This is a genomic window from Azospirillum tabaci (assembly GCF_014596085.1).
GTDB lineage: Bacteria > Pseudomonadota > Alphaproteobacteria > Azospirillales > Azospirillaceae > Azospirillum > Azospirillum tabaci.
Window position 1 is genome coordinate 334,149 of the sequence record NZ_JACCJY010000002.1, and the last position, 55,289, is coordinate 389,437.

At 69.1% G+C, this 55,289-nt stretch carries 55 protein-coding genes (2 of these 55 cut by a window edge); 28 read left to right on the top strand and 27 right to left on the bottom strand.

Translation table 11 applies throughout. From position 1 onward, the window contains the following. The 3 genes in view from H0B54_RS04725 to H0B54_RS04735 are tightly spaced (at most 32 nt apart) and all read right to left on the bottom strand, a layout consistent with a single transcriptional unit that may run on beyond the window. Window positions 1–133: the beginning of a DUF4384 domain-containing protein gene (locus H0B54_RS04725; protein ID WP_246472321.1), read on the bottom strand. 1,463 nt of this gene lie to the left of the window's left edge; only the first 133 of its 1,596 coding nucleotides appear in the window; its start codon is at window positions 131–133; its stop codon lies beyond the left edge, outside the window. 32 nt (window positions 134–165) lie between these two features. Continuing rightward, window positions 166–744 carry a DUF4399 domain-containing protein gene (locus H0B54_RS04730; RefSeq protein ID WP_246472322.1) on the bottom strand — a complete coding sequence of 193 codons (579 nt, stop codon included), beginning with the start codon at window positions 742–744 and terminating at the stop codon, window positions 166–168. Window positions 745–768: 24 nt separating this feature from the next. Further along, entirely contained in the window at window positions 769–1,218 is a 450-nt protein-coding gene (locus H0B54_RS04735) for a DUF4399 domain-containing protein (RefSeq protein ID WP_188259484.1), read from the bottom strand. A 245-nt stretch (window positions 1,219–1,463) separates the two neighbouring features. Between H0B54_RS04735 and H0B54_RS04740 the strand changes: the two genes are divergently transcribed. Next, window positions 1,464–2,930 (top strand): mechanosensitive ion channel family protein, encoded by a 1,467-nt coding sequence (locus H0B54_RS04740; protein WP_246472323.1) that lies wholly within the window; start codon window positions 1,464–1,466, stop codon window positions 2,928–2,930. A 1-nt stretch (window position 2,931) separates the two neighbouring features. On the opposite strand, the gene H0B54_RS04745 is transcribed toward H0B54_RS04740, so the two are convergent. Both H0B54_RS04745 and H0B54_RS04750 read right to left on the bottom strand, forming a co-directional pair. Continuing rightward, complete coding sequence (locus H0B54_RS04745) at window positions 2,932–4,101, bottom strand: DUF2336 domain-containing protein (protein ID WP_188259421.1); 1,170 nt, start codon at window positions 4,099–4,101, stop codon at window positions 2,932–2,934. A 31-nt stretch (window positions 4,102–4,132) separates the two neighbouring features. Then, on the bottom strand, window positions 4,133–4,663 hold the full coding sequence (locus H0B54_RS04750) for a MarR family winged helix-turn-helix transcriptional regulator (RefSeq protein ID WP_188259422.1): 531 nt from the start codon (window positions 4,661–4,663) through the stop codon (window positions 4,133–4,135). Window positions 4,664–4,943: 280 nt separating this feature from the next. Here H0B54_RS04750 and H0B54_RS04755 point away from each other — a divergent pair, with 280 nt between their 5' ends. The 6 genes from H0B54_RS04755 to pdeM all read left to right on the top strand — a co-directional run bounded on the left by H0B54_RS04755 (window position 4,944) and on the right by pdeM (window position 11,363). Beyond that, a complete protein-coding gene (locus H0B54_RS04755; RefSeq protein WP_188259423.1) occupies window positions 4,944–5,909 on the top strand; it encodes an alpha/beta fold hydrolase in 966 nt (321 codons plus the stop codon). A 156-nt stretch (window positions 5,910–6,065) separates the two neighbouring features. Beyond that, window positions 6,066–6,395 (top strand): hypothetical protein, encoded by a 330-nt coding sequence (locus H0B54_RS04760; RefSeq protein ID WP_236778094.1) that lies wholly within the window; start codon window positions 6,066–6,068, stop codon window positions 6,393–6,395. 170 nt (window positions 6,396–6,565) lie between these two features. Then, window positions 6,566–6,892, top strand: coding sequence for a hypothetical protein (locus H0B54_RS04765; RefSeq protein ID WP_188259424.1), 327 nt, complete (start codon window positions 6,566–6,568; stop codon window positions 6,890–6,892). Between the two features lie 2 nt (window positions 6,893–6,894). Then, window positions 6,895–7,734, top strand: coding sequence for a class I SAM-dependent methyltransferase (locus tag H0B54_RS04770; protein WP_188259425.1), 840 nt, complete (start codon window positions 6,895–6,897; stop codon window positions 7,732–7,734). Between the two features lie 459 nt (window positions 7,735–8,193). Beyond that, on the top strand, window positions 8,194–10,674 hold the full coding sequence (locus H0B54_RS04775) for a ligase-associated DNA damage response DEXH box helicase (protein ID WP_188259426.1): 2,481 nt from the start codon (window positions 8,194–8,196) through the stop codon (window positions 10,672–10,674). 5 nt (window positions 10,675–10,679) lie between these two features. Beyond that, window positions 10,680–11,363, top strand: a complete 684-nt coding sequence (gene pdeM / locus H0B54_RS04780; protein WP_188259427.1) for a ligase-associated DNA damage response endonuclease PdeM — start codon at window positions 10,680–10,682, stop codon at window positions 11,361–11,363. A gap of 101 nt (window positions 11,364–11,464) precedes the next feature. Here pdeM and H0B54_RS04785 read toward each other — a convergent pair whose 3' ends face one another. Next, complete coding sequence (locus H0B54_RS04785) at window positions 11,465–11,953, bottom strand: fasciclin domain-containing protein (RefSeq protein ID WP_188259428.1); 489 nt, start codon at window positions 11,951–11,953, stop codon at window positions 11,465–11,467. Window positions 11,954–12,222: 269 nt separating this feature from the next. On the opposite strand from H0B54_RS04785, the gene H0B54_RS04790 reads away from it, so the two are divergent. From H0B54_RS04790 to H0B54_RS04805, 4 genes are all read left to right on the top strand, one after another. Further along, on the top strand, window positions 12,223–13,680 hold the full coding sequence (locus H0B54_RS04790) for a cryptochrome/photolyase family protein (protein ID WP_188259429.1): 1,458 nt from the start codon (window positions 12,223–12,225) through the stop codon (window positions 13,678–13,680). Window positions 13,681–13,817: 137 nt separating this feature from the next. Then, a complete protein-coding gene (locus tag H0B54_RS04795) occupies window positions 13,818–15,851 on the top strand; it encodes a PhoX family protein (RefSeq protein ID WP_188259430.1) in 2,034 nt (677 codons plus the stop codon). A gap of 117 nt (window positions 15,852–15,968) precedes the next feature. After that, the gene (locus H0B54_RS04800; protein ID WP_188259431.1) at window positions 15,969–16,475 is read left to right on the top strand and encodes a Fur family transcriptional regulator; all 507 of its coding nucleotides are present in this window, start codon (window positions 15,969–15,971) and stop codon (window positions 16,473–16,475) included. Beyond that, entirely contained in the window at window positions 16,445–17,626 is a 1,182-nt protein-coding gene (locus tag H0B54_RS04805; protein WP_188259432.1) for a CobW family GTP-binding protein, read from the top strand. Before H0B54_RS04800 ends, H0B54_RS04805 begins: the two co-directional genes overlap by 31 nt. Before the next feature lie 109 nt (window positions 17,627–17,735). On the opposite strand, the gene H0B54_RS04810 is transcribed toward H0B54_RS04805, so the two are convergent. From H0B54_RS04810 to pdxH, 9 genes are all read right to left on the bottom strand, one after another. Further along, window positions 17,736–19,319: a hypothetical protein gene (locus tag H0B54_RS04810; protein WP_188259433.1), complete on the bottom strand. Its 1,584-nt coding sequence runs from the start codon at window positions 19,317–19,319 to the stop codon at window positions 17,736–17,738. 9 nt (window positions 19,320–19,328) lie between these two features. Continuing rightward, window positions 19,329–20,369 (bottom strand): glycosyltransferase, encoded by a 1,041-nt coding sequence (locus tag H0B54_RS04815; RefSeq protein WP_188259434.1) that lies wholly within the window; start codon window positions 20,367–20,369, stop codon window positions 19,329–19,331. Window positions 20,370–20,536: 167 nt separating this feature from the next. Continuing rightward, complete coding sequence (locus H0B54_RS04820; RefSeq protein ID WP_246472324.1) at window positions 20,537–21,808, bottom strand: SLC13 family permease; 1,272 nt, start codon at window positions 21,806–21,808, stop codon at window positions 20,537–20,539. Window positions 21,809–21,889: 81 nt separating this feature from the next. Then, complete coding sequence (locus tag H0B54_RS04825) at window positions 21,890–22,714, bottom strand: MBL fold metallo-hydrolase (protein WP_188259435.1); 825 nt, start codon at window positions 22,712–22,714, stop codon at window positions 21,890–21,892. A 193-nt stretch (window positions 22,715–22,907) separates the two neighbouring features. Then, window positions 22,908–23,141, bottom strand: coding sequence for a hypothetical protein (locus H0B54_RS04830; protein WP_094302337.1), 234 nt, complete (start codon window positions 23,139–23,141; stop codon window positions 22,908–22,910). Between the two features lie 99 nt (window positions 23,142–23,240). Further along, window positions 23,241–24,275, bottom strand: a complete 1,035-nt coding sequence (locus H0B54_RS30160) for a methyl-accepting chemotaxis protein (RefSeq protein ID WP_188259436.1) — start codon at window positions 24,273–24,275, stop codon at window positions 23,241–23,243. Window positions 24,276–24,475: 200 nt separating this feature from the next. Beyond that, window positions 24,476–25,867, bottom strand: coding sequence for a methyl-accepting chemotaxis protein (locus tag H0B54_RS04840; RefSeq protein ID WP_188259437.1), 1,392 nt, complete (start codon window positions 25,865–25,867; stop codon window positions 24,476–24,478). 162 nt (window positions 25,868–26,029) lie between these two features. Beyond that, window positions 26,030–26,980 carry a cation diffusion facilitator family transporter gene (locus H0B54_RS04845; RefSeq protein ID WP_188259438.1) on the bottom strand — a complete coding sequence of 317 codons (951 nt, stop codon included), beginning with the start codon at window positions 26,978–26,980 and terminating at the stop codon, window positions 26,030–26,032. A gap of 34 nt (window positions 26,981–27,014) precedes the next feature. Next, entirely contained in the window at window positions 27,015–27,626 is a 612-nt protein-coding gene (gene pdxH, locus H0B54_RS04850; RefSeq protein WP_188259439.1) for a pyridoxamine 5'-phosphate oxidase, read from the bottom strand. 179 nt (window positions 27,627–27,805) lie between these two features. On the opposite strand from pdxH, the gene H0B54_RS04855 reads away from it, so the two are divergent. The 6 genes from H0B54_RS04855 (at window position 27,806) to H0B54_RS04880 (ending at window position 34,519) form a co-directional block, all read left to right on the top strand. Beyond that, entirely contained in the window at window positions 27,806–28,261 is a 456-nt protein-coding gene (locus tag H0B54_RS04855) for an RT0821/Lpp0805 family surface protein (RefSeq protein WP_188259440.1), read from the top strand. A gap of 48 nt (window positions 28,262–28,309) precedes the next feature. Further along, a complete protein-coding gene (locus H0B54_RS04860) occupies window positions 28,310–29,254 on the top strand; it encodes a DnaJ C-terminal domain-containing protein (protein WP_188259441.1) in 945 nt (314 codons plus the stop codon). A 137-nt stretch (window positions 29,255–29,391) separates the two neighbouring features. Continuing rightward, window positions 29,392–31,170, top strand: coding sequence for an ATP-dependent zinc metalloprotease FtsH (gene ftsH, locus H0B54_RS04865; RefSeq protein WP_188259442.1), 1,779 nt, complete (start codon window positions 29,392–29,394; stop codon window positions 31,168–31,170). 111 nt (window positions 31,171–31,281) lie between these two features. Next, window positions 31,282–32,079, top strand: a complete 798-nt coding sequence (locus H0B54_RS04870; protein WP_188259443.1) for a substrate-binding periplasmic protein — start codon at window positions 31,282–31,284, stop codon at window positions 32,077–32,079. Then, window positions 32,076–33,650: a SpoIIE family protein phosphatase gene (locus H0B54_RS04875; RefSeq protein WP_188259444.1), complete on the top strand. Its 1,575-nt coding sequence runs from the start codon at window positions 32,076–32,078 to the stop codon at window positions 33,648–33,650. Before H0B54_RS04870 ends, H0B54_RS04875 begins: the two co-directional genes overlap by 4 nt. 137 nt (window positions 33,651–33,787) lie before the next feature. Then, window positions 33,788–34,519, top strand: a complete 732-nt coding sequence (locus tag H0B54_RS04880) for a response regulator transcription factor (RefSeq protein ID WP_188259445.1) — start codon at window positions 33,788–33,790, stop codon at window positions 34,517–34,519. Between the two features lie 6 nt (window positions 34,520–34,525). Here H0B54_RS04880 and H0B54_RS04885 read toward each other — a convergent pair whose 3' ends face one another. The 4 genes from H0B54_RS04885 to H0B54_RS04900 all read right to left on the bottom strand — a co-directional run bounded on the left by H0B54_RS04885 (window position 34,526) and on the right by H0B54_RS04900 (window position 38,495). Beyond that, on the bottom strand, window positions 34,526–35,575 hold the full coding sequence (locus H0B54_RS04885) for a sensor histidine kinase (protein ID WP_188259446.1): 1,050 nt from the start codon (window positions 35,573–35,575) through the stop codon (window positions 34,526–34,528). Continuing rightward, window positions 35,572–35,970 carry a DUF1987 domain-containing protein gene (locus H0B54_RS04890; protein WP_188259447.1) on the bottom strand — a complete coding sequence of 133 codons (399 nt, stop codon included), beginning with the start codon at window positions 35,968–35,970 and terminating at the stop codon, window positions 35,572–35,574. Before H0B54_RS04890 ends, H0B54_RS04885 begins: the two co-directional genes overlap by 4 nt. A 26-nt stretch (window positions 35,971–35,996) precedes the next feature. Beyond that, the gene (locus H0B54_RS04895; RefSeq protein WP_343068895.1) at window positions 35,997–36,560 is read right to left on the bottom strand and encodes a SiaB family protein kinase; all 564 of its coding nucleotides are present in this window, start codon (window positions 36,558–36,560) and stop codon (window positions 35,997–35,999) included. A 159-nt stretch (window positions 36,561–36,719) separates the two neighbouring features. Next, window positions 36,720–38,495, bottom strand: coding sequence for an ATP-binding response regulator (locus H0B54_RS04900; protein WP_188259448.1), 1,776 nt, complete (start codon window positions 38,493–38,495; stop codon window positions 36,720–36,722). A gap of 229 nt (window positions 38,496–38,724) precedes the next feature. On the opposite strand from H0B54_RS04900, the gene H0B54_RS04905 reads away from it, so the two are divergent. The 5 genes from H0B54_RS04905 (at window position 38,725) to sugE (ending at window position 41,661) form a co-directional block, all read left to right on the top strand. Beyond that, window positions 38,725–39,795, top strand: a complete 1,071-nt coding sequence (locus tag H0B54_RS04905; RefSeq protein WP_188259449.1) for a hypothetical protein — start codon at window positions 38,725–38,727, stop codon at window positions 39,793–39,795. A 19-nt stretch (window positions 39,796–39,814) separates the two neighbouring features. Next, entirely contained in the window at window positions 39,815–40,387 is a 573-nt protein-coding gene (locus H0B54_RS04910; protein WP_188259450.1) for a hypothetical protein, read from the top strand. Then, the gene (locus H0B54_RS04915; protein ID WP_188259451.1) at window positions 40,384–40,941 is read left to right on the top strand and encodes a hypothetical protein; all 558 of its coding nucleotides are present in this window, start codon (window positions 40,384–40,386) and stop codon (window positions 40,939–40,941) included. The genes H0B54_RS04910 and H0B54_RS04915 overlap by 4 nt, the downstream gene beginning before the upstream one ends. Before the next feature lie 71 nt (window positions 40,942–41,012). After that, window positions 41,013–41,186 carry a hypothetical protein gene (locus tag H0B54_RS04920; RefSeq protein WP_188259452.1) on the top strand — a complete coding sequence of 58 codons (174 nt, stop codon included), beginning with the start codon at window positions 41,013–41,015 and terminating at the stop codon, window positions 41,184–41,186. Between the two features lie 157 nt (window positions 41,187–41,343). Further along, entirely contained in the window at window positions 41,344–41,661 is a 318-nt protein-coding gene (gene sugE / locus H0B54_RS04925) for a quaternary ammonium compound efflux SMR transporter SugE (RefSeq protein WP_094307331.1), read from the top strand. A gap of 21 nt (window positions 41,662–41,682) precedes the next feature. Here sugE and H0B54_RS04930 read toward each other — a convergent pair whose 3' ends face one another. The 4 genes from H0B54_RS04930 to murA all read right to left on the bottom strand — a co-directional run bounded on the left by H0B54_RS04930 (window position 41,683) and on the right by murA (window position 45,043). Further along, window positions 41,683–42,714, bottom strand: coding sequence for an SDR family oxidoreductase (locus tag H0B54_RS04930; RefSeq protein ID WP_188259453.1), 1,032 nt, complete (start codon window positions 42,712–42,714; stop codon window positions 41,683–41,685). Window positions 42,715–42,796: 82 nt separating this feature from the next. Continuing rightward, window positions 42,797–43,216, bottom strand: coding sequence for an OsmC family protein (locus H0B54_RS04935; protein WP_094307333.1), 420 nt, complete (start codon window positions 43,214–43,216; stop codon window positions 42,797–42,799). Between the two features lie 13 nt (window positions 43,217–43,229). Then, entirely contained in the window at window positions 43,230–43,694 is a 465-nt protein-coding gene (locus tag H0B54_RS04940) for a DUF2948 family protein (RefSeq protein ID WP_188259454.1), read from the bottom strand. Window positions 43,695–43,738: 44 nt separating this feature from the next. Continuing rightward, on the bottom strand, window positions 43,739–45,043 hold the full coding sequence (gene murA, locus H0B54_RS04945; RefSeq protein ID WP_014240528.1) for a UDP-N-acetylglucosamine 1-carboxyvinyltransferase: 1,305 nt from the start codon (window positions 45,041–45,043) through the stop codon (window positions 43,739–43,741). A 231-nt stretch (window positions 45,044–45,274) separates the two neighbouring features. On the opposite strand from murA, the gene H0B54_RS04950 reads away from it, so the two are divergent. Beyond that, the gene (locus H0B54_RS04950) at window positions 45,275–45,754 is read left to right on the top strand and encodes a GNAT family N-acetyltransferase (protein WP_343068896.1); all 480 of its coding nucleotides are present in this window, start codon (window positions 45,275–45,277) and stop codon (window positions 45,752–45,754) included. On the opposite strand, the gene H0B54_RS04955 is transcribed toward H0B54_RS04950, so the two are convergent. The 4 genes from H0B54_RS04955 to H0B54_RS04970 all read right to left on the bottom strand — a co-directional run bounded on the left by H0B54_RS04955 (window position 45,723) and on the right by H0B54_RS04970 (window position 49,215). Further along, complete coding sequence (locus tag H0B54_RS04955; protein WP_188259455.1) at window positions 45,723–46,652, bottom strand: EamA family transporter; 930 nt, start codon at window positions 46,650–46,652, stop codon at window positions 45,723–45,725. The two genes, H0B54_RS04950 and H0B54_RS04955, sit on opposite strands and share 32 nt — an antisense overlap. A 93-nt stretch (window positions 46,653–46,745) precedes the next feature. Then, window positions 46,746–46,895, bottom strand: coding sequence for a hypothetical protein (locus H0B54_RS04960; RefSeq protein ID WP_188259456.1), 150 nt, complete (start codon window positions 46,893–46,895; stop codon window positions 46,746–46,748). After that, window positions 46,892–48,859, bottom strand: coding sequence for an asparagine synthase (glutamine-hydrolyzing) (asnB, locus tag H0B54_RS04965; RefSeq protein ID WP_188259457.1), 1,968 nt, complete (start codon window positions 48,857–48,859; stop codon window positions 46,892–46,894). Before asnB ends, H0B54_RS04960 begins: the two co-directional genes overlap by 4 nt. 17 nt (window positions 48,860–48,876) lie before the next feature. After that, window positions 48,877–49,215 carry a hypothetical protein gene (locus H0B54_RS04970; protein ID WP_014240524.1) on the bottom strand — a complete coding sequence of 113 codons (339 nt, stop codon included), beginning with the start codon at window positions 49,213–49,215 and terminating at the stop codon, window positions 48,877–48,879. 189 nt (window positions 49,216–49,404) lie between these two features. On the opposite strand from H0B54_RS04970, the gene H0B54_RS04975 reads away from it, so the two are divergent. From H0B54_RS04975 to H0B54_RS04995, 5 genes are all read left to right on the top strand, one after another. Next, window positions 49,405–50,388 (top strand): SDR family NAD(P)-dependent oxidoreductase, encoded by a 984-nt coding sequence (locus H0B54_RS04975; RefSeq protein WP_188259458.1) that lies wholly within the window; start codon window positions 49,405–49,407, stop codon window positions 50,386–50,388. Between the two features lie 38 nt (window positions 50,389–50,426). Next, the gene (locus tag H0B54_RS04980; RefSeq protein ID WP_343068897.1) at window positions 50,427–51,605 is read left to right on the top strand and encodes a glycosyltransferase family 4 protein; all 1,179 of its coding nucleotides are present in this window, start codon (window positions 50,427–50,429) and stop codon (window positions 51,603–51,605) included. Beyond that, entirely contained in the window at window positions 51,602–52,618 is a 1,017-nt protein-coding gene (locus H0B54_RS04985) for an MraY family glycosyltransferase (RefSeq protein ID WP_188259459.1), read from the top strand. The genes H0B54_RS04980 and H0B54_RS04985 overlap by 4 nt, the downstream gene beginning before the upstream one ends. Then, complete coding sequence (locus H0B54_RS04990) at window positions 52,618–53,586, top strand: NAD-dependent epimerase/dehydratase family protein (RefSeq protein WP_188259460.1); 969 nt, start codon at window positions 52,618–52,620, stop codon at window positions 53,584–53,586. The genes H0B54_RS04985 and H0B54_RS04990 overlap by 1 nt, the downstream gene beginning before the upstream one ends. 72 nt (window positions 53,587–53,658) lie before the next feature. Beyond that, window positions 53,659–55,289 carry the 5' portion of a polysaccharide biosynthesis protein gene (locus H0B54_RS04995; RefSeq protein ID WP_188259461.1) on the top strand. 352 nt of this gene lie beyond the right edge of the window, so 1,631 of the gene's 1,983 nt are visible here — the first part of the coding sequence; it begins with the start codon at window positions 53,659–53,661; its stop codon lies off the right edge, out of view.

Sequence of the window (55,289 nt, forward strand, 5' to 3'; positions counted from 1 at the left end):
GGACCAGGGTCGCCTGTTCGCCCGAAGTGACGCAGGCCCCCAGGAACAGGAGCGATGCGGCGACCGCCACTCGCGCGACACCGGTGCGCCGGAGACATCCCATGGTGTCGAATCCCATGGCCTGAAATCCCATGGCCTCACTCCCTGAACGTTCAGCGGACTGGTTCAGCGGGCCGACACGCGCGTGCTGTCGCCGCCGGGACGCACGGTGATGGTGATCTTCTTGGACAGGATCGGCGGCTCGTGCGGGATGTGCTCCGCATCGCCCATCAGAAGCTGCAGCGTGTGCCGGCCCGGCGGCAGCTCCAGATAGGTTTCCGTCTGGCCCTTGCCGAAATGGATGTAGTTGCGGTTGTTGGGGAGCGGCTCGTCCATCGGCGGCAGGTCGGTGTCCACCAGCAGGTGATGGTGGCCGGTGTTGTCCCGGCGCACGCCCGCCGGGGCGACGCCGAAGTTCCGCAGCCCGAACCACACCTTGAAGCGGCCCCTCACCACTTCGCCGTCGTTGGGCCAACCGATGTAGAGATAGGCGTCCTTCGGCGCCGCCGTCCGTCCGGACTTCGCCGCGTCCGGGGTGGAGGGCGTGCTTTCATGCTCGTGCCCGGGGCTGGCGGGCTGAGGCGTGTTGGTGGTGTCGGACAGCGGCTTGTCCAACGCGTCGGCTTCCGGCGACGACTGCGCGGCCACCGGCCCGGCGGCGAGCAGGACGGCCAGAAGGACCGGGACGGCGGCGGTGCGCATCATGACTTCCTCCCTGTCACGCTCTCGTTAAGGGACGATGATGGTGATCTTCTGCGACATGATCGGCGGGTCGTGCGGCACATGGTCCGCGTCGCCCAGGACCATCTGGAGCGTGTGCCGGCCCGGCGGCAGTTCCAACCGCACCTCCGTCTGACCGCCGCCGAAATGCAGCGACTGCTTGGTGTTCGGGATGGGTTCGTCGTAGGTGGCGAGGTCGGTGTCCACAAGCAGGTGATGGTGGCCGGTGTTCTCCTTGCGGATGCCCGCGGGAGCGATGCCCATGTTCTGCAAGCCCATGCGGACCCACAGCTTTCCGCCGGAAATGGTGGTGCCGTTCGACGGCCACATGATGTAGGCACGCGCCCCTTCCGGCGCCTTCTCCCGCCCGTTTGAACTTTGAGCGTTTGCACTTTGGGCCGACGCCGCGCCCGGCAACAGGAGCAGCGCGGCCGCCACGATCATGGCGGCATGAGGCATGGACACCTCGCTCTTCTGGCTCTTCTCTTTGGGAATTTCAATCTTATGCTTGGTGGACGAGCAATGTTCGCGGTTTTTCGGACCTCATCCTTTCTCTCCCCACCCTCCGAATATTAAGGGGCGAAGGCGATCCCCGACCACCCCACTTTGCGCGAAGAGCGCGGCCTCGCCGCCTATTCCTATTTTGGGCTTGACGGTTGCGCTCCCGGTGCGAAGGTCACGGGGCAGGAGGTTGCCGGTCCCGCATGCCCGATTCATCCCGCCTCGCCCCGCTTCCCGTCGGCCCCACCGGCGCGCCGCCGCGCCTCGGCTTCCGCCACCTGCTGGCCCCGGCTCTGCTGACTCTCGCAGCCGCCGGAGCGGCGGGGCACCGGCCATGGCTGTCCGGCCACATCACCCCTATCGCGGGCGCCATGGTGGCGGACGCGCTGGCCTCGCTGCTCGCCGCGGTGGCGTGGCTGGGGGCAGCGTGGCTGGGGTCGCGGGTCATTGACCTCGTGGTGGCGCGCAATGCCCGCGCCACGCCGATGCCGCGCCTGCTGACCGACCTGCTGCGCGCGCTGCTCTACGGGCTGGCGGTGCTGGGCATCCTGGCCTTCGTGCTGGGGCAGCCGGTGACCGGGCTGGTCGCCACCTCCGGCGTGGTGATCGCGGTTCTGGGCTTCGCGCTGCGCAACATGATCGCCGACATCTTTTCCGGCATCGCGCTGAACGTCGAGCATCCCTACCGCATCGGCGACTGGGTCGAGCTGACCCCCGGCGTGACCGGGCGGGTGGACGAGATCAACTGGCGGGCCACCCGGCTGATCACGTTGGACGGCACGGCGCTGGTGGTGCCAAACGGGCTGGCCGCGGGCAACCGCATCACCAACTACAGCCAGCCCGGCAGCGGCTTTCGCGCCGGCGTGCCGGTGACTCTCGACGCTGAGGTGCCGGTGGCCCGCGCCAAGCGGATCATCCTGTCGGCCATCGTCTGCTGCGACGCCGTTCCCACCGAGCCGCGGCCCGACGTGGTGGTGGAATCGATCACGCTGAACGGCGTCACCTATCAGGCGCGATTCTGGGTGGCGGATTATTCCCGGCTGGCCGCGACCCGCGACGCCGTGGCGACCACCATCCTGGAGCATCTGGCCCGCGCCGGGCTGGAGCCGGCCAGCCCCAAGCAGGAGATGCGCCGCCGCAGCAACCGCCCGCCGCCCTGTTCGGCGCTGGGGCTGGGGCGGGACCTGCTGTCCCATGTGGACCTGTTCGCCGCCTTCCACCCTGAGGAGATCGACGAACTGGCCTCCGGCATGCACCTGCGCCATGTCGCCGCCGGGGAGGCCGTGGTCCGCCAGGACGAAACCGGGACCTCCCTCTTCCTGGTGGCCGAGGGCGCGCTGGACGTGCGCGGGGCCTTCGGGGGGCGGACGCTTCTGCTCGACCACATGGGGCCGGGCGACGTGTTCGGGGAGATGTCGCTGCTGACCGGCCAGCCGCGCAGCGCGTCGGTGATCGCCAACACCGACGCCGTGGTCTACGAGTTGGACAAGGAGGCGCTCGACCCCGTTCTGCGCCGCCGTCCGGAACTGGCCGCCCGGCTGGCCGACCTGATGGGCCTGCGCCAGCGCCGCAACGACGCCCACCGCCGCGCCAGCGCCCCCGCCGCCGTGATCCAGACGACGACCGAGCATGACCTGCTGGCCCGGCTGAAGACGTTCTTCAGTTTGTGACTCAGTTGCTCAGTGGAGAGAAGGGCATCCCCGCCTGCTCCAGCGCCTTTTCGATCACCTCCGCCGAGGTCTGGTCGAATAGTTGCAGCAGCAGGTCGTCGATCTCCCGGTCCTGGCTGTTGCCGCAGGCGTCGAACAGGGTGGCGATGGCCTCCGTCTGGAAGCGCTCGCGGCCCTCGTCGCCGCCACGGTAGTCCAGCGCCTTCGCCACCGCGATGGCGACGCGGAAGGGCTTCAGCAGGGTGAAGGACAAACCCGCCTTGGCGAACAGCCCCTTCAGCGCGTGCGGCCCGCCGTCCCAGGCGAGTTGACGGGCGTTCTCCGGCGGCAGGTTTGCGCGCACCGCCATGCCGGCGTCGAACAGCGCGATCTCCCCGGCGCACAGCGCGCGGAAGAGCAGCGGCGCCGACAGCCTCCCGCGGATCAGCAGATGCCGGGCAAGAAGCTCCACGTCCGCCTCCCGCGGGGTCAGCGGCTTGAGCAGGAGCAGGGTCACCGCCTCCCGCGCCCGCTCCACCAGGATGCCGATCAGGCGGGGGTTGAGGCGGTGGGTGCGGATCAGCCGGTTGCGGATTTCCTCCGACACGAAGAGGATCAGCTTCTCCACCACCGCCGCCGACAGGTCGGGCCGCGCCGCCATCGCCTCGTTCACCGTGGCGACGCCACCCCAGCGGTCCAGCACGCTGTGCAGGGACGGCTCCGGGATGACGGCGCCCCGGTTGCGCAGAAGCTCGGTGATGACGATGACGTTGCCGTTGCGCACCAGCGCGTCGGACACCGCGGGCGAAACGGAGCGGCGCCCGGCGATGGCAAGCTCCTTCGCCGGGCGCCGTTCGCGCAGGATGTCCAGGAGCAACCCTTCGCTCAGCTTCTCCGCGTGGCGCAGGATGGGAAAGGCCACCCGGTCGACGTCGCGGGCCAGCTTCTCCGCGAGCCCCTCCGTCAGCAGGGTGGAGTTGTGGATCTGCCACGCCACCGCCTCGCGCACGGCGGTCACCGCGTCGGCGGCGAAGCGTTGCAGGATGTCCATGGCCAGCGCCCGCTCCGCCTCGGCGAGGTCCCCCGCTTCCAGGTCGCGCACCAGATGGGTCATGGTGTCGATGCGCGCCTGGGCGTCGGGCGCCGCCAGCAGGCGTTCGACATCCTTCTGGCTGAGGGACCGCTTTGACATGCGCTGGGTCTTCCGGAACGGACGCTCGGGATCAATACTCCGGCGTATCGTAGCGGATCAGATCGCTCCACGCCCGCTCCAAACGGCGCAACGTGCGGTACGTCGTCTCCAGATCGGCGGCTTCCTCGTCGCTGCGGATCAGCGCCTCGCCCCGCACCGCCTCCAGCCCGCGCAGCGCCTCGCACAGCTTCAGGCCGCGCTCCGACAGGCGAAGCCGCGCCGTGCGCCGGTCGCGCTGCGAGGCGGAGCGGTCGACATAGCCCGCTTCCACCAGATGCTTCAGGTTGTAGGAGGCGTTGGAGCCGAGATAGTAGCCGCGCTCCAGCAGGTCGCGCACCGACAGTTCCTCGCCGCCGATGTTGATCAGCATCAGGGCCTGGCCGGGGCTGAGGTCGTCGATCCCGATGCGCGCAAGCTCCATCCGCAGCACGTCCAGGAAGCGCCGGGTCATGCTCTCGATGATTCGGCCAAGATCGGTGTAGACGGCGGGCAGGGACGCACTCGCCGGAGCGGCGCTGTCCGGCACGGCTGGGGTCGGCTGCTGCTTGGCGGTGGCGCTCATCGCGATACTCCCGCTTTGAAAAGAACCTTCATGGTATGGCGTCAATCCAATTCCGAACGGTGGACGGTTCACCCGTCCTTCTGCCCCAAGAATGATAAGATTTTAGTTTAATTTGTGGAAACAATGTTGAGACATGGCGGCCCTGCGCGGCCCCGCGTGCCGGAACCGCCCCATCCGCCTTCTGTTGCACCCCAGTCGCTGCAACCCGGAGGAGCCCGATCATGCGCCATTCCACACGCTGTCCCGACACGCCGCGAGCGCGCCGCCGGAGGGTCCGCTGATGCGCAGTGGTTTGGCGCTCGCGGCCGGTCTGCTGGCCGGCCTGTGGCTGGACACCCGCCGCCGCACCAACCGGGCGGAGCAGCAGCACCCGCCGACCGGGCATTTCATGAGCGTCGGCGGCACCCGCCTGCATTATCTCGACCATGGGCCGAAGGACGGCACGGCGCCCCCCGTGGTGTTCCTGCACGGCAACGGCACCACCGCCGACGACTGGGCGCTGAGCCTTCTGGACGAGGCGGCCCGACACCGGCGCTGCGTCTGCTTCGACCGGCCCGGCCATGGCTACAGCGAGGCGACGCCGCGACGCGACGCCGGTCCCGCCGCCCAAGCCGCGCTGCTGCGCGCCGCCACCCGTAAGCTGGGATTGGAGCGTCCCATCGTCGTCGGCCATTCGCTGGCCGGGGCGGTGGCGCTCGCCTGGGCGCTGGATTTCCCGGAGGAGATCGGCGGTCTGGTCATCCTGTCGGCCTTCACCCACCCGACCCCGCGGCTCGATTTCCTCCCCATGATGGGACCGGCCATTCCGGCGGCCGGGCCGCTGCTCAGCCACACCGTCCTGCCGCCGCTGGACCGGTTGATCCTGCCGGCGCTGATGCGCCGCATCTTCGAGCCGAACCCGGTGCCGCCCAGCTATGACGAGTTGCCTCCCGACCTTCTGCTGCGCCCGACGCAGTTGGAGGCCGCCGCCGCCCAACTCGCCGCGCTGATCCCAGGCGTGGCGGCGATGGCCCCCCGCTATTCCGAGATCCGCTGCCCGACATCCGTCGTGGCGGGGCGGGAGGACCGCATCGTCGACCCCCACGCCCACGCCGTGCGCCTGCACAACGCGGTGGCCGGATCGACGCTGCATCTGCTGGCGGAAACCGGGCACATGCCGCAGCACGCCCGTCCGGACGCGGTGATGGCCGCCATCGAGCGGGTGGAGCGGGCCATAACCACCGAGTCGATTCACGCGGAGGCATGAGTCGACTCTTCTGATTCGGCGACCGGGGATTGCGACTCGAAAAAAGCGACTCGTGGCGACTCGGGTGAGGGATGGTTAACAGTTTGGTTACGATCCAAGCGCTAACCTTCGGCCATATCGCACACTTTCAGCGCCTCAAGGATTACGCCGATGTCCATGGCCGCCGACGTTGACACCATCGAACGCACGTCCATCGTCGCCTACACCCTCCTCAACGAGCTGCACGACGTGCTGGCTCTGCCCAAGGCGCCCGATGACGTGACGCTCGGCATTCTGATGGGGCTGTCCATGTTCATGGACGACAAGGTGGGCCCGATGCGCTCCAAGCGCCTGATGTCGGAGGCGCCGACCATCGTCCTGAAGACCGACGCCCACGTCACGTCGGACCAGATGCAGCGGATCATGCCGGTCCTGCGGGCCTTCGGCGATCACCTGAAGGACATGCGCGCCAAGGCCACCCGCCCGGTCGACGACACCGTCGCCTGACCGCGGAGCGCAACCCCGGTTTCACGAAAGGCCCGGCCGGCAACGGCTGGGCCTTTTGCCGTTCCGGTGCCCGGCTTGACCCGCCCGGCAATTCGTCGGATGCTGAAACCATTGGTTCGCCGGAGGGTCGCTGCCGGTGGTCCGGACGCAACGCAGGGGCGGCTTCGGCCATGGAACTGCCAACGGGGGATTGGATCTGGGCTCTGGCCATCGCCGCCCTTCTGACGGGTGCGACGGTCAGCGTCATCGTCCTGGCCGCCGTCGGCTCGATCCGCCGCAGCGTCAACGAGGGCGGCACCCGCCAGTCCCAGCAGATCCGCAAGCTGGCGGAAAACGTCGCAGCCCTGAACACCCAGCAGCAGGACGCCGAGGGGCGCATCCAAGTCTTGACCGAGGCGAACCGCAAGCTGGCGGAGGAGGTCGCGGCGCTGAACGAGCGGCTGCGCGACGCGGACTCCGCCCCCCGCATCACCGGCATTGCAAGGCTCCTTCACTGACCATGCCCGACTTGTCCACCTGCCCCATCGACGGCGACGCCGAGCGCGCTCGCTGGACCGCCAGCGCCGACGCCTGGGATCGCTGGGCCGACCCGATGGCCGATCTGGCCGACAAGCTGAACCAGCCCCTGCTCGACGCCGCCGGGGTGACGGCGGGCGACCGGGTGCTGGACCTCGCCTCCGGCGCCGGCGAACCGGCGCTGAGCGCCGCGTTGCGCGCTGGGGCGGACGGGCTGGTGGTGGGCAGCGACCTCGTGCCCGGCATGATGGCCGGCGCCCGGCGCCGCGCCGCGGGGATCGCCGACGAACTGCGCCCGGCCTTCACCGCCGCCGACATGACCGCCCTGCCCTTCGTCGCGGGAAGCTTCGACCGGGTGACCTGCCGCTTCGGCATCATGTTCGTCCCCGACGTGGCGGCGGCCCTGGCGGAGTTGCGGCGCGTGCTGCGCCCCGGCGGGCGGGCGGCCTTCATGGTCTGGGGGCCGCGCGCCGGCAACGCCCTGTTCGACACGGTGGGCGAGGCCGTCGCCGCCCGGATGGGCGAGGACCGCAGCCTGGACCCGCTGTTCCGCTTCGCCGCCCCCGGCCTTCTGGCGGAGGCCATGCGCGCCGCCGGATTCGCCACGGTGAGCGAGACCGACATCACCCCGGTCCGCAAGGCCCCCCAGGGCCAGCCCTTCTGGCGCGCCACGTTGGAGATGAGCTTCGGCCACCGCCTGCACGACCTCACCGCCGGGCAGCGCGCCGACCTGGATGCCGAGGTGACCCGCCGCTTCGACGCGCAGGCGCAAGGCAGCACGATTCCCCTTCCCATCCACGTCCGCATCGTGACCGGCGCTTAATTCCCTCCCCTGCGTTAGCGGGGGAGGGTCAGGGAGGGGGCAAGGCCTCCCCACCCCAGCAACGCGCCCAAGTGCCGCAGCCATCCCACCGAGCCACATCCCCGGTTGACCGCGCCCACGCATTCCTTTGGATGTTGCGTGCCGACGGGCCCTACCCGTCCGGCATCCGAGAGGAGGTGATGCGCTTGAAAAGGTACCTGAAGTGGTTCCAACGCTTCTGGTTCCGGATGAAGTTCGAGTTCGAAGCCGGCTTCAACCAGGACCACGATACCTAAGAAGCCACGGGGCGGGGCCGGGTAACCGGTCTCGCCTCCAGGGCACCGAAGGCGCATCACCTCCTTGCCTCACAAAATACCACAGCCCCGAAAGCCGTCAACGGGACGCAAAAGCACTGCCGTTCTTGCTCCGTTCGATTCACAACACTATTCTTTCCGGTCTCAGCGAATCACCCGGTCCTTCATGCCCGACCTCTCCTTCCCCCTTCTCCCCGCCAACGTCCAGGGCTGGTTCCGGTCGCGGGGCTGGGCGCCGCATCCGCACCAGCTCGCCATGGTCGAGGCGGCGGTCACCGGGGGTAGCGCCCTGCTGATCGCGCCGACCGGCGGCGGCAAGACGCTGGCCGGCTTCCTGCCCTCGCTGATCGATCTGGCGGAACGCCCGCGGGAGGGGCTGCACACGCTCTACATCTCGCCGCTGAAGGCGCTCGCGGTGGACATCCAGCGCAATCTGGAAGAGCCCGTCGCCGAGATGCGGCTGCCCATCCGCACCGAGACCCGCACCGGCGACACGCCCGAATCCAAGCGGCGGCGGCAGCGGGCCAACCCGCCGCAGATCCTGATGACGACGCCGGAAAGTCTGGCGCTGATGATCGCCTACGCCGACGCGGCGACGATCTTCCGGCACCTGCGCTGCGTCATCGTGGATGAGTTGCACGCGCTCGCTGGAACCAAGCGCGGCGATCTGCTGGCCTTGGGGCTGGCGCGGCTCGCCCGGCTGGCGCCGCTGGCCCGGCGGGTCGGGCTGTCGGCCACGGTGGCGGAGCCGGCGCGACTGCTCGCCTGGCTGTCCAAAACCGGGCACGCGGATGGCGGCGACGTGCGGCTGGTCACCGGCCGGGCCGGCGCCTCCGCCGAGGTGGAGATCCTGACGACGCGCGAGCGGCTGCCCTGGTCCGGCCGCATGGCCATGCACGCGCTGAAGGAGGTGTACCAGCGCATCCGCGCCCACCGCACCACGCTGGTCTTCGTCAACACCCGCGCCCAGGCGGAGCTGGTCTTCCAGGAACTCTGGCGCCTCAACGACGACACCCTGCCCATCGCGCTCCATCACGGCTCGCTGGCGGCGGAGCAGCGGCGCAAGGTCGAGGCCGCCATGGCGGCGGGCAAGCTGCGGGCGGTGGTGGCGACCTCCTCGCTCGACCTCGGCATCGACTGGGCGGCGGTCGATCTGGTGGTGCAGATCGGCGCGCCGAAGGGGGCGAGCCGGCTGGTCCAGCGCATCGGCCGCGCCAACCACCGGCTGGACGAGCCGAGCCGCGCCCTGCTCGTCCCCGCCAACCGGTTCGAGGTGCTGGAATGCCGCGCCGCGCTCGACGCCGTGGCGGCCATGAGCCTGGACGGCGAGCGGCCCCGCCCCGGCGGGCTGGACGTGCTGGCCCAGCACATGCTTGGCATGGCCTGCGCGGAGCCGTTCCGGCCCGACGACCTGTACGACGAGGTGGTCTGCGCCGCCCCCTACGCCGGGCTGGCGCGGGACGAGTTCGACGATGTGCTGGACTTCGTGGCGACCGGCGGCTACGCGCTCGGCAATTACGAGCGCTTCCACCGGCTGACGCTGCGCGAAGACGGGCGCATGGCGGTGGCCGGGCCGGCGGTGGCGCGGCAGTACCGCATGAACGTCGGCACCATCACGCAGGAGGCCATGCTGCGCGTGCGCCTGAGCCGCGGCCCGGTGCTGGGCGAGGTGGAGGAGCATTTCATCCAGGGCCTCACCCCCGGCGACACCTTCGTCTTCGCCGGGCAGCTTCTGAAGTTCCTCGGCATCCGCGAGATGGAGGCGCAGGTCGCCAAGGGCGGCACCGGGGAGCCGAAGGTCCCGGCCTACGCCGGCGGGCGGTTGCCGCTGACCACCGCCCTGGCCGACCGGGTGCGCGCCATGCTGGCCGATCCGGTGCAGTGGCCCGGCCTGCCGGAGGACGTGCAGGAATGGCTGCGGCTGCAGCGCTGGCGCTCCGTCCTGCCGGCGCGCGACGGGCTGTTGGTGGAGAGCTTCCCCAAGGCGGGCAAGCGTTTCCTCGTCGTCTACGCCTTCGAGGGGCGGAACGCGCACCAGACCCTGGGGATGCTGCTGACCCGGCGGATGGAGCGGATGGGCTGCGGCCCGCTCGGCTTCGTCGCCACCGACTATGTGCTGGCCGTCTGGTCGCTGCGAACGCCCAAGGATATGGACGGGCTGTTCGACCAGGACATGCTGGGCGACGATCTGGAAGCCTGGATGGACGAGTCCTCGATGCTGCGGCGGACCTTCCGCAACGTCGCGCTGATCACCGGGGTCATCGACCGCCGCCACCCCGGACAGGAGAAGTCGGGGCGGCAGGTCACCTTCTCCTCCGACCTGATCTACGACGTGCTGCGCAAGCACGACCCCGGCCATGTCCTTCTGCGCGCCACCCGCGCCGACGCGGCGGGCGGGCTGACCGACGTGCGGCGCCTGTCGGATTTCCTGGTTCGGGTGAAGGGGCGCATCACCCACAAGGACCTCGACCGAATCTCCCCTCTCGCCGTGCCGGTCATCCTGGAGATCGGGCGGGAACGGGTGGACGGCTCCGCCACCGACGAGCTTCTGGAACAGGCTGCCGCTGATCTGGTGGCCGAGGCGATGCCGGAGCTGGATTCGCCCCGTGATGAGCCCCGTGATGCACAGGGCCGGCTGACGTTGTGAGGGACATGGACACGACGATGACCCTGCGGGGCGCGGCTCTGGCCCCCGATCCCTCCGGCGCGCTGGTCTGGCCGGCGGAGCGGACGCTGGTGGTCGCCGACCTGCATCTGGAGAAGGGCTCCGCCTTCGCGGCGCGCGGGCGGATGCTGCCGCCCTACGACACGCGGGCGACGCTCGGCCGGCTGGCGGATCTGGTGGAGCGGCTGGCCCCGGAGCGGGTGATCTGCCTGGGCGACAGCTTCCACGACCGCCGGGCGGCGAGCCGCATGGAGGCGGGGGACGTGGCGCGGCTGCGCGATCTGACCGGGCGCGTGGCGGACTGGCTGTGGGTTACCGGCAACCACGATCCGGAACCGCCGGAGGGGTTTGGCGGGCGCATCCTGGACGAGCTGGCGCTCGGCCCGCTGACCTTCCGGCACGAGGCGGTGCCCGGCGCCGTGGGCGAATTGTCGGGGCATCTGCACCCGGTGGCCGCCGTCCTGGTGCCGGGCCGGCGGGTGCGGGAGCGCTGCTTCGCCTTCGACGGGGGAAAGCTGATCCTGCCGGCCTTCGGCGCCTTCGCGGGCGGGCTGAACGTGCTGGACCCGGCGGTGTCCGGCCTGCTGGCGGCGCGGTTCGAGGTGCATCTGCTGGCCCGCGGCAAGGTCCACCGCTTCCCGCGCAGCCGCCTCTCTCCGGACAAGGCATAAAGAAGCGCCCGGAGAGTCGGGGAAACTCTCCGGGCGAGTGGTCCTGCCGGAACCGGCGGTGAAACGTCCGGCAGGAGGGACCTCGATGAAAAGACAGAACGTCAGTTCGGCATCATGACCGTGTCGATCACGTGGATGACGCCGTTGGACGCCATGATGTCGGGCTTCACGACCTTCGCGTTGTCCACCATCACGCCGCCCTTCGACGCATCGATGTCCACGGTGGTGCCCTGCACGGTTTTCGGCGATGCCGTCTTGCCGGCGATATCGGCCGAGGTCACCTTGCCCGACACCACATGATAGGTGAGTACGGAGCGGAGCTTCTCGCGGTTCTCCGGTTTCAGAAGATTATCGACCGTGCCGGCGGGAAGCTTGGCGAAGGCCTCGTCGGTCGGAGCGAAGACGGTGAAGGGACCGCTGCCCTTCAGCGTGTCCGCGAGCCCGGCGGCCTGGACGGCCTGGACCAGCGTCTTGAACTGGCCCGCCGCGACGGCGGTGTCCACGATGTCCGCCGCCTTCGCGGCGACGGTGGCGAAGGAGAGCGGCAGGGCGAGGGTGGCGGCGGTCAGCAGCCGCGACAGGCGGGACATGTCATTTCCTCCATTTGGATGGCGTCTCGTTCCTCCCCCGTCCGTGGAACCGGTGCCGTCGGCCGCCGTGCCTCCGGCTCCACGTCGTGGCAGCGAAGGCGGAAATAGCGGCGCAAAATCCTCGGTCAATAGGATTTCCTCAGGAAAAATTTTTCCCGTCGCGGTGATCCGGAGCAATCGGCGCCGCGTAGCAAGAGCCATTGACCGTGGTCATTGGCTGCGGCGTTTTGGCATGCCTGTTCTTCTGCCCATTTCCTTAAAGTTGGCCGATGAAGACCGATCATTCACCCATCCTCGTCTGGTTCCGCAACGATCTTCGCCTTGCCGACAACCCGGCGCTCAGCGCCGCGGCGGAGGATGGGGCGCCGGTTATCCCGGTCTTTATCCGGGAGAAGGACGACCACGATCCCTGGCTTCCCGGCGGCGCCTCCCGCTGGTGGCTGCACGGCAGCCTGGAGCGGCTGGGCGAGGCGCTGGCGAAGCTCGGCTCGCCTCTGGTGCTGCGCAGCGGCGACCCCGCCGTGGTGCTGGCGGCGCTGGCGGAGGAAACCGGCGCCGACACCGTGCTGTGCAACCGCCGCGCCGGCCCCCCCGCCATCGCCCGCGACCGCCGCGTGGGCGAGCGGCTGACCGCGCGCGGTGTGACGGTTCATCCCCACAACGCCGCCCTGCTCTACGAGCCGGGGACCATCCGCACCAAGTCGGACACGCCCTTCCGGGTGTTCACGCCCTTCTGGAAGGCGCTGCTGTCCATGCCGGAGCCGCCGCGCCCCACCCGCGCGCCGGCCAAGCTGACGCCGCCGGCCAAGCCGGTGTCCAGCGAGCCGCTGACGGATTGGGGCCTGCTGCCCACCGCTCCGGACTGGGCCGATGGCCTGCGCGAACGCTGGGAGCCCGGGGAGGAGGCGGCGCGGGAGCGGCTGGCCGATTTCCTGGATGGTCCGGTCGCCGCCTATCCGGTGGAGCGCGACCGCCCGGATCATGACGGAACCTCCGCGATGTCACCGCACCTCGCCTTCGGAGAGATCGGCCCGCGGCAGATCTGGCACGCCACCCGTCACGCCGCCGACCAGCGGCATGAACTGGCCGCCGGCGCCGAGGCCTTCCTGCGGGAACTCGGCTGGCGGGAGTTCAACCACCATCTGCTGCGCGAGGAGCCGGGGATTCCGGACACGCCGCTGGACGACCGCTTCGCCCGCTTTCCCTGGCGGACCGACAAGGCGGGCTTGCGCGCGTGGCAGCGCGGGCGGACCGGCTACCCCATCGTGGACGCGGGGATGCGGCAGCTCTGGCGGACCGGCTGGATGCACAACCGCGTGCGCATGATCGTCGGCTCCTTCCTCATCAAGGACCTGCTGATCCCTTGGCAGGAGGGCGAGGCGTGGTTCTGGGACACGCTGGTCGACGCCGACATCGCCAACAACGCCGGCAACTGGCAATGGGTGGCCGGCTGCGGCGCCGACGCGGCCCCCTTCTTCCGCGTCTTCAACCCGATCCTCCAGGGCGAGAAGTTCGACCCGGAGGGCGCCTATGTCCGGCGCTACGTGCCGGAACTGGAAAAGCTGCCCAGCCGCTGGATCCACAGGCCCTGGGAGGCCCCGGACGAGGTGCTGCGGCAGGCGGGGGTCACGCTCGGCAAGGACTACCCGCGGCCGATCGTCGATCACGGCGCCGCCCGCGACCGCGCGCTGGCCGCCTTCCAGGAGATCAAGAAAGCCGGCGATTGATCGTTGCGGGGTCGTGAAATCCGACCGTGCGTTTTCATTCCGCCTTCACGGGAGTGCAAAGAAACCGTCACAGGCCGCCGGTAAGGTGCGCCCGCCCCTACCCAAAATAAATTTGCGGAAAGAGACGAGGCACACCGATGGACACCCATGACCTGCCCCAGAAGGGCACCAAGTATCTGACCTTCGAGGGCCGCGAGGACATCGGCTCCAACCCGTCCGAAAACCCGACCATGGGCGACGTCATCAACGCGCGCCTCGGCCGTCGCGACATGGTGCGCGGCATGCTGACCGGAGCGGCGGTCAGCGCCCTGATCGGCCCGGCCGCCCTGCTCTCCTCGCCGCGCGAGGCCGAGGCCGCCGTCACCGGCGCCCCGCGCCCGGCCAAGGCCAGCTTCTCCTTCCAGGAAGTGGCGCATGGCGTGGACGCCGACCATCACGTCGCCGCCGGCTACAACGCCGACATCCTGATCCGCTGGGGCGACCCGGTGGTCCCCGGCGCGCCGGCCTTCGACCCGATGAACCAGTCGGCCGAGGCGCAGTCGAAGCAGTTCGGCTACAACAACGACTTCGTCGGCTACGCCCCGCTGCCGCTCGGCTCCCAGTCGCCGGACCGCGCCCTGCTCTGCGTGAACCACGAATACACCGACGAGGAGGTCATGTTCCCCGGCGTCGGCGTGGAGCAGCAGAAGGACAAGTTCGCCCGTATGACCAAGGCGCTGGTGGACATCGAGATGGCCGCCCACGGCGGCACCGTCGTCGAGATCCGCAAGGTCAGGGGCAAGTGGGTGACGGTGGCGGACTCCCGCTACAACCGCCGCATCACCGGCGAGACGCCCTGCGCCATCACCGGCCCGGCTGCCGGCCACGCCCTGATGAAGACCAGCTACGACCCGACCGGCACGATGGTCCGCGGCATGCTGAACAACTGTTCCGGCGGCATGACGCCCTGGGGCACCTGGCTGTCGGCGGAAGAGAACTTCAACGGCTATTTCTGGGGCAAGGTCGAGGACACCACCCCGAACGCCAAGGTGCTGAAGCGCTACGGCTTCCCCGGCGAATGGTACAACTGGGGCGTCCATCACGACCGCTTCGACATCGCGAAGGAGCCGAACGAGTCCAACCGCTTCGGCTGGATCGTCGAGATCGACCCCTACGACCCGACCTCGACCCCGAAGAAGCGCACCGCGCTCGGCCGCTTCAAGCATGAGGCCTGCCAGATCGCGCTGGGCAAGGACGGCACCGTGGTCGCCTACACCGGCGACGACGAGCGCTTCGACTATGTCTACAAGTTCGTCGCGGCGAAGAAGTTCGACCCGAAGAACCGCGCCGCCAACATGGACATCCTGGAGACCGGGACGCTCTACGTGGCGAAGTTCAAGGCCGACGCCTCGGTCGAGTGGCTGCCGCTGGTCCATGGCCAGGGTCCGCTGACCGCCGAGAAGGGCTTCCCCGACCAGGCCACCGTCCTGATCAACGCCCGCCTCGCCGCCGACGCGCTGGGCGCCACCAAGATGGACCGCCCGGAGGACATCGAGGTCAACCCGGTGACCGGCAAGGTCTACGTCATCCTCACCAACAACTCCCGCCGCAAGCCGGAGCAGGTGGACGCGACCAACCCGCGCGCCGAGAACAACTGGGGCCACATCGTCGAGATCCTGCCGGAGAACGGCAACCACGCCTCGACGAAGGCGGAGTGGACCATCCTGGTCCGCGGCGGCAACCCGGCGGACGAGAAGGTCGGCGCGCAGTTCCACGCCGACACCTCGGCCAACGGCTGGTTCTCCTGCCCCGACAACGCGGCGGTGGACCACCGCGGCCGCCTGTGGATCACCACCGACCAGGGCGAGAACTGGAAGAAGGCGTCCGGCACCGCCGACGGCGTCTGGGCCGTGGAGACCGAAGGCAACCTGCGCGGCCTGTCCAAGATGTTCTACCGCGTGCCGGTGGGTGCGGAGATGTGCGGCCCCTGCTTCACCACCGACGACAAGACCCTGTTCGTCGCCGTGCAGCACCCGGCCACCGACGGCGTGGACCAGTGGGAAGGCTTCAAGGGCAAGCTCTCCTCCTTCGAGGACCCGGCAACCCGGTGGCCCGACTTCAAGCCGAACATGCCGCCGCGCCCGTCGGTGGTCGCCATCACCAAGAAGGACGGCGGCGTGATCGGTCTCTGACCGGTCGGGGAACCGCCCCCAATCGAGCGACACGCCTTGAAAGGGCGGCCCCCGCGTCCGGGGCCGCCCTTCTTCTTTGTCTGGTGTCGGCGTCCGGCGATGTAATAAGATAACGCCATGACCGCCGACCCCCACCCCACCGCTGGCTCGGCCTCCCATCATGGGCACGACCACGCGCATTGCATCGCCGACGCGCTGATGCGCGCCGACGCCCTGTGCGCGGAGCGCGGCGCACGGCTGACCGCCCTGCGCCGGCAGGTTCTGGAGCTGGTCTGGAACAGCCACAAGCCGCGCGGCGCCTACGCCATCCTCGAAGACCTCAGCCAGCGCGAGGGCAAGGCCACCGCCCCGCTGACCGTCTACCGCGCACTGGAGTTCCTGGTGGAGCATGGGCTGGTCCACCGCATCGAATCGCTGAACGCCTACATCGGCTGCGCGGCGCCGGGTGCTGTCCATTCCGGGCAGTTCCTGGTGTGCGAGACCTGCGGCAACGCCGTGGAGATCGACGACCCGCGCATCCGCGCCGCCATCGGCACCATCGCCGCCGAGCATGGTTTCCAGGTCAGCCGTCCCACCGTCGAGGTGCGCGGCACATGCACCGACTGCCAGGAGAAGACCCCGTGACCGCCGCACCCAACCCCACCGCCACGCCGGCGCCCCGCCTCCCCGTCTCGGTGCTGACCGGCTTCCTCGGCAGCGGCAAGACCACGCTGCTGCAACGGCTCCTGCACCATCCCGGCATGGCCCGCACCGCCGTGGTCATCAACGAGTTCGGCGAAGTCGGGCTCGACCATCTGCTGGTCGCCAAGGCGTCGGAGAACATGGTGCTGATGGACAGCGGCTGCCTGTGCTGCACCATCCGCGGCGACCTCGTCGACACGCTGCGCGACCTGTTCCTGAAGCGCGTGCGCGGCGACATCCCGGAGTTCGACCGGGTGGTGGTGGAGACCACGGGCCTCGCCGATCCGGCCCCGATCATCCACACGCTGATGAGCGACCCGCTGCTGGCCGCCCGCTTCCGCCTGGACGGCGTCATCAGCACGGTGGACGCGGTGCATGGCGCCAGCCAGCTCGACCGCCAGCCGGAGAGCGTGAAGCAGGCCGCCGTCGCCGACCGCATCGTGCTGACCAAGACCGACCTCGCCACGCCGCACACGACGCTCGCTTTGTGTCAGCGTCTGACGGCGATCAACCCGGCGGCCCCGCAGATCCCCGCCGCCTTCGGCGAGGTGGACCCGAAGCAGCTGTTCGACGCCGGCCTCTACAACCCCGACACCAAGAGCCCCGACGTGGCGCGCTGGCTCCGCGAGGAGGCGTACCGCGACGAGCAGGCCAAACATGACCATGACCACGGGCATGAGCACCACGATCACGGCCATGGGCATGGTCATGACCATGGCGACGCCTGCGGTCCCGACTGCGGGCACGATCACCACCACCACGACGCCAACCGGCACGACGACCACATCCGCGCCTTCTGCATGGTGGTGAACGAGCCGATCCCGTGGAACAACTTCGTCGACTTCATGGAGGCCCTGATCGCCACCGGCGGGGAGAACCTGCTGCGCATCAAGGGGCTGCTGAACGTGAAGGAAAGCCCGCTGCCGGTCGTCGTCCACGGCGTGCAGCACATGTTCCACCCGCCGGTCCAGCTCCAGGAATGGCCCGGCGAGGATCACCGCTCCAAGATCGTCTTCATCACCCGCGACATCGGCGAGGCGGTGATCCAGCCGATGTTCGATCAGTTCGTTTGGGGAGCGGAAGGGGCGGCCTGAGGGCACTCCTTGCCCCCACCCCGGCCCTCCCCCGCTGACGCAGGGGAGGAAGAAACAGTCCCCTCCCCTGCAAAGCGGGGGAGGGTTAGGGTGGGGGCAACCGCCCGCCTCACTTCACCTTGTAAAGCTGGAAGTACCGCCCCTCCTGCACCAGCGTCAGATGCTCCGGCACCGGGTTGGCACGGCCGGGCTCGCTGAACAGCACATAGACGTAGCCGAAGCGCCGGGGCCAGTCGGCCCAGTAATGGTTGTCGCGCAAGCCCGGCTGGCGCACCGCGTCGGCGACGTAGCCGATGCGCGGCATGTAGGTGAAATCGCCGTCCAGGTCCGCATAGTCCGGCTTCAGCAACAGCACCTGCTTGCCCGGATGGGTGAAGGCGATGGGCACAAGGCTGGACCGCTCCATCAGCGCCAGCACCGGCGCGTGGTGCAGGCCGAAGGACAGGGCGCGGTCGTCGGTGAACTGGGTGGCACGGAAGACCGACTTATGCAGCGTCTCGTCGGCGTAGGTGGCGAGCACCGTGCTGCCCGGCTCGATGCGCAGCAGCGACTGGCGCACCTCCTCCAGCAACGGGTCCACCTTGGCCAGCCCCACCCCGGCGTCGGCGCTGCGCAGGAGCGACAGCGCAACGACCACGGACAGGAAGGCCACGCGCATGGCCGAGGTCGCCAATTCCCACCGCACGAAGCCCAGCGCGACGAAGGCGATGCCGATGGGCAGGCGGCTGTCGGCGAACCAGGAGCCGAACAGGACGAGCGGCATCGCCGCGTAAACCACCAGCCCCAGCGCGATGGTGATGGCGCCGACTGGATGGACGCGCAACGTCCTGCTCCACAAGCCCCAGGCGATGCCCAGCCCGACGGCGATTCCCGTCACGTAGCCCACGGTGTCGGCGTAGCCGCCGAAGAGGAAGTCGAAGCCCATCAGCTTCGCCATGCCGACCCACAGCACCGCGTCGGCGAAACCGGAGGACGGGCTCATCAGCAGCAGAGGCGGCACGATCAGGAAGGGCAGACCGAAGGCCAGCGCGTCCGGCAACGCCCGCCGCGGGTCGCGCCAGCCGCCGCTCCGCCACAGCCGCCAGCCTTCGAAGGCCAGCAGCGTCAGCCCGTAGAGGCCGAGCGCAAACAGGTGCGAGATGAACAGCAGCAGCACGACGCCGAGCGAGGCCAGCCCGCGCTGCCAGGGCGCCCGCTCCCGCATCATGATCCAGCCGGCGATCCCCCACAGCGCCAGCCCGAGCCCGAACAGGTAGTTGAACAGTCCCATGTAGGTGGACAGCGTGTAGAGGAACAGCCCGGCGGCCAGCGGCCCCAGCTCCACCCGGCCCCAGACGGCGCGGTAGAGCGCGATGGAGCCGGTGACCAGCACCAGATAGCTGGCGGTGACGAACAGCCGGCTCGCGGTGTGCACACCGATCAGCTTGGCCAGCGGCGGCACGACGATGTCCATCACCAGATTGGGGATGATCGCCCAGCGCACCATGTAGAATTGCGCCAGCGCGGGGTCCTGGTCCAGATGGGCCAGGGCGTACATCCGCGTGACGTGGTTGACGTAGTCGCCCAGCGCCGGGATCTCGAACATCCAGACGGGGACCGAGGCCGCCACCAGGATCAGCAGGGCGGCGGGCCAGACATACACGGACTCGGCGCGCGACGCCGCCCGCCCGTCGAGGGTGAAATCCCTGAACATGCGGCCCCCTCAGACGCTTTTCGGGAAGGACTGGGGCGGAGCGCCAGAGGCGGCCGCAGGAGCAGCCGCAGGGATCGACGCCGTGGGGGACGCCTGCAGATCCTCCGGATAGCGGTTGTGCAGGCCCGCCCGGTAATGGGTCCAGAATCCACGCAGACCCTTCATGTCGGCGCGCCGGTGCAGCAGGTAGTAGAGCGTGTATTTGACCATCATACGGGCGATGGACTTGCGCTCGTAGGTGGCGTGGATGTAGCCCATGTTGCGGAAGAAATAGGGGGCGCGGTTCTCCGGCATCTCCTCCACCGTGCCCAGGAAGCCGCCGGCCAGCGGGCGCTGGGTGCGGCGGTTGCGCGGGTGGACGTGCAGGGCGTGCACCGCCGTCCCGTCGCGCAGCCCGGCCCGGCGGGCGCGCAGCGTGAACTCCCACTCGTCGCCCCAGATGAACATCTCGCGCTTGATGTTGCCGATCCGCTCGAACACGCGGCGGCGCAGCAGGGTCCCGTTGAACAGCGCGATGGTGCCGGGCACGATGCCGTCCTGCGCCGCGGCGGCGAAGGCGTCGGCTTTGGTGAAGCCCTGCATGGTGAAGGCCAGATCGCCCCGATCCTCCGCCGCGACCACGGTCGGCCCGACGAGGTCGAGATCATGCCGCTCCCCCTGGCGCAGCAGTTCGGCGAGCGCGCCGGGCGCCGGGATGCCGTCGTCGTCGGTGCTCCAGATCCAGCGGGCGCCCAGTTCCAGCGCCGTGGCGAAGGCGGTGTGATAGGCCCCGGCGGAGCCGATGTTGGCCTGCCGGACCACCAGAAGCTCCGGAACCGCCGCCCGCTGCTCGGCCAGCCATTCCGCGGTGCCGTCGCTGGAGCCGTTGTCCACCACGACGATGCGGTCGGGCCGCGGCTCCTGCCCATGGATGGCCGCCAGACAGGTCTTCAGCAGGGCCAGACGGTTGTGGGTGACCACCACCGCGACGACCGGAGTCTCCCAGGGCGTTTCCCGAGGCCGTTCCTGGGCTCCGGTGTCCAGCGTCCGGGGCGTCTGGGCTTCTGACATGCGGTTTCCGTCCTTCGTCTGTGCCTTGAGCGTCTGTGCTTCGGGCGTCTGTGCCTTGGGGCCGTGCCTCGACACGAGGCCACCCCAAGTTTTTTGCTTTGCGAAGAGAGGGCAATGCCCCGGACGGAGAGGGGCGGCACCATTCGCATAGCCCGAAAGGAGAAAAATCAGCTCAGACGCATCCAGCCGGTGCCCCACAACCACAAAACGGCGAATCCCATCGACAAAAGGGTCATCGGGATGCCGCAACGGGCGTGCTCCAGAAAGCCGAGCTGGACTCCGGACGCCGCCGCCCGCTCCACCACGATGATGTTGGCGAGGCTGCCGGGGATCAGCAGATTGCCGGCCAGGGTGGACAGCACCGCCAGCCCGTAGAGCGCCCCTTCCGGCGGCGATGGCCAAGCGGCGAGCAACAGGATCACCGCCGGCACGTTGCCGATGCTGTTGCTGGCCGCAAGAGCGAGCGGTGTCATCACCGCCAGCCGGTCGGGCAGCCAGCCGGCGGCTTCCAGGCCCGACACGAACTCCGCGGGCAGGCCGGTCAGCTTCAGCGCATGGTTGATGGCGAACAGCGCGGCGAAGAGGACCAACAGATGCCAGTCCACCATGCCCAGCATCCCGCGCGAGGCCAGCCGCCGGCTGATCAGCATCGCCCCGGCGACCAGCAGCACGCCGATCTCGTGCGGCAGGTCCGTGGTGAACAAGCCGAGAAGCGCGAGGGTCGCCACCACCGCCTTGCCGAGCTGCGCCCGGTCCAACGTCACCGGCTCCGCCCCGCCCTGCCCCGCGGCACCGTCGTCCGGCTCGCCGAAGCGGCCTCGCCAAGCGAGCCACACCACGGCGTAGACCGCCACGAGGCCGACCAGCGCCGGCACCCCGCACACCGCCAGAAAGCGCCAGAAATCCAGATGGCCCAGCTGGCCGATCAGGATGTTCTGCGGGTTGCCGATCACGGTCGCCGCCGACCCGGCGTTCGCCGCGCCGGCCAGGGCGATCAGGTAGGGCCGCGGGTCCAGCCGGCGGGCCAACAGACCGACGCAGAGCATCGGCGTCATGGCGAAGACCACCACGTCGTTGGCGAGCACCGCCGACAGGCCGCCGCCCACCGCCACCGTCACCGCCAGCAGCCGGGCCGGAGAGCGCGCCGCCTGCGCCACCCGCAATGCGCACCAGTCGTAAAAGCCGCTGGCCGCGTACTGGGCGGACAGCACCATCAGCCCGAACAGGATGAACAGGGTCGGGAAGTCGATCGCTTCCGTCACCTGCCCCGATTCCAGCGCCCCGATGGCGAGCAGCAGGATCGCCGCGACCAGGGCGATGCCGGTGCGGTCGATGCGCAGGCCGGGAAAGCGCCCCAGAGCCATGCCGACATAAGTGAGGACGAACAGCGCGACGACCGTCAGCGTCATGGGCGGGACGGTCAGCAAGGGATTGGGCATGGATGGAGGAGTCGCTGCGGGGTGGAGGAAGCCCCTCTATAACGGCCCGCACAGGGTCAGGCCATAGGCGCCAAGCCAAGGTCAGGCCAGCGTGACCGTCATCCCTTCCCGCGCGGCGAAGCAGTTGGGGAACACCGCCTGGGCCGCCGCCTCGATGGCGGTCATGGCGGCGTCGTCATGGTCGGGGTCGTGGTGGAACAGAACCAATTGCTTGACACCGGCGGCCTGCGCCAGCCGGACGCCCTCGGTCCAGGTGGAATGACCCCAGCCGATGCGGTTCCGCCACTCCTCGTCCGTGTAGGTGCTGTCGTAGAGCACGAGGTCGGCGCCGTCGATCAGGTCGAGGATGTTGCGGTCGGGATGGCCGGGCACATGCTCGGTGTCGGTCACATAGACGAAGGATTTGCCCAGATGCTCGATGCGATAGCCGGTGGCGCCGTCCGGATGGTTCAGGCGCGCCGTGCGGACCTGCACCCCCTCGCCCAGCGCAAAGCGGTCGCCCGCCGTGATCTCATCGAAGACGATGTTGCTTCCCATGGTGCGCATCGGCACCGGAAACAGGGGGCGTTCCATCTGCCGCGCCATGGCCGCCTCGGTCCCGGGGGTGCCGTTCAGGTGGCCGGAGACGATGCGCAGGTGAAAACCCTTGTTGTAGGCCGGGGCGAAGAAGGGAAAGCCGCAGATGTGGTCGAGATGGGTGTGGCTCATCAGCAGGGTCGCCTCGGCGGCGCCCTCCTTCAGCAGACGCTTCCCAAGCATGCGGATGCCGGTTCCGGCGTCGATGACGATGCGCTGGCCGCCCGCCTGGACCTCCACGCAACTCGTGTTGCCGCCGAAGCCCATATGGGACGGCAGCGGGCAAGGGACCGTGCCGCGAACCCCCCAGAAGGTCACCGAAAAGCCCATACCGCCCTCGATACACCGATCTCCGGACCACCGCGCCGCACCGAGCCTGCGGGTGAGGACCGTTAAAACGGCATTTTAGCATGGTTTTCGGTTTACGCGGTGACGACCGTCACAGCCCCACCGGTTCCAAAGAGGGAGCCCGCCCCCTTCCGGATTGGACCAAGTCGATAGCCTTGGAGCAGCCGGTGCACGGTCAACTGGTCCACAGGATGCTTTCGATGAACCGTTCGCAGGACCGGCGGTGGTAGCAGCCGACGCAGCCGGTGTCGGGGCAGTCCAGTCCGGCCTTCAGAACGGTCAGCCCGTCCACCAGCCGGTCCTTCGTGGCCTGATCGATGACGTCCGCCACAAGCACGTCGCGGATCGCCTCCGCCACGAGGTCGTCTTCCTGTTCCGGTACGATCACGATATGCCTGAGAGCCTGCATGCGAAACACCTTTCCGTGGTCCAACTGCACCACAGGGGTGTTTCGCCAACATTTCAGGCGGAGCGCTCAAAAAAGACGAATTGCTGCAATCCGACACGTCTATTCGCAACGACTGACGGAATCCTGGACGATCACTCCAAACCAGCCGAGTCCCTTGTAGGTTTCGTAACCTGGAGTCACGGCGAAACCCACCACACGCCCCTGGTCGTCGGAGTAGCTGCCGTGCCCGTGGCCGCCGGTGCGCAAGGGGAAGCTCTCCGTCAGGACGCCCCTGCGGTCGGAGGCAGCGATCACGCGGCAACGGCTGTCCACCAGAAGGCAGCGGGTCCGGGAGCGCTCCTCGTCGGTCAGGCGGACGGAATCGACCACGCCTTGGGATTGATTCTGCCAGTCGAAGAAGACTCCCAGCACGCCGATGACGGGGCTGTTCTCCTCGCCACCCTCCCGGATGGCCGTGGCGTAGGTGGCGACGGTCGCACGGTCCAACAGGTCGTTGGCGCCGATGTCGGCCACCGCGAAGTCGGTGCCGCTGCGGGTGGCCATGGCCTCGCGGAACCAGGATTCGGACGCGACCGAACTGCCCACGGCGCGGCGGTAGCGGTCGGGCCGTCCCGTCGCCAGAACCACGCCCTTAGCATCGACGACCCAGAGGTCGAGATAGACCGTGTAGGCGCCAAGGATGACGCCCAGCCGCTGCACCGCTTGGCGCCGGTTGGCCTCGGACGGAGCGGTGGCGCAATCCACCACGGCGCTGTCGGTGGCCCACCACCGCACATCGCAGGACCGCTCGTACAAATTGCGGTCCATGATGTCGATCATGTTGAGCGCCAGATCGGCGAGCCGTCCGCCGCGCAACTGCGAAACCAAGCGGTTGCCGAGCGTGTTCAACTCGTCGGTTTGCACCGCCATCTGGGCGCGCAGTTCCCCGCCGATGCCGGTGATCCGCTCCGAGATGGCCTTCACCTCCTGGGCCACCACGGCGAAGCCGCGTCCAGCCTCCCCGGCGCGCGTCGCCTCGATCAGGGCGTTGAGCGCCAGGATCTTGGTCGTGTTCGTAACGGCCTGGATCTCGTCCATCTTGCGCGTGGCAAGATCGGACACGGCGCGCGACAACGCCACGATACGCTCGGGCATGAACATCACCTCCAAGGATTATCGGTGACGACCCCCAAAGGATGACCGAACAACCACTTGTCGGCTCATTCAATCATCCGCAACCCACCCGAGCCGCATTGAATCGACGCAATCACACATCCGCAACACAGAACGCCAGCCAGCGCCGTGCCACACCCTGCGGCGCAATGTCATCCCCCGGTATGCGGAAGTGGAACGGCTCAGACCTTGTAGGCCAGACGCAGGCCGCCCCAATGGCGTCCGCGCACGGTGATCGGAGCCGACACGTCCTTCATCAGGGCATACTGGCCGCCCCCCATGTCACGCCGATAGGTCTGGAGCAGGAACGGCTTCATGCTTCGCCCCGCGGCCAGGCCGACGCGGTCGTTGAAGATGCGGCGGTTGCGGCAGTTGGCCGCGTTCCACGTCGGGTCGGCACCCTGGGGCTGGCTGAACCTGCGGTTGTGGGTGGGAAGATAGCCGTTGGAGTCGACCGCCACGCAGAAGACGATGCGTTCGCTTTGCCCCAGCAGCGAATCGAGCACCCTCGGCAGCATGCGGTCGCAGAACTCCGTGAAGCGGGTCATGTGCTGCTGCGGGTTGGAACCGGGGATGGGCTGGTAATTGCTGTCGAACAGGTCGCCCTCGCGAACCTCGCCGCGCGACAGCGCATCCTCGAAATCGGCGGAGATTCGCGACGCGGCGTCACGGACCATGCGGATGAAGGGCGTGTCCACCGTCTCCACGTCCAACTCGGCGGTGATGCCGATCAGCCGCTCGCTCATGCCGACCAGCGTGTTCACGCGGTCGCGAGCCTGGGCCAGATTGTCGCTGGACAGCTGCACACCGACCGCGAGGTCGTCGATCTCGTGCTGAAGCTCCTCGCAGTTGGCACCGATCTCGGAGGAGGCGGCGTCGATCTTGTCGGTCTCGCCGTTCAGTTCCGACATGGCCCGGCCGACGGTCTCGATGACGGCGCCGATGGCGGTGGTGCCCTCGCTCACCGCGCGGGCCTTGCCGGCGCTGGACGCGCTTTCGGCCATCAGGCGCTGCGCCTGGTCGTTGAGATACTTCAGAGTGGCGTCGATCTCCGTCGTCGCCTCGCTGGTCTTCTTGGACAGGGCCTTCACCTCGTTCGCCACCACGGCGAAGCCGCGCCCGGCCTCGCCGGCGCGGGCCGCCTCGATGGTGGCGTTGAGCGCCAGCAGGTTGGTCTGCTTGGCGATGACGAAGATTTCCTTGGCGACCCGGCCCACGCGGTCGAGCGCCTCCTGAAGGCCGGCGATCTGGCCCTCAATGCCCCCCACCGCGGCGACGAGAGCGTGGATGTCGTCCATGGACCGCTGCACCCGGTCGTGGGAGGATTCGACCTCCTGCCGGGCCTGCTCGGTCACGGAGCGCGCCACGGTCGCGGCGGCGGAGATGCGCTGCGTGCTCTCCGACATCTTATTCCCGGTCCCACGCAACTGCGCGAAAACGTTGGCCTGATGGCCGAGGCGGCCGTTGACCTCTTCCACATGGCCCGCGATGTCCGCGATCTCGATGCCGAGATTGCCCGCTTCGGTGGCAATGTCCGCGATCAAATGAGAGCGGCCGCCGAACGCACTGTCCATTTTTCCGCCATCCGTTTCACAAGAATGCGCAGAGCGCTAAAATCCAATGCAATTATTACCGAACCCTTACAAATGCGCAACGGAGGAAGGGTCATTCTAAAAGGCAATGTGCTCAATTATTGCGCTCTGGTAACCCGCTCGCAACCGAAGGCGGAGAAAGCGTCAGCCCGCACTGCCCTCGACGCCCTGGCCGGGGGCGCCCTGGCCATCCGCAATGCGACGGTCCAGCCGGTCGTCCTGAAGACCGGCGGGCTCCTGGTGGATCAGAACCTCAGCGCCGGGGAAGGCTTCCTTCAGGCGGTTCTCCACCCGATCGGTGATGTCGTGCGCCCTGGCGACCGACAGCGAGGGGTCGAGTTCCAAGTGCAGTTCGATGAAGGCGCCAACGCCGGAGCTGCGGGTGCGCAGGTCGTGCATCCCCGCGACGTCCGGTTGCGCCATCACCAGCGCCGCGATGCGCTCCCGCTCCTCCACCGGCAGCTCCCGGTCCATCAGGACGTTCAGCGCCTCCCTGGCGACCTTGCGGGCGCCGTAGAGCAGGAAGGCGGCGATGCCCAGTCCGAACAGCGGATCGAAGGCGCTGATGCCTGTCCATCCCGTCAGCAGGATCGCCAGGATGACCGCCGCGTTCATCAGCAGGTCACCAGAATAATGCAGCCGGTCCGCCCCCACCGCGACCGAGCCGGTGGCCGTCACCACATGGCGTTGGAAGGTGATCAGGCCGGCGGTCAGCAGGATGGACAGCAGCATCACGGCGATGCCCACCGCCCCCTCGCCCACCGGCTGCGGGGTGATGAGGCGGCGCACCGCCTCGATGGTCAGGAACAGGGCGGAGCCGCCGATGAAGGCGGCCTGGGCCAACGCGGCCAGCGCCTCCGCCTTGCCATGGCCGAAGCGGTGCGCCTCGTCCGGCGGGCGCAACGCCGTCCGCACCCCCAGCAGCGTCACCACCGAGGCCATCATGTCCGTGCTGGAATCGATCAGCGACGACAGGATGCTGACCGAGTCGGTCGCCAGATAGGCCGCCAGCTTCGCCAGGATCAGCGTGAGGGACACCGACACGCTGGCGTAGGTCGCGTAACGGCGCAGCCGGTGCGAACGCGATTCGCTCATGAGCGCCTTCTTATGTGATGACGGCACCCGTCCTTTACGGGAAAAGACGCTCCGTCGTCCAGCGCGCGGGCTCCGCCGCCGCCGGGTCGCCCTCGCGCAGATACAGAGTCCGCTCGTGGAGGCGGAAGGGGCGGTCCTGCCAGAACTCGATTCGCCGCGGCAGGATGCGGAATCCGGTCCAGTGCGGCGGGCGGGGAACGGCGCCCAGGCCGAACTTGGCGGCGAATTGGGCGACCCGCTTCTCCAGCTCCCAACGGCCCTCCAGTGGGCGCGACTGCTGCGACGCCCAGGCGCCGATGCGGCTCTCCCGCGGGCGGCTTTCGAAATAGGCGTCGGCCTCGGAGTCGGACACCTGTTCCACCGCGCCCTCGACGCGGATCTGGCGCCTCAGGGTCTTCCAGTGGAAGCACAGCGCGGCGTTGGCGTTGGCCAGAAGCTGCTCGCCCTTCCGGCTTTCCGTGTTGGTGTAGAAGACGAATCCGCGCGGATCGACGCCCTTCAGAAGCACCATGCGCACCGACGGCGCCCCCTGCGCGTCGGCGGTGGCCAGCGCCATGGCGTTGGGATCGTTGATTTCGCTGCGGGTGGCTTCGTCCATCCAATCCTGAAACAGGGCGTACGGGTCCCGGTCGTTGGATTCGCTCATCTTGCCCTCGTTGCGCGGCCGTGGCCCAAGTTTCAACGTCAAGTTTCGGCGCCGTTCCCGGCGTCTTCCCAGTTCACAAATATGCCCAATTCACAGATAGGATAGCCTCGCATATATGAGTGTCCACCGGTGCGCCAGAAGCAAGGCACGCCGGCTCCCAACCTTTCGAGGCAGCATCGATGTTCGTGAAGAAACTCGTCCCGGCGGCGATGGCGATCGCCCTGCTTGCGGGTTGCGTCAGCACCTCGCAGGAAGCCACCAAGAACGCCGAGACCGTCGGCGGCCGGATCTCGTCGACCTATGGCAACGCGTCGGGCAAGGTCGCGTCCTCAGGCACCGGCCCGCTGCTGGGCGCCTTCATCGGCGGGGCCGCGGTCCAGCCCTCGGGCGCCGCCCCCCCCGCGACCCCGGGCCAGCGGGCCCACCCCGCCCCCGTCCGGGACAAGGTGGGCTGGACCAACCCGGCGACGGGCCATCACGGCTCGCTGACCACGACGCGCGAGGGCTACAACAACGCCGGCCAGTACTGCCGTGAGTTCCACCAAACGGTAACCACAAAGAGCCAGACCGAATTGGCTTACGGAACCGCTTGCAAACAGGCCGATGGTACGTGGAAGATTGTCGCCAATTCGTAACGCCGTATCCCCGGGCTTCGGGGTGGAATAACTCTGTTCGTGGAAAGCATGCGTGACCCTTATCAAATCCTCGGCCTCACCCGCTCCGCGAGCGCCGACGACATCAAGAAGGCGTACCGCAAGCTCGCCAAGGAGTTCCACCCCGACCTGAAGCCCGGCAACGCCGCGAACGAGGAGCGCTTCAAGGAAATCTCGGCGGCCTACACGCTGCTGTCGGATTCCGACAAGCGCGCCCGTTTCGACCGCGGAGAGATCGACTCCTCCGGCCAGGAGCGCCACCACGGCTTCGGCGGCCGCTCCCGCGCCAACGCCGGGCGCAGCCGCGCCTACAGCGGGGCCGGCGGCGGTGGCGACGATTCCTTCTTCGGCGGCGAGGACTGGTTCTCCGACCTGTTCAGCGGCGGACGCAAGCGCGGCGGGGCGGCGGGTGGTGCCGCCGGCGGCTCGCGGTCGCGCGGCAGTGACATCAACTACTCGGTCTCCGTGCCCTTCGTCGAGGCGGCGCAGGGCACCAAGCGGCGCATCAGCCTGTCCAACGGCAAGAGCATCGACGTCACCGTTCCGCCGGGGACGGAGGATCAGGCGAAGCTGCGGCTGAAGGGCCAGGGGCTTCCCGGCGCCGGCGGCTTCGGGGCCGGCGACGCCATCGTCGAGGTCCATGTCGAGGCGCACCCCTTCTTCACCCGCCAAGCTTCCGACATCCATGTCGAGGTGCCGATCACCCTGAACGAGGCGGTTCTCGGCGCCACCATCCGCGTGCCGACCATCAGCGGTCCGGTCGCGCTGAAGATTCCGCCGGGGGCCAACACCGGGTCCACCCTGCGGCTGCGCGGCAAGGGCGTGATGAACCAAGCGACCAAGCAGGCCGGCGACCAGTATGTGAAGCTGAAGGTCGTCCTCCCCGACCCGCCCGACGCGGAGTTGGTCAAGTTCATGGAGGAATGGTCCAGGACGCGCAGCTACGACGTGCGCAAAAAGGCCGGCCTGGAGTGAGCCGGAGCCGTTAACCCTCTCCTCACTTGTATGTCAAAGAAAAGTCTTGGATCGAATGCGGTTGATGCGGGCCGGTGGCGCCTTCATCAATGACGGCGATGTGCCGGAAACGGTTTTCGCTGCTTTCGTAGGACGCCATGCCGCCGATCCCGAAAAAGTATCTGACCGCCCTCGCCGTTGTTGCTGCGCTTCTGCTTGGCTGGTTCGCCTTCGCGGCCTGGACCGACTACGCGCGTGACGGCGCCGAGGAGATCGCGACCTACAGCGACTTGGTGGCGGCGGCCGAACGGGGGGACATCGCCTCGGTCACCTTCCGCGGCGACGGGGCGCACGCCGTCACGCCGGACGGCCAGCGGCTGCGGGCCGTCGTTCCGGTGACCGACGACCTGCTGAAGGAACTGCGCGGGCGGAAGATCGCCATCGCCTTCGAGGAGGAGGCCGGCGGGCTGGTGTCGGGCACCGTCTCCGTCTTGGAGAAGCTGGCGCCCTTCCTGGTGATCGGCCTGCTGATCGGCGCGCTGCTGCTCAGCGGAGGGCAGTTCCTCGGCGGCAGCCGGGCCACCCGCGTCCGCCCGCGCGACACCGGCACCGTCTTCGCCGACGTCGCCGGAGTGGACGAGGCAAAGGAGGAGCTTCGCGAAACCGTGGAGTTCCTGCGCGACCCGCGCCGCTTCGCGATGGCCGGCGCCCGCGTGCCCAAGGGCATTCTGCTGGTCGGCCCGCCGGGCACCGGCAAGACGATGCTGGCGAAGGCCGCGGCCGGCGAGGCCGGTGTGCCCTTCTTCACCGTGTCCGGCTCCGACTTCGTGGAAATGTTCGTCGGGCTGGGCGCCGCGCGGGTGCGCAGCGTCTTCAAGACGGCGCGGGCCGCCGCCCCCTGCCTGCTGTTCATCGACGAGGTCGACGCCCTGGCCGGCAAGCGCGGCGAATCCAACTCCCATTCGGAGCGGGAGCAGACCCTGAACCAGCTCCTGGTCGAGATGGACGGCATCGTCAATGGCGGCGAGGTGGTGGTGATCGCCGCGACCAACCGCGCGGAGATGCTGGACCCCGCCGTGACCCGGCCGGGCCGCTTCGACCGCCACATCCATGTCGCGCTGCCCGACGTGGCCGGGCGCGAGGCCATCCTGGGCGTCCACACCGGCCGGCTGCACCTCGCCCCCGACGTTTGCGTCCGTACGGTGGCGCGGGGCACGCCCGGCTTCTCCGGCGCGGAACTGGCCAACCTGACCAACGAGGCCGCTCTGTCGGCCGCGCGCAACGGGCGCGTCATCGTCGGCATGGCCGATTTCGAGGCGGCGAAGGACCGCGTCCTGATGGGCAACGAGCGGCGCAGCCTCGCCCTCTCCAGCCATGAGCGGCGCCTGACCGCCTATCACGAGGCTGGTCACGCGCTGGTCTCCATCCGCTGCCCGGAGGCCGACCCCATCCACAAGGCCACGATCATCCCGCGCGGCCGCGCTCTGGGCATGGTCGTGCGGCTGCCGGAGGGCGACCGCGTGTCGGTGTCGCGCGCCAAGCTGCTGGCCGACATCGCCGTCGCCATGGCCGGGCGCGCGGCCGAGGACCTGGTCTTCGGCGCGGATGCGGTCACCACCGGGGCGGAGGCCGATTTCCGCGCCGCCACCGACCTCGCCCGCCGCATGGTCACCGCCTGGGGCATGAGCGACGCCATCGGCTATGTCGCCCACGCCGGCAACGACCCGGCCATCGTCCGGTCCGAGCGCACCGCTTGGCGCATCGACGAAGAGGTCCGCCGCATCACCGACGAGGGGATGGAGCGCGCCCGGCGCATCCTGGCCGCCGACCGCGCCGCACTGGAACGGATCACCGCCGCCCTGTTGGAGCGCGAGACGCTGAGCGGCGAGGAAATCGGCGCGCTGGCGGAGGAGCAGCGGGAAACGGAAGCGGCCTGATGGCGAATTTTCTCGTTCACATTCAACGACAAACATTGCTGCATACGCGCATACATTGGTAAAATGCCGTAGAATTTCCGCACAGCTGTGCGATCAGCATCGGGGCTGAGGATGGCAGACGCGGTTGCCCGCCGGACGATACTGGCCTTGGCGCTCGCCGGAATAACGGCGGGCGGCCTGCCGTCGTCCGGCCTCGCGGCAACCGCCGACTCCGTGACCGCTCCGCTGACCGTCAGGGTCGGCGCCTACGAGTTTCCTCCCTACGTCACCGAATCCGGCGGCGGCGTCACGCAATCCCTGCTCGACCTGCTGAACGCGGAGCAGACCGACTTCCGATTCGAGCTGGTCCGCACCTCCCCCCAGCGGCGCTACGAGGACATGGAGCGTGGCCGCTTCGACATGATGGCCTTCGAAAGCCTCGCCTGGGGTTGGAAGGGGCGCCCCGTGGAGGCCTCGCGGGTGTATCTTCACGATGCGGAGGTATTCGTCGCCAAGGCCGGTCCCGGCATGGACCAGAGCTACTTCGACCGGCTGGACGACAAGACGATCCTGGGGCGGCTCGGTTACCATTACGCCTTCGCCGGCATGACCGCCGACCCGGAGGTCCTGGAGAAGCGCTTCAACACCCGGCTGACCGTCACGCATGAGGGCAACGTGCGCAGCGTCGCCGCCGGACGCGCCGCGCTGGCCATCGTCACGCGCTCCTTCCTGGCGCAGTTCCTGAAGGCCAACCCCGACATGGCGCCGCTGCTCCTGGTGTCCGACCGCACCGACCAGATCTACGAGCACACTATCCTGGTCCGCCGCGACGGTCCGGTCAGCGCGGCCTGGGTGAACGGCACGCTCGACCGGCTGGAGCGCAGCGGCGCCCTGCCGGCGCTGTGGACCCGCCAGGGAATCGTCCCGTGACCGAACTGCGCTCCCTCGCCGTTGGACGGCATGACCGTTCGCTGCTGACCCGCATCGGCAGCGTCATCCTGGTCACCGCCGCCGCCGTGGGAATGGTCGCCGTGGCCGTGTCGGCCAACGTGGTGGAGCATCAGCAGTTCTCGGCGCTGACCAAGCGGGCGCAGCTGGTCGCCGCCATGCAGACGGACGCGCTGGCCAACCCGATCTGGGAAATTGACGACCGCGCTGTCCGCAACATCATCGATTCGCTGCGCGAGCGCGACCCGGCCATTCTCGCCGTCTCCGTCTTCGAGCCGGGGCGCAGCGAACCGATGGCGGTTTCCGGCGACCCCAGGGTCGTGGCCGATTCCACCATGGTCGAGAAGGCCATCGACCTGCGGGGGCGCGACGGAGTGACCCGGCAGGTGGGGACTCTGCGCCTGCTCTATTCGACCGAGGAAATCCACCGGAACACGCTGGACGCGCTGCTGCCGGTGGTCGGGCTGCTTCTGCTGTCCTTGGTCACCGCGATCGCCATCATCAGCGTCATGCTGAACCGCGTCGTGCTGGGCCCGCTGCGGCGCCTGACCCAAGCGACCCAGGCGGTGTCCCGCGGCGATTACGGCGCCCGCCTCGCCTCCGAGCGGGAGGACGAGATCGGCGTCCTGACCAAGACCTTCAACCGCATGGCCGAGACGGTCCAGGACTACACCCAGACCCTGGAATCCCGTGTCCAGGAGCGGACGGAGGCTCTGGCCGACATCAACCGCCGCATCATGGACAGCATCAACTACGCCCAACTGATCCAATCCTCCATCCTGCCGAAACCGGAGGTTCTGGAGGGCGGGCTGGCCCAGCATTTCGTCCTGTGGCGGCCGCGCGACGTGGTCAGTGGCGACTTCTACTATTACCGCGAGGTCGAGGACGGCTTCCTGATCGGCGTGGCCGACTGCACGGGCCATGGTGTCCCTGGCGCCTTCATGACGATGACGGCCAGCGCGGTGCTGAACAACGTGGTGGACGGCATGGGCGCCGCCGATCCCGCGGCGCTGCTCGCCATGGTGGACGGCAAGGTGCGGGCGGCGCTGCACCAGGACGGGGACGCGGCAAGCTGGGAGGGCGGCTTCGACAACGGGCTGGACCTGGCGCTGTGCTACGTCCAGCCGGCGCAGCGGCGGCTCGTCTATTCCGGTGCCCGCCTGCCTCTGGCCATCGCCGGTCCGGACGGGTTGACCGAGATCCGCGCCGACCGCCGCAGCCTGGGCTACCGCGCGTCCGGCCCGACCCCGGCCTTCACGAATCACAGCCTGGAGCTTCGGCCGGACCAGACCTTCTACATCTGCACCGACGGGCTGACCGACCAATGCGGCGGGGAGCGGGGGCGGAGTTTCGGGAAGCGCCGGCTGCACGGTGTGGTCGAGGAGTGCAGCGTGCTGCCGCTCGACCGGCAGAAGGAGCGCATCGAGGCCTGCCTGTCCGGCTTCCAGGGCGATCGCCCGCAGCGCGACGACATCACCATGGTCGGCTTCCGCGTCCGGCTGGCCGGCGACCCGGCGGCCCCGACGCGGAACACCCTGTGGGAAATCGCGTAACTGCTTTCGTGAGGATTGCGTAATGCTGCAGCAGGGGACCTTCGCGGGCCGAAGTCGCTCGACCTACCATTCGAATTCATATAGTTTTCGCGCCGGCCCTGTGAACAATAAGCACCGGTAACGGGGGAGCAGAGGGGATGGCGGCCGTTACGATCGTTGTCGTCGAGGACGAAGCGTCTCTGCGACGTGACATGATCGAATACCTGCGCAGTTGCGGCTTCGATGCGGTCGGGGCGAAGAATGGGCGCGAACTGGACGAACAGATCGCCTCACGCCCGGTCTCCTTGGTTGTTCTCGACGTCAATCTTCCGGGTGAGGACGGATTCAAGATCGCCACGCGGCTGCGCGAAAATCCCGCCATCGGAATCATTATGGTGACTGCCCGCGGCTCCACCGTGGACCGGGTGGTCGGGCTGGAATTGGGCGCCGACGCCTATCTGGTGAAACCCGTCGAGATGCGTGAGCTGGAGGCCCAGGCCAAGGCCCTGCTCCGCCGTCTGGAGACCAGCAACGGCGCCACCACCTCGCCGGCCCCGCAATCCTCCAGCCAGCCCGCGACGGACGAGGCGAGCTGGATTCTGGACGCCACGGCCTGGGCGCTGACCAGCCCGGCGGGCGTGCGGGTGAGCCTGACGAGCATGGAGATGAAGCTGGTCTCGCTGCTGGCCGGGCAGGCCCGTCAGCCGGCGACCCGCGACCAGATTTCGGTGGCGCTCTACAACCGCCGCTGGAACCCCGACGATCGTTCCATCGACACGGTGGTCGGTCGCCTGCGCCACAAGGTGGAAAACGCGATCGGCGAAACCGCCCCGGTCAAATCGGTCCACGGCGTGGGCTATGTGTTCTCCGCGCCGGTCCGGGTGATCTGAGGCGGTTCAGGCGGAGGCATCGTCCGGAGGGGTGCTCCTCGGAAAGGTCAGGACGAAGCGCGTGCCCTGCCCCGGCGCGCTGTCCACCGAAATCGCCCCCTTCAGCGCTCCGACCGCCAGATTGTGCACGATGTGCAGGCCGAGCCCGCTGCCCCCCTCGCCGCGCCGGGTGGTGAAGAAGGGATCGAAGATCCGCGGCAGATGGTCCGCCGGAATGCCCCGGCCATCGTCGCTGTAGACCAGGCGCACGGTTCCTGGCTCCGGTTCCTGCACCGTAATCGTCAAGGCGCCGCCCTGCCCCTCCGCGCCCTGCGCGTCGACGAAGGCGTGGGTGACGGAATTCATCACGAGGTTGGTCAGGATCTGCGACAGGGCACCCGGATAGCTGTCAACCACCAGCCCGTCCGGGCAGGACACGGAGATGGTGTGCCGGCCCTGGCGGAGCTTCGGCTCCAGGCTGACCAGCGTCTCCTGGATGTAGCGGTTGAGATTCACCGCCCGCCGCTCGGCGCTGGCGCGGTCCACCGCCACCTGCTTGAAGCTGGCGATCAGCTTGGCCGCCCGCTCGCAATTGGTGAGGATCAGCGCCGTGGTGTCGGTGGCGGTGGCCAGATAGCGGGAGAAGTCCGCCTTGCTCAGCTCTCCGGACTGGGCGCGCCGGCGCAACCCGGCGGTGGCGTCGGACAGATGCGACGCGCAGGACACGGCGATGCCCACGGGGGTGTTGATCTCATGCGCCACCCCGGCCACCAGAGCGCCGAGCGACGCCAGCTTCTCGGCGCGGACCATCGCCTCCTGGGCTTCGCGCAGGTCGGCCAGCGCGGTTTCCGCTTCCTGCCGGCGGCGCTCCAGCTCCTGGTTGGCGGAGCCGATCTGCGCCTGAAGCCGGTCGCTGACCCGGACCAGCCGGCGCTGCTCGCGCGTGCTGCGCTGGAACGCCTCCACCAGCGCCTCGAAATCGGCGCGCAGCTCCGGCGCGGCGGCGCCCAGCCTCTCCCCCAGAAGGCGGGCCTGCTCGATGGCCTGCTCCTCAGCGGCGAAGAGGTTGAAGGTCATGACGCCCCGTCTGCCGGGATCTGTTTGAGCGTGAAGGCGACGTGCTGCAGATCCTCGGCGAAATCCTCGCCCAGTTCCTGCATGGAATCGTCGTTTTCCTCGTAGCACCAGGTCACGGAGATGCTGCGCCCTTCGCTGGCCGCCGTCTCCAGCATCTGGAAGATGTTCATCAGGGCCTTCGCGCTGGAGCTGTTGAAATACAGCAGTTCCATGTCGAAGCGGATGGGGTGGCCGCCCGCCTCGGCGAGAAAGGCGCGGAGCGATGCGAAGATCGGGCCGAAGAAGGTCGCCACGTCGTCGGGATAGGACTCGCCGCTGAGGCGGAGCACGCCTTGGGAGAAGTCGAAATCGACTTCGGGCGTCCGGCCCGTCGCGGGCAATTTCAGGGATTCCATGGTCGTCCGGATGTCCACAGCCGCTCTCAGATCCGAGCCTTGAGACAGAAGAAGCTCTTGCCTTCGTCCAATTCGAGGAAATCATACTCGATGGGTTCGCTGGCGCGGCGCGCAATCTCGATCAACCCGATGTTGGCGCCCCGTGCGCCCTCTTCCGGGGTTTCGCGCAGCTGCTCCCGGTAATAGGTCTTGATCGCGTCCTTGTCCAAGCCCTTCAGATACTCCAGCCGTTCGCGCAGGCGCGGAACGTCGGCGTTGTACACGGTGTTGCCGCAAACGATGAAGACCTTCCCGCCTTCCATGCCGATGGTGACCATGCCGGCGCTCAGTTCGACCGGCTTCTCGCGCGCGCCGGTCACCTTCTCGGCGGAGTAACGGATGATGTTCTGCATCTGCTCGACAAAGACGGCGAAGACCCGGCGGACCGTCGGGCCGTCGGTTTCTTCCAGAGTCATCTTTTCACGCAACGCCTCGCCCAGGGAATAGAGTATCCCCTCGGACAGATAGCCGCTGAATGAGAAAATGATGCCTTTCTCGTCGAGGTCCCGTTTGATCCCGGCATATTGCTGAGCGAGCATAATGGAGTCCACGGTTCTTCCGTTGGAGTGCGAAAAGGCCGCCCGCCGCATCTGAAGAGTCCGGACCGGTTTCCGGCAATCGCGTCGGCCTTGTTATGAACACGTTACATTTCCGTCCGCGGCGCTGAAAGGATTATCAGGGGTGAGCGGTGGCGGACCGGCCTTGCGCGTTCAGCTTTTCATGGGAAGGCGAACGCGGAAGACACTGCCCTGCCCGACCATGCTCTCGGCGCTGATCGAGCCGCCATGCAGCAGGATGATCTGCCGCACCGTGTGCAGCCCGATTCCCGTCCCCGGCACACCCGCCGACCCGGTTCCCCGATAATGCCGCTCGAACAGCAGGGGCAATTCGTGCTGCGGGATGCCGCGGCCCTGGTCCGCCACCTCCACCACCGCCATGCCGGCGTCAGACAGCCCGCGCACGGTGATGCGGCAGTCGCCGTCCGAATATTTGAAGGCGTTGTTCAGAAGGTTGCTGAACAGCATGCCCAGCAGGTGCCCGTCGGCCATCACCATCGGCGGCAACCGGTCCAGATCCAGGTGGAAGTCGCAGCCGATGTAAGCGGTGCGGAAGGGTTCCGTCACCGAGTGCAGCAGCGCCCTCAGGTCGACCTCCGCCCGCTGCACCCTCAGCGTCCCGGCCTGAAGCCGCTCGTCGGTCAGATGGGTGTCGATCAACCCGGTCAGCCGCTGAACGCTGCTGCGGATGACGCGCAGCCGTTCCAACGAGTCCGGGGTCTCCCGCTCCGCCCGCAGGGTCAGCATCTGAGCGGCGCTGTCGATGATGGCCAGCGGGGTGCGGAATTCGTGGCTGACCATGGTGACGAACTGGCGCTGCTGCTCGCGGGCGACCAGCTCCGCCTCCAGCGCCCGCTCCACCCGCTCCTTGGCCGCGACCAGAGCGGCTTGGTTGGCGGCCAGCTCGGCCGTCCGCTCACCAACGCGCCGTTCCAGCGATTGGTTCAGCGCCACCAGATCCTCGTACAGGCACACATTGTCGAAGCCGATGATGACACGGGCGCAGAACAGCTCCAGCAACCGATGATCGTCTTCGCGATAAGGCTCGCTCCGCTCCAGGGCGAAGACCGTCGTCCCATGCTCCCGCGTGCGGAAGGCCAGGATGCAGCGGGATGACCCGAAACTGCTCTGCTGCGTCTCGAAGGCGGAAATCACCTGGGCGGTCAGGTCGGGCTCCAGCGTGTCGGAAGCGGGTCGCCCGACGAACCGCGCGAAGCGTCCGGAGCCGGCGACCACGGAGGCCCGCGTCTTGCCGTCGCCGCGGTCCACCAGCCGGCAGGCCAGAACGGCGCCGCCGCTGTTGTCCACGACCTTGCTGAGCTGGTCCACCAGCTCTTCCACCAGCGTGCGCATGGAGCGGGTTTCGAACAGCGGGGCGGAGGCGACGAGGATGCGCTCCAGCCCCTGGCGGTGCCGTTCGATGGTCACGATGTCGCGCCACGCCCGCAGCCCGCTGACCAGCGTCGTGAACAGGCGCTGGGCGGTGAGCTCGCTTTTGGCCTTGTAGTCGTTGATGTCGTAGGCGACGACCACGTCCCGCTCCGGCGCCTGCCCAGGCTGGCCGGTGCGCAGAATGATGCGCATGCGGTGGTTGTTCAGATCCTCGCGGATGAAGCGGACCAGACGCAGGCCGGCGTCGTCCGTCTCCATCACCACGTCGAGCAGGGCCACCGGAATGTCCGGGCGGGTCAGCAGAAGCGACCGGGCAGCCGCTGCGGATAGGGCGCTGACCACTTCGAACGGCCGGTCTTCGAACTCGAAATCGCGCAGCAGCACCTCGGTCATGGTGTGGACCTGGGGATCGTCGTCGACCACCAGCACCGGCCAGGGGTCCGCCGGGCGGGCGTTGGCCGCGGAGTCGTCGGCAATCCCATCGTCGGGGCCGAACAACGGCTCATCGTCCAGACCTTCGTCCATATCCTGGCCCATGGTCTCCTCCACGCATGACCTACCCAAATCGTTCCGCATCGACGGACAAGGAAGGCACCAAAGCGGTACGAGACCTAAGCCCACCCGTCCAGGGCTGTAGCAAATTGTCACAAAACGCCATGCATTAGAGGCACCTAGCACCAATTTGGGCGGATTCTGCCCTTTGATGAATACCCAGGTATTACCGTTATCTTTTATACTCTCCGAAAACGAGGGAGTTTGCCCGCGTATGGACATGGACCTCAGGGGTGGGAACCTCAAAAACGGGGATTCCAATGGTAGGGACCTGAACGCTGCCCTCACCAGCCGGTGCGCGGCGTTCCGCCGGTTCCTGTCGCGCTTCGACCACCGTCCCGGTGCGTCGCGGGCCGCGGACCCGCCGGCCAGCCTGCCGGTGCGCGCCATGCTTCTCGGCCTGCTGTCCAGCCGGCGACAGGCGCACACGCGCCGCCTGTGGGCGCGATGGCTGGAGCCGGTGATGCTGCGCGATCCGGTCCTGTTGTCGGTCGCGGACCCGCTGCCCGGCTGCATCCGCGTTCTCGACACCGCCGGCTGGTGGCCGGCCCTGTCGCGGCGCATGGACGATCTGTCGGCCACCGTGCAGAACCGCCTGGACAACCGGCTGGCCGAAGGCGCCCTGGACCGGGTGCTCGCCTCTCCGGAGATGGTGAACTGGGCGGAAGTCTTGCGCGACCGCTCGCTGGCCGTCCTGGACGCGCTGCGCACCGATCCCACCGCGCTCGCCCTGTTTCTGGAAGAGGCCAACAGCCACCGCATGCGTGCCGCCAGCACCCTGGCGATTCCCGGCGGCGTCGCGGCGCTCCGACCGTTGGACGGCACGGACGTGGACACGCTGACCGCCGCGCTGCGCCTGTCCGACGGATGGCGGACGCTGGGCGGGCGGGCGCCGGACATGGAGATCGACGAGTTGCTGGCTTGCGTGCGCGGCGCGCTGTCCAACGACAGCGTCCCGCCGGAGGCGATGGCCTTGTTCGCGGTGGCCGGTCTCTACACGCGCCGCGACCCCCTACTCGGCGCGGCGCTGCGGGCGCTGCTGCCGCTGCCGCTGGTCGATTCCGCCGCCGCATGGCTGACGGCGCACAGCGAGGAGACGGATGGCGGCGCTTCGGGCTTACCGGTGCTCGGCGGCAGCACGGCGCACGGCTCCGACCGCGGGCTGCGGGACCTGTTCGAAGCCGCGCGGCGTTCCGGACAGTCCCTGTCCGCGCCACCGGCCGGACAGCTGGCGCCCCCCCTGGCCGGGGTGATGAACGCCTCCGGCACTCCGGGCGGGCGCTGATGGTTCGGATGGTGACGCGATGAACATGGACATCTTCGTCCTCGCCGTGCTGGTCCTGTGCGTGGGCGCTCTCGGCCTTTCCGTGGTCTATGAGGCATCGCGCCTCACCACCACCGCCAGCCGCAAGGCGTTGGTGCGGCGGAAGCTGGATGCCCAGGCCGTCGACCTCGCCGCACTCGGCCGCCGGATCGAGGACGCCCAGGCCGAGAGCGCCGTCCGGCAGGAGGCCCTCGACCGGCTGACCGCCGAGCGGGGACGCCTGACTGGCCTGATCGCGTCGGTGAAGGCGTCCAAGATCGCCCTGGTGCACGAGGTCGGCGACGCCCAGAGCGGCGCCCAGCGCTATGAGAGCGAGTTGCGCACCGTCCCGGAATTCGCCCGGCTCGATCCCCGGCGCATGCTGTTCGCTCGGGCGATCTGGGAGCGCCGGAACATCGCCCGCGTCTGGGCCGACACGCCGGACGCCGCGGCGGCGATGCTGCAGCGCGCCTTCAGCACGCGCAACGGGGTCCTGTTCTCGCGGCCCGAGACGATCCCGTTGATCCCGGCCGCAAGCGGGGCCAACGAGGGCGCGCGGCCGGTCTCCCCATGACGGCGATCCTCCTCTACGCGGCGCTGCTGCTGCTGGCGGCCAGCGTGCTGGTGAACCGGATGGGCGAACGCCGCGTCCGCGCGGCGCGCGACGAGATCGCCACCGCCGAAAAGGACATCCGGACCATGGAGCAGCGCGTCCAGGAGGCCCGGAAAACGCTGGAGACGACGCGCGGAACACTGGGGGGCCTAGAGGAGGCTCTGGCCGAGGCGAAGCGGCAGGCCGAAGCGCTGGAGCGGCAGCTCGATGCGGCCCAACAGGCACCGATGGAACTCTTCCACGTCTTCGACCGGCTGGAGGCCCGCCCCGGAACCATCTGGGAGGTGGCGGTGCGCCGCGCCCCGGACGCGCTCTACACCAGCGCCGCCATGGCCGCCTCCTGGCGCGACGGGCGCACCTACCTGATCGTCGCCGCCAACCAGAAGGAGGCGCTGGACCGCGTCGCCCAGCGCTTCCCGCGCGTGAACGGCTACGAGATCGGTCCGGTCCTGACCTGCCGCCTGTTCCTGCCCATGGACGCGGCGGAGCGCAAGAGGGCCGGACACGCCCTGTGAGGCCCGCCACAGCGCGGCAAGGGCACCATGGCTAGAGTGGGGTGGTCGACCCTCCTGCCCTGGTGACCGCCATGACCCACCGTATCGCAACCCGCCTTCAGCCCCTTCCCGCTCCCCAGCCGGCCACCCGCAAGCGCCCCGAGCCCAGCCTCGCAGTCCTGCCCCTGGACGACCGCCGCTGCCCCCGCCGCGAGGTCGCGGTGCTCTGCGAGACGGACAGCGGCCATCGCTGGGACGGGGCTTGACCGGACCACCCGCATGCCCATATCCCGGTCGCCTCTCCCGTGAGGACGACCTCACCACGGCACGCCCGACCATGGCACACCCAACCATGGGACACCCACGTCGGGAGTGGGGAGTTCGGCGGGGACGACCCTGCCTCCAATCCACCGGAGGTGTTCCGTGTCCTGGGTCATCCTGTTCTTTGCCGGCCTCTTCGAAATCGGCTGGGCCGTCGGCCTGAAGCAGACGGAGGGTTTCACCCGTCCCATTCCCACCGCCCTGACCGTTGCGTCGATGGTCATCAGCCTCGCCCTGCTGGGGATGGCGCTGAAATCGCTGCCGCTCGGCACCGCCTACGCCGTTTGGACCGGCATCGGGACGGTCGGCACCGTCGTCCTGGGCATCTGGCTCTATGGGGAATCCGCCGACATCCTGCGGCTCGGCTGCATCGCGCTGATCGTGGCGGGCATCCTGGGGCTGAAGCTGATCACGCCCTGATCCGCCGTTGGTGGCCCGCCGTCAGGCGCGCTCCCTTTGCAGGGCCGCCCGCGCGGCGTAGCCGATTCCCCCAACCACCGCGAGGCCGGCGAGGAACGCGAAGCCGCGCGCCGCGGTTCCCGTGGTGCTCAGCGACAGGCGCTCCTCCTGCCCGGTGAAGCGCCCGTGCGTGCGGTGCACGCCGGGCACCGGCTCGAACAGGTTGTCGGGCCGACCGAGCGCTTCCGTTTCCTCCGTCTCCTGCCCTTCGAAGGCGGTGAAGGCCACCCGGTAATCGGCATAGGCGGGAAGCGCCTGCGTTCCGAGGATCGCCTCGGCGGTGGTGAAGCCCAGCCAGTGCTCCCGCTTGGGGTCCGCCGCGGCCTGGACGATGGCGCGTCCGATGTCGTCCGGGTCGAAGATGGCGCCGACCGGCTTCGCCCGGCGCGGCATGTGGCTGCGCGCCCAGTCGAATTGCGGCGTGTTGACGGCGGGCAGATGGACCATGGTCACCCGCAGGCGGCTGCCGTCATGGATCAGTTCCGAGCGCAGGCTGTCGATGAAGCCGCGGATGGCGCTCTTGGCGCCGCAATAGGCGGCCTGGAGCGGGATGGAGCGGTAGGCCAGCGCCGACCCGACCTGAAGGATGAGGCCGCGGTCGCGCGGCAGCATGCGGCGCAGCGCCGCCATGGTGCCGTGGACGGAGCCGAGATAGGTCACCTCGGTCACCCGCCGGATTTCCTCGGGCGTCAGGTCGCGGATGCGCCCGAACACCGTCACCATGGCGTTGTTGACCCAGACGTCGATGGGACCCAGCGCCCGCTCGGCCTGCTCCGCGGCGGCTTCCACCGCGTCGGCGTCGGCCACGTCGGCGGGCAGCACCAACGCCGTCCCGCCGAGCCGCTCGATCTCCGCCGCCACATCCTGCAGCGCGTCACGGGAGCGGGCGATCAGCCCAACCGCAGCACCCCACTCCCGCGCGAAGGCGAGCGCCGTCGCCCGTCCGACCCCTGCGGACGCTCCGGTGACGACAACGACGGGCCGGTTCCGGCTGGCAACGGGGGAAGTGGGCATGGCGGCAGGGCTCCGTGGGCTGGGACGAGCATCGACGCTGTCCCAACCCGCCCGGAGCCCGCCGGTTCCGCCGCCGTTACGCCTACGGCGCCTCGACGATCTCGAAATCGTGGGTGATCGCGGCGGTGGCGCCCAGCATGATGGAAGCGGAGCAGTATTTCTCCGCCGAGAGGGCGATGGCGCGCTCGACCTTCGCCGGGTCCAGGCCGCGCCCGGTGACCACGAAGTGGACGTGGATCCTGGTGAAGACCTTGGGGTCGGTCTCGGCACGCTCGGCCTCGATCTCGGCCACGCAGTCGGTGATGGCCTGACGGCCCTTCTCCAGGATCATCACCACGTCGAAGCCGGTGCAGCCGCCCATCCCAATCAGCAGCATCTCCATGGGACGGATGCCCAGGTTGCGCCCGCCCGCCTCCGGCGCGCCGTCCATGACCACGGCGTGGCCGCTGCCGGACTCGCCGACGAACATCCTGCCGTCAACCCACTTCACCCGCGCCTTCATGGCGGTCTCCCGATTATTGTTCGTCTTCCAATGGATGGCAGGGCTTGCAGCCGGTCGGCCAGGGTTCCCCCAGATCCTCGACGAAGCAGGTCCAGGACGGGCTTTCCAGCCGGATGCAGGCGCCGCCGGCAAAATTCAGGATCAGGGCACCCTCCGCCGCCTCGACGGAGAGCAGTTCCAGGATCTGCGCGCGGTCCCTCAGGTCGAGGCCGCGGAGCTTCACGGCCTTCACCCCTTCGATACGCACGCCGCAGTTGACGCGCTCGAAGGGCGTGAGGTCGTCGTCGTCGGCGGTGGGGCCGGGACGCCGCCTATCGGCCGTTTCCCACTTGAAGCGGTTGGCCACCAGCACGAAGCGCGCCTCTTCGGGCAGGAAGCACATGTCGCCGATCGGCAGGATGGCGTCCTGCAGACAGGCGGAGACGACTTTCAGATCCTCGGCATCCTGGGCGCGCAGGCGGATCGGCGTGGCGGTCATGAGCTTCCCTTCGCTGTGGACGGCTGAGCGGGCGCAGGACGCCGTCAGTCGTCCTCCGCCCGGATGCGTTCGATGTCCGCGCCGCAGGCCGCCAGCTTGTCCTCCAGCCGCTCGTAGCCGCGGTCGAGGTGGTAGACGCGGTTGACCGTCGTCTCCCCTTCCGCCGCAAGACCGGCCAGGACCAACGACACCGACGCGCGGAGATCCGTCGCCATAACGGGCGCGCCGGTCAAACGCTCCACACCCCGGACGAGGGCGGAGGAACCGTGCACCGTGATGCGGGCTCCCATGCGGGTCAGCTCGGGCGCGTGCATGAACCGATTCTCAAATATGGTCTCGGTGATCATGCCGGCACCCCTGGCCGTGCACATCAGGGCCATCATCTGGGCCTGAAGGTCGGTGGGGAAGCCGGGATAGGGCTCGGTCATCACGTCCACGCCGACCAGCTCGCCGTTGGCGCGGGAGACGCGAATCCCCGTCTGGCCATTGGTCTCGATCTCGGTGAACTCCACGCCCGCCGGGACCAGGGCGGTCACCGCCGCCTTGATCAGGTCCATGCGGGTGTTCAGGATGTCCAGCGTGCCGCCGGTCATCGCCGCCGCCATGGCGTAGGTGCCGGTCTCGATGCGGTCCGGCACCACCATGTGGCGGGCGCCGTTCAGCCGGTCCACGCCGACGATGGTCAGCCGGTCGGTGCCGATGCCGGTGATCTTGGCGCCCATCTTGACGAGGCATTCGGCGAGGTCGGTGACCTCCGGCTCGCGGGCGGCGTTGACCAGGACGGTGGTGCCGCGGGCCAGCGTGGCGGCCATCAGCAGGTTCTCGGTGGCGCCCACCGACACCTTGGGGAAGACATACTCGGCACCACGCAAACCGCCCTGCGGCGCCTTGGCGACGATGTAGCCGCCCTCGATGCGGATGTCCGCCCCCATGGCCTCCAGGCCTTTGATGTGCAGGTCCACCGGGCGCGCGCCGATGGCGCAGCCACCGGGCAGCGACACCTTGGCCTCGCCGCAGCGGGCGAGCAGCGGGCCGAGCACCAGGACGCTCGCCCGCATCTTGCGGACGAGGTCGTAGGGGGCCGTGGTGTTGGTGATGTCGCGGGCGGTGAACTCCACCACGCGGCCGGCGCAATCCCCGCCCGCCCCGGCCATGTGGATCGCGACGCCGTGCTGGAGCAGCAGGTTGCACAGCGTGTTGATGTCCGCGAGGATCGGCAGGTTGGTGAGCGTCAGCGTCCCGTCGGTGAGGAGCGCCGCGGTCATCAGGGGCAGCGCCGCGTTCTTGGCGCCCCCGACCGTGATCGACCCGTGAAGGGGCTTGCCGCCGCGGATGCGGATCTTGTCCATGAAGCTGTCTTGTCCGGTCAGATGCTGTCGAAAAGGCCGAAGCCCGGCGGATTAGGCCATCTTGCGGGTCCGAGGGTCCGGCGACAGGCCCATCGTCGGCGGACGTCTCGGGTCATACGGGGATTGAATCTGTCAGGCGTTGTAGCGGAGCATGCGGGCGCGCTCAAGGGATGGAATTGAGGCTTTTTTCATGGAAGCCCTTCTCCCGTTGCACAGGAAAGGACCGATTGCGTGACACAGGACAGCGCCCAGGGCAGCGCACAGGACAGCATGGCGGCCGGCCTGACCCTCTCCCTCTCCGGGCGGCTCGACCCGGACGAGGTGAAGCAGATCCACGGGGAGCTGCGCGCCTTCAACGAGCGCTTCACCGCCCCCTACGACCTGCGGGACATCCTGGCGACCGTCCGCGATGCGGACGGGGCGCTGATGGCCGGGCTGACCGGCTACACCAACTGGGAGTGGCTGTATGTGGACTATCTGTGGGTCCATGACAGCCGACGCGGCAGCGGGCTCGGCGCCCGCCTGCTCGCCGCCGCGGAGGAGGAGGCGGTGAAACGCGGCTGCCGCTGGTCGCGCCTCTACACCTACGATTTCCAGGCGCCGGGCTTCTACCGCAAGCAGGGCTACGAGGTGTGGGCGGAGATGGAGGGCTATCCGCCGGGGCACACGCAGGTCTGGCTCAGGAAGGCTCTGCGGCGGGACGGGGAATAGCCTGCACGGCGGACTCGTTGCGCTTCAGGAAGACGATCACCGCGCAGACCACCGCCATTCCGGCGAGTTGGGGCGGCTCGAAGCGCTCTCCCAGCAGCAGGAAGGCCGTCACCCCGGCGAAAACGGGATCGAGCATGCCGATCACCGTCGCCGGGAACGGCTCGATGGTCTTCAGACCCTCCAGATAGAGCCAGTAGGGCGCCACCGTGCCGAACACCCCGATGAACAGGACGAAACCGACCGTCTCCCAGGTCACCTCGACCGCCGCGTAATCAATAGCTGGAGTGGCGAGCAGCCAGAACAGCGCCGACAGGAAGAAGGGCCAGAAGGTCATCGACCAGCTGTTCAGCCCCCTGCGATGCCCGTGGGCGCAGCGGACGTTGTAGGCGGCGAAGCACACGGCGCTGAGCATGCCCACCGCCGCCCCCAGCGCGTTCCCCGACCACAGGGCCGGATCATAGGCGCCGACCAGCAGGAAGCAGCCGGCGGCGTTGCCCGCCAGAATGAGCGCGACCGCCCGGTTCATCCGATGGGTGCCCAGCACCAGCCCGGCGGCCACGATCAGCATGGGCGCGGTGTATTCCAGCATCAGGGCCAGCGCCACGTTGGTCAGGGCGATGGCGTAGAAGAAGGTCAGGTTGACCAGCGTCAGCCAGACGGCCAGTTCCGCCAGGAACGGCAGATCCGCCCGCCGCACCCGGATCGGCCGGCCGAGGGTCAGCATGATCAGAGCCAGCACGGCGGCGGACACCATGGCGCGCACCGCGATCATGACCAGCGGCGGCATGGAGGCGACGAACATCATCTTCGCCGCCGTCCCGGCCACGCCGAACAGCAGCGCGGAGGCGACGATGCAGCCATAGCCCCACAGGCGCGTCCGCGCCAACTCAACCGCCATGGCCCTGCCCTGCCCCGTTCCAGATCGGCGGCAACGATACCGTGTGACCAACGCCGAACCGATGCGGCAAATGCGTCACCGGCCTTGTGACGGTCAGCCCGGCTGGCCGTCCTTCTCCCGCCCGCGCGCCTGCTCCTTGCGCTTGCGCAGGTTCTCGCGCAGGCGGGCGGCGAGCCGGTCCTGCTTGTCGTCCTTCTTCGGCTGGATGGCGGCGGGACTCTTGGTCTGATCTTCCGTGGTCATGCGGCGCTCGCGGCAAGCGGGGCCGGGGCGGCGGCGCTGCCCCAGCGGCGGTTCCAGTCCTGGAACATCAGCACGTTCCAGAGCCGGTGCTGGTTGTTGCGGGTCCCGGCCAGATGCTCCGCCCAACAGGCGCGGATCGGCGCGGGGTCGAAGAAGCCTTCCCGGCGCAGCCGCCCCTCGTCCAGCAAATCCTCCGCCCAGTCGCGCAGCGGGCCGCGCAGCCAGCCGTCCAGCGGGATGGCGAAGCCGGCCTTGGGCCGCTCCACCAGGGCCGGCGGGACATGGCGGTAGAGCACTTGGCGCAGCAGCCACTTGCCCTTGCCGTCGCGCAGCTTCTGCGCTTGCGGCACGCGCCAGGCGAACTCCACCACCCGATGGTCGAGCAGCGGCACGCGCGCCTCCAGCGACACGCCCATGCTGGCGCGGTCCACCTTCGCCAGGATGTCGTCCGGCAGGTAGGTGACGCTGTCGAGATGCTGCATGCGCTCGACGAAATTGGGGATGCCCGCCGCCAGCCCGTCGTCCCAGGCCGGTTCGTGCGGCTCCCGCCCGCCACGGACCAGCGCGTCGGGGGCCTGCCATTGGCTGACCAGACGGCGGTAGATGGCGTCCGGCCCGGCGGCGTCCAGCACGCCGGCGAGCTTGTGCAGCTTGTCGCCGGTCTGGCGCGGGCGGCGCCCCTCGGGGATCAGCCCGGCCAGCGCGTCCCAGCCGGCGGGACGGACGGCGCGGATCAGCCCGGCCGCGCCGCGCCGCAGCCCGGCGGGCAAAGGCGCCATGCGCCGCCACAAAGCCGGCGCCGTGAGGTAGCGGTTGTAGCCGGCGAACAGCTCGTCCCCGCCGTCGCCGGACAGGGCCACGGTCACGGAACGCCGGGTCATCTCCGACACCAGCAGCGTCGGAATCTGCGAGCTGTCGGCGAAGGGCTCGTCGTACCAGTCGGCCAGCTTGGGGATGACCTCCAGCGCGTGGCGGGCCTCCACCCGAAGCTCGGTGTGCTCGGTGCCGAGATGGGCGGCGACGGCGCGGGCGTGCACCGCCTCGTCGTAGCCATCCTCGCCGAAACCGATGGTGAAGGTGCGCACGGGCCGCGCGCTCTGCGCCTGCATCAGCGCGACGACGGTGGAGCTGTCGATCCCGCCGGACAGGAAGGCGCCCAGCGGCACGTCGGCCATCATCTGCCGACCGACCGCGTCCTTGAGCAGCGATTCCAGCGCGTCCGTCGCGTCGTCGTCGGACAGCGACAGCCGGTCGGCGATGCCGGCCCGCGCCGCAGCGCCGGCGTCCCAATAGACGGTGCGCTCGGGTTCGCGCCCCGGACGGACGGTCAGGATGCTGCCCGGCTCCAGCTTGCGGACGCCCTGGTAAATGCTGTGCGGCGCCGGGACGTAGCTGAAGCGCAGATAGGCGGACAGCGCGTCGCGGTCGACCTCCGCCGCGAAGGCGGGATGGGCGCGCAACGCCTTGGGTTGGGAGCCGAACAGCAGCGCTTCGCCCATCCGCGCCCAGTAGAGCGGCTTCACCCCCAGATGGTCGCGCACCAGAAAGAGCGTGCGCTCGCGGCGGTCCCACAGGGCGAAGGCGAAGATGCCGACCAGCCGCCGCACGGTGCGCTCGACGCCCCAGGCGGCGCAGCCCTCCAGCAGCACCTCCGTGTCCGAATGGCCGCGGAATTGGTGGCCGGCGGCTTCGAGTTCCGCCCGCAGGTCCTGGAAATTGTAGATTTCGCCGTTGTAGGCGATCACCCAGCGCCCGTCCGCCGATTCCATCGGCTGGCGGCCCAGCGGCGACAGTTCCACGATGGCGAGCCGCCGGTGGCCGAGCGCGATCCCGGCCTCCCCATCGGCCCACACGCCGTCCCCGTCGGGACCGCGGTGCGCGATGGTGTCGGCCATGCGCCGTGCTGTGGCCTCAAGCCCGGACTCGAAGCCCGGGCCGGCCAGGAAGCCGCAGATGCCGCACACGGCGCGTGCCCTCGCCCTTAGTGGTCGGACCGATGCAGGATGCTGTCGCGCAGACCGGTCTCGTAGGCCATGCCCTCGGCGGTCACGACCCCGTAACCGGCATCGCGGCGCAGCATGCCCTTGCGCTCGAGGATGGTCCAGACGGCCTCGTTGGTCAGGCCGGTGGCGTCGCGGGAGGCGACGACCGCGCTGCCCAGATGAAAGTGGTTGCCATGGGCGTGCGGCAGGTTGGTGACCTGGAAGGCCCCCTCCTCGCCCTCGACCGGCTTCTGCTCCAGACGGGCGAGTTCCTGAAGGAGGGTCAGCGTCTTGAGCTGCAGCGGGTTGAGGTTCGCGGGATTCTTCTTCGGCGGCATGGATGTCCGGCTCGGCAACGTGATTAAGGTTGCGGCAGTAGATCGGGTGCGCCCGGCGGCTGTCAAGCGGTGGAGGATTTTTGCGGACTGGCATCCGGTCACCGGGTCGGGCATAAGACGAGCTGTTGACGCGCGCGTGACGGCCCGAGCAGGGGGCTGGCCGGCGCGCGCCTGTCAGGGGTGGTGGATATGACGATCGTGGTCACCGGCGCGGCCGGTTTCATCGGCTCGCACGTCGCGGCGGCGCTGCTGGATCGCGGCGAGACGGTGTTGGGGATCGACAACCTCAACGACTACTATTCCGTGGCGCTGAAGGAGGCGCGGCTGGCCCGCCTCGCCGACCGGCCCGGCTTCCGCTTCGTCAAGGCCGACGTGTCCGACCGCGCGGTGGTCGAGGCGCTGGCCCCCGACTTCGCGGCGGCGACCGGCGTCGTGCATCTGGCTGCCCAGGCCGGGGTGCGCTACTCGCTGGAGAACCCCTACGCCTATGTGGACGCCAACGTCACCGGGCAGGTGGCGATGCTGGAAGCCGCCCGGCGCATGCCGAAGCTGAAGCATTTCGTCTACGCCTCCACCTCCTCCGTCTACGGCGCCAACAAGAAGATGCCCTTTTCGGTGGAGGACCGTGTCGACTCCCCGATGTCCATCTACGCCGCCACCAAGAAGGCGGCGGAGATGATGACTTATGCCTATTGCCATCTCTACAAGATGCCGGCGACGGGCCTGCGCTTCTTCACCGTGTACGGGCCCTGGGGCCGTCCGGACATGGCCGCCTACCTGTTCGCCGACGCCATCATGGCGGGCCGCCCGATCCGCGTCTTCAACGAGGGGCGGATGAAGCGCGACTTCACCTTCGTCGAAGACATCGCGGCGGGCGTGCTGGCGGCGTTGGACCGCCCGGCGGCTCCCGACGCCAATGGGGCGCCGCACGCCGTTTACAACCTCGGCAACAACCGGACCGAGGATCTGATGCGCTTCATCGGCATCATCGAGGAGGCGTTGGGGCGCAAGGCCAACATGACCATGGAGCCGATGCAGGCCGGGGACGTGCCGGAAACCTCCGCCGACATCGAGGCGAGCCGCCGCGATCTCGGCTATGAGCCGACCACCTCCATCGAGACCGGCCTGCCCCGCTTCATCGCGTGGTACAAGCGCTACCACGGCCTCGCCTGAGTTCCGCCGTTCCGCCCCGCCCGTCCGAGACCCGCACCGTGTCCGTGAAACCAAAGCTGATCTACCTCGTCACCGAGGACTGGTATTTCTGGTCGCATCGGCTGCCGATGGCCCGCGCCGCGCGCGACTCCGGCTTCGACGTCGCAGTGGCCGCCCGGATCGACCGGCATGGCGACCGCATCGCCGCCGAGGGCTTCCGCGTGCTGCCGCTGTCCTGGCAACGGCGCAGCGTCAACCCGGTGGGCGCCCTGTCCGACGTGGCGGAGATCGCCGCCCTGTATCGCCGGGAAGCGCCGGACATCGTCCATCACGTGGCGGTGAAACCGGTCGTCCTGGGCGGGCTGGCGGCGTGGCAAGCCGGTGTTCCCGCCGTGGTGAACGCCCTGGCCGGGCTCGGCACGATGTTTCTCGGCACCGGCGGCGCCAAGGCGCGGCTGGCCGGGCTGCTGGCGAAGCCGGTCCTGGGCTGCATGCTGCGCCGTCCCAACAGCGTCACCATCCTGCAGAACGAGGACGACCGCCGGACCCTGCTGGAGCAGCGTCTGCTCACCCCGGACAAGACCTGCATCATCCGCGGTTCGGGCATCGACACGGCGCACCACGCCGTCCTGCCCGAACCGCCGGAGCCGCCGGTGACGATCGGCTGCGCCGCCCGCCTGCTCGCCAACAAGGGCATGGACCGGCTGGTCGAGGCGCACGGCCGTCTGCTGGAGAGGGGGCTGGACGTGCGGCTGATCCTGGCCGGCCAACCCGACCCGGCGAACCCCACCTCCTTCCCGCAGCCGGTTCTCGATGGCTGGGCCGCCCGCCCGAACGTCGAGCTGGCGGGCCATCTGGACGACATCCGCGATCTGTGGCGACGCTGCCACGTCGCCGTGCTGCCGACGCTGGGCGGCGAAGGGTTGCCGAAAAGCCTGCTGGAGGCCGCGGCCTGCGGGCGGGCCATCGTCGCCACCGACGTGCCGGGCTGCCGCGAGGTGGCGCGCGCGGGCGAGAACGCCCTGCTGGTCCCACCCGGCGACGTGGCGGCCCTGGCCGACGCGCTGGAGGTCCTGGTGCGCGACGCCGCCCTGCGGCGGCGGTTCGGCGCGGCCAGCCGGCGGCTGGTCGAATCCGACATGGCGGCCGACCGGGTGGGCGCCAAGACGGTCGAGCTGTACCGCCGCCTGCTGGCCTCGGCCCAGCCCGGCACGGACCCGGTCGCGGAGGCGTCATGACCGGCCCATTGGCCCCGCTTCTCGCTTTGTGCGGCAGTTTCGCGCTGTCCTGGCTGCTCACCGGGCGGGTGCTCGCCTATTTGCGGCGCAAGGCGATCCTCGATCACCCGAACGACCGCTCCAGCCATTCCATCCCGACGCCGCGCGGCGGCGGTTGGGGCGTGATGCTGACCCTGCTGCCCGCCTGGGCGGTCATCGCCGCGACGGCGGACGATCCGCTGCGGGCGTTGCCGATCCTCGTCGGGGCGGTGGCGCTGATGGCCGTCTCCTGGATGGACGACCGGCGCGGGCTGGGTCCGGCGCCGCGCTTCCTCGCCCAGATCGCCGCGGTGGTCGCCGGGCTGATCGCTCTTCCCGGGGGCGCGCTTCCCGGCGAGGGGCTGGTTTTCCAGGGGCTGCTGCCCTTCTGGGCGGACCGGCTGGTGGCCGCGGTCGGCTGGCTGTGGTTCGTCAACCTGTTCAACTTCATGGACGGCATTGATGGGCTGGCCGGCGGCGAGGCGGCGTCCATCGGCGCCGGGCTGGCGCTGGTCGCCGCGTTCGGTGCGCTCGACCCGGCGTTGGCCCTCTACGGCTTGGCCGCGGCGGGGGCGGCGCTGGGCTTCCTGATGTGGAACTGGCACCCCGCCAAACTCTTCATGGGCGATGTCGGGAGCGTGCCGCTGGGCTTCACGCTGGGCTGGCTGCTGCTGGCCCTGGCGGCGTCGGGGCTGTGGGTCGCCGCCCTGCTGATCCCTGCCTATTTCCTGGCCGACGCCACCGTCACCCTGCTGCGCCGTCTGGCCGAGGGCAAGAAGGTCTGGCAGGCCCACCGCGAGCATTTCTATCAGAAGGCCACCCAGCGCGGACGCAACCACGCGCAGGTGGTGCGGCTGGTCCTGGCGCTGAACGCCGCGCTGCTGCTGCTGGCCGTGGCGTCGCTGGCGCTCGGTTGGGTGGTGCTCCCGGCGGGCGCCGCGGCGGTCGTGCTGCTGCTGGCCCTGCTGGCGCGGCCCGTGCGGGCGGCGGCGTGATGCGCGTCCTGGTCACCGGGGCCACCGGCTTCGTCGCGCGGACGGTCATCCCTCTGCTGGTGGCGCGTGGGCACAGCGTGCGCGCCGTGGTCCGCCAAAAGGGAGATGGCCGCCCTGACGTCGCGGTTCCGCAGGCGGCGGAGACCGTCACCATCGGCGACATCGGCCCCTCCACCGCCTGGGGCAACGCGCTCCAGGGCATGGACGCGGTGGTCCATCTGGCCGCCCGCGTCCATGTCATGCGCGACCGCGAGTCCGACCCGCTGGCCGCCTTCCGCCGCGTCAACACCGCCGGCACCCGCGTGCTGGCCGAGGCCGCCGCGGCGGCCGGCGTCAAGCGCATGGTCTATCTCAGCAGCGTCAAGGCGCTGGCCGACGAGAGCCGCCCGGACGAGCTGAGCGAGGAGACGGAGCCCGACCCGCACTCCCCCTATGGCATCTCCAAGCTGGAGGCGGAGCGGGCTCTGGCCGAGATTTCCACCCGCACCGGGCTGGAGGTCGTGGTGATCCGTCCGCCACTGGTCTATGGCCCTGGCGTGGGCGGCAATTTCCTGCGGCTGATGCAGGCGGTGGACCGCGGCATCCCCCTGCCGCTGGGCGCCCTGGAGAACCGGCGCAGCCTGATCTTCGTGGGCAATCTCGCCGACGCCATCCAGGAATGCCTGACCCACCCGCAGGCGGCGGGCGGGCGGTTCCTGGTCCATGACGGGCGCCCGATGTCGACGGCGGAGCTGGTGCGCGCCATCGCGGAGGCGCTGGGCAAGCCCGCGCGCCTTCTGCCCGTCCCGCCCTCCGTGCTGGCGCTCGCCGCGCGGCTGGCCCGGCGCGAGGCGATGCTGGACCGCGTCGCCGGCTCGCTGGTGATCGACGACGGGGCCATCCGCCGGGCGCTGAACTGGCGCCCGCCCTGTTATCCCGCGTACGGCTTGCGCCTGACCGCCGAATGGTTCAATGCTGTGCGCGGCTGAACGGCCATCATGGTCCGAGGGTTGCCCGAAAGGGAACAGCCCCCGGCAAAGCGATATTCCAAGGTAAAGCGCATGCGCATCCTGTCCCCGCGGGCGTCACTCGTCTACCTGCACGACCTGACGATGACGGCCGTTTCCCTGGTTGTGGCGCTGTATCTGCGCGTGGGCCAGCAGGCGTTCAACGAATACAGAGACCCGCTGCTGACGGGGCTGCCCATTCTGGTGCTGATCGGCGCGGTGGCGTTCCGCTTCTCCGGGCTGTACCGCGGCATCTGGCGCTACGCCTCGGTGCCCGACCTGGCCCAGCTCCTGCGCGCGGTCACGATGGTCGTGCTGTGCTTCGTCGCGGTCATGTTCCTGCTGACGCGGCTGGAATCCCTGCCGCGCTCCCTGCCGGTGATCCTGTGGTTCGTGCAGCTCGTCCTGCTGGGCGGCCCGCGCTTCGCCTACCGCCTCGTGAAGGACCGCCGGCTGGGCCTGCATGACCGGGATTCGACGGGGGTGCCGCGCATCCCTGTGCTTCTGCTGGGCGTCAGCGACGCGGCGGAGCTGTTCATCCGCTCGCTGGACCAGAACGCCGGCGCCGCCTACCGCGTCGTCGGCCTGCTCGACGACAAGAACCGGCGCATCGGCCACGCCATCCGCGGCGTGCCGGTGCTGGGCGGCCCCGACGATCTGCCCCGTGTGGTGGAGGAGTTGGCGCAGCGCGGCGACCGCCCGCAGCGGCTGATCGTCGCCAAGGGCCAGGCCGATGTGACCGGCACCGTCCTGCGCGACCTGCTGGAGCAGGCGGAGTCCCTCGGCCTGTCCATGGCCCGGTTGCCCAGCCTGACCGAGTTCAAGTCGGCGCTGGGCGAAGGCAAGATCGAGGTGCGCCCGATCGCGCTGGAGGACCTGCTGGGCCGTCCCCAATCGGTTCTCGACCGCGGCGCCATTGCCAGCTTGGTGACCGGGCGCCGCGTCGTCGTCACCGGGGCGGGCGGCACCATCGGCAGCGAGCTGGTCCGCCAGATCGCCGCCCTCGAACCGGAGACGCTGACCCTCGTTGACGCCGGGGAGTTCAACCTCTACACCATCGAGATGGAGATGCGGGAGCGCTTCCCCGCCCTGGCGCTCCAGGCGGTGATCGCCGACGTGCGTGACCGCGACCGCATCTTCCGCCTGTTCCAGGCGCAGCGCCCTCACATGGTCTTCCACGCCGCCGCGCTGAAGCATGTGCCGCTGGTCGAGGCCAACCCGGCCGAAGGTGCGCTGACCAACGTCATCGGCACCCGCAACGTCGCCGACGCGGCGCGGGCGGGTGGCTGCCAGGCGATGGTCCTGGTGTCCACCGACAAGGCGATCCGCCCGACCAGCGTGATGGGCGCCACCAAGCGCTTCGCCGAATGCTACTGCCAGGCGCTCGACATGCTGCCGCCGCGCGACGGCGGCGAGACGGCGACCCGCTACATGACGGTCCGCTTCGGCAACGTGCTGGGCTCCAGCGGGTCGGTGGTGCCGCTGTTCACTCGCCAGCTCGCCAAAGGCGGCCCGCTGACCGTCACCCACCCCGACATGCGCCGCTATTTCATGACGGTGCGCGAGGCGGTGGAACTGGTGCTCCAGGCGTCGGCCCACGGCGTCGCCCGCGCGGAGGAGCGCGGCAAGGTGCTGGTGCTCGACATGGGCGAGCCGGTGAAGATCGTCGATCTCGCACGGCAGAT

What these genes read in the sequence shown, in the direction of transcription:
- H0B54_RS04730 (WP_246472322.1), bottom strand. Translation starts at nt 744, where the DNA reads ATGATGCGCACCGCCGCCGTCCCGGTCCTTCTGGCCGTCCTGCTCGCC.
- H0B54_RS04735 (WP_188259484.1), bottom strand. Translation starts at nt 1,218, where the DNA reads ATGCCTCATGCCGCCATGATCGTGGCGGCCGCGCTGCTCCTGTTGCCG.
- H0B54_RS04740 (WP_246472323.1), top strand. Translation starts at nt 1,464, where the DNA reads ATGCCCGATTCATCCCGCCTCGCCCCGCTTCCCGTCGGCCCCACCGGC.
- H0B54_RS04745 (WP_188259421.1), bottom strand. Translation starts at nt 4,101, where the DNA reads ATGTCAAAGCGGTCCCTCAGCCAGAAGGATGTCGAACGCCTGCTGGCG.
- H0B54_RS04750 (WP_188259422.1), bottom strand. Translation starts at nt 4,663, where the DNA reads ATGAGCGCCACCGCCAAGCAGCAGCCGACCCCAGCCGTGCCGGACAGC.
- H0B54_RS04755 (WP_188259423.1), top strand. Translation starts at nt 4,944, where the DNA reads ATGCGCAGTGGTTTGGCGCTCGCGGCCGGTCTGCTGGCCGGCCTGTGG.
- H0B54_RS04760 (WP_236778094.1), top strand. Translation starts at nt 6,066, where the DNA reads ATGGCCGCCGACGTTGACACCATCGAACGCACGTCCATCGTCGCCTAC.
- H0B54_RS04765 (WP_188259424.1), top strand. Translation starts at nt 6,566, where the DNA reads ATGGAACTGCCAACGGGGGATTGGATCTGGGCTCTGGCCATCGCCGCC.
- H0B54_RS04770 (WP_188259425.1), top strand. Translation starts at nt 6,895, where the DNA reads ATGCCCGACTTGTCCACCTGCCCCATCGACGGCGACGCCGAGCGCGCT.
- H0B54_RS04775 (WP_188259426.1), top strand. Translation starts at nt 8,194, where the DNA reads ATGCCCGACCTCTCCTTCCCCCTTCTCCCCGCCAACGTCCAGGGCTGG.
- pdeM (WP_188259427.1), top strand. Translation starts at nt 10,680, where the DNA reads ATGGACACGACGATGACCCTGCGGGGCGCGGCTCTGGCCCCCGATCCC.
- H0B54_RS04785 (WP_188259428.1), bottom strand. Translation starts at nt 11,953, where the DNA reads ATGTCCCGCCTGTCGCGGCTGCTGACCGCCGCCACCCTCGCCCTGCCG.
- H0B54_RS04790 (WP_188259429.1), top strand. Translation starts at nt 12,223, where the DNA reads ATGAAGACCGATCATTCACCCATCCTCGTCTGGTTCCGCAACGATCTT.
- H0B54_RS04795 (WP_188259430.1), top strand. Translation starts at nt 13,818, where the DNA reads ATGGACACCCATGACCTGCCCCAGAAGGGCACCAAGTATCTGACCTTC.
- H0B54_RS04800 (WP_188259431.1), top strand. Translation starts at nt 15,969, where the DNA reads ATGACCGCCGACCCCCACCCCACCGCTGGCTCGGCCTCCCATCATGGG.
- H0B54_RS04805 (WP_188259432.1), top strand. Translation starts at nt 16,445, where the DNA reads ATGCACCGACTGCCAGGAGAAGACCCCGTGACCGCCGCACCCAACCCC.
- H0B54_RS04810 (WP_188259433.1), bottom strand. Translation starts at nt 19,319, where the DNA reads ATGTTCAGGGATTTCACCCTCGACGGGCGGGCGGCGTCGCGCGCCGAG.
- H0B54_RS04815 (WP_188259434.1), bottom strand. Translation starts at nt 20,369, where the DNA reads ATGTCAGAAGCCCAGACGCCCCGGACGCTGGACACCGGAGCCCAGGAA.
- H0B54_RS04820 (WP_246472324.1), bottom strand. Translation starts at nt 21,808, where the DNA reads ATGCCCAATCCCTTGCTGACCGTCCCGCCCATGACGCTGACGGTCGTC.
- H0B54_RS04825 (WP_188259435.1), bottom strand. Translation starts at nt 22,714, where the DNA reads ATGGGCTTTTCGGTGACCTTCTGGGGGGTTCGCGGCACGGTCCCTTGC.
- H0B54_RS04830 (WP_094302337.1), bottom strand. Translation starts at nt 23,141, where the DNA reads ATGCAGGCTCTCAGGCATATCGTGATCGTACCGGAACAGGAAGACGAC.
- H0B54_RS30160 (WP_188259436.1), bottom strand. Translation starts at nt 24,275, where the DNA reads ATGCCCGAGCGTATCGTGGCGTTGTCGCGCGCCGTGTCCGATCTTGCC.
- H0B54_RS04840 (WP_188259437.1), bottom strand. Translation starts at nt 25,867, where the DNA reads ATGGACAGTGCGTTCGGCGGCCGCTCTCATTTGATCGCGGACATTGCC.
- H0B54_RS04845 (WP_188259438.1), bottom strand. Translation starts at nt 26,980, where the DNA reads ATGAGCGAATCGCGTTCGCACCGGCTGCGCCGTTACGCGACCTACGCC.
- pdxH (WP_188259439.1), bottom strand. Translation starts at nt 27,626, where the DNA reads ATGAGCGAATCCAACGACCGGGACCCGTACGCCCTGTTTCAGGATTGG.
- H0B54_RS04855 (WP_188259440.1), top strand. Translation starts at nt 27,806, where the DNA reads ATGTTCGTGAAGAAACTCGTCCCGGCGGCGATGGCGATCGCCCTGCTT.
- H0B54_RS04860 (WP_188259441.1), top strand. Translation starts at nt 28,310, where the DNA reads ATGCGTGACCCTTATCAAATCCTCGGCCTCACCCGCTCCGCGAGCGCC.
- ftsH (WP_188259442.1), top strand. Translation starts at nt 29,392, where the DNA reads ATGCCGCCGATCCCGAAAAAGTATCTGACCGCCCTCGCCGTTGTTGCT.
- H0B54_RS04870 (WP_188259443.1), top strand. Translation starts at nt 31,282, where the DNA reads ATGGCAGACGCGGTTGCCCGCCGGACGATACTGGCCTTGGCGCTCGCC.
- H0B54_RS04880 (WP_188259445.1), top strand. Translation starts at nt 33,788, where the DNA reads ATGGCGGCCGTTACGATCGTTGTCGTCGAGGACGAAGCGTCTCTGCGA.
- H0B54_RS04885 (WP_188259446.1), bottom strand. Translation starts at nt 35,575, where the DNA reads ATGACCTTCAACCTCTTCGCCGCTGAGGAGCAGGCCATCGAGCAGGCC.
- H0B54_RS04890 (WP_188259447.1), bottom strand. Translation starts at nt 35,970, where the DNA reads ATGGAATCCCTGAAATTGCCCGCGACGGGCCGGACGCCCGAAGTCGAT.
- H0B54_RS04900 (WP_188259448.1), bottom strand. Translation starts at nt 38,495, where the DNA reads ATGGGCCAGGATATGGACGAAGGTCTGGACGATGAGCCGTTGTTCGGC.
- H0B54_RS04905 (WP_188259449.1), top strand. Translation starts at nt 38,725, where the DNA reads ATGGACATGGACCTCAGGGGTGGGAACCTCAAAAACGGGGATTCCAAT.
- H0B54_RS04910 (WP_188259450.1), top strand. Translation starts at nt 39,815, where the DNA reads ATGAACATGGACATCTTCGTCCTCGCCGTGCTGGTCCTGTGCGTGGGC.
- H0B54_RS04915 (WP_188259451.1), top strand. Translation starts at nt 40,384, where the DNA reads ATGACGGCGATCCTCCTCTACGCGGCGCTGCTGCTGCTGGCGGCCAGC.
- H0B54_RS04920 (WP_188259452.1), top strand. Translation starts at nt 41,013, where the DNA reads ATGACCCACCGTATCGCAACCCGCCTTCAGCCCCTTCCCGCTCCCCAG.
- H0B54_RS04930 (WP_188259453.1), bottom strand. Translation starts at nt 42,714, where the DNA reads ATGCCCACTTCCCCCGTTGCCAGCCGGAACCGGCCCGTCGTTGTCGTC.
- H0B54_RS04935 (WP_094307333.1), bottom strand. Translation starts at nt 43,216, where the DNA reads ATGAAGGCGCGGGTGAAGTGGGTTGACGGCAGGATGTTCGTCGGCGAG.
- H0B54_RS04940 (WP_188259454.1), bottom strand. Translation starts at nt 43,694, where the DNA reads ATGACCGCCACGCCGATCCGCCTGCGCGCCCAGGATGCCGAGGATCTG.
- murA (WP_014240528.1), bottom strand. Translation starts at nt 45,043, where the DNA reads ATGGACAAGATCCGCATCCGCGGCGGCAAGCCCCTTCACGGGTCGATC.
- H0B54_RS04955 (WP_188259455.1), bottom strand. Translation starts at nt 46,652, where the DNA reads ATGGCGGTTGAGTTGGCGCGGACGCGCCTGTGGGGCTATGGCTGCATC.
- H0B54_RS04960 (WP_188259456.1), bottom strand. Translation starts at nt 46,895, where the DNA reads ATGACCACGGAAGATCAGACCAAGAGTCCCGCCGCCATCCAGCCGAAG.
- H0B54_RS04970 (WP_014240524.1), bottom strand. Translation starts at nt 49,215, where the DNA reads ATGCCGCCGAAGAAGAATCCCGCGAACCTCAACCCGCTGCAGCTCAAG.
- H0B54_RS04975 (WP_188259458.1), top strand. Translation starts at nt 49,405, where the DNA reads ATGACGATCGTGGTCACCGGCGCGGCCGGTTTCATCGGCTCGCACGTC.
- H0B54_RS04985 (WP_188259459.1), top strand. Translation starts at nt 51,602, where the DNA reads ATGACCGGCCCATTGGCCCCGCTTCTCGCTTTGTGCGGCAGTTTCGCG.
- H0B54_RS04990 (WP_188259460.1), top strand. Translation starts at nt 52,618, where the DNA reads ATGCGCGTCCTGGTCACCGGGGCCACCGGCTTCGTCGCGCGGACGGTC.